This window comes from Caballeronia ptereochthonis, assembly GCF_001545075.1.
GTDB classification, from domain to species: Bacteria; Pseudomonadota; Gammaproteobacteria; order Burkholderiales; family Burkholderiaceae; genus Caballeronia; species Caballeronia ptereochthonis.
This window is the reverse complement of record NZ_FCOB02000004.1, coordinates 230,687-288,357: the sequence shown is the minus strand read 5'-3', so window position 1 is coordinate 288,357 and position 57,671 is coordinate 230,687. Positions and strand designations below refer to the sequence as shown.

Below are 57,671 nucleotides of genomic sequence, written 5' to 3'. Positions count from 1 at the left end.
ATATACACAGTACTGTCAATATATACAGCAAACCGGAGAATGACAAGCTTTGCCGCCTGGGCGAAGCCGCTTGCGGCAACCTGCTCAGCCAGGGCCAGCGCACAGTCCGAAATTCCTCACGGTGCGGAGAGAATCCTGCGCTGCTGAATCGGGACCATCCTTCCGGCCGATCGCCCCGCGCTTGCGTTGTGACGCACCCCTCACCAATCCTGGGCAGTCCTCCCGACGGCACGAATAGTCCGGCGGCGGTTCACATCTCCAACTCCGCCTCGCCGCTCATCCGCTCTTCCCGATACCAGTCCGTCTTCCGCGTAAACCCGCTTGCACCATATTTTTGATGTGTCTATATTGCAATACACCATCAACTATCGGAATGCGATAAGAAATGAGCGAAGACGTCCTGTTCTCGAACCACGGCCGCGTCGCGGTCATTACCCTGAATCGTCCGGAGCGCCTGAACGCGTGGACCACGCCGATGCGCGAGAAGATCATCGCGGCGCTCGACCGCTTCAACGCCGACGACGAAGTAGCCGCGATCATCATGACGGGCGCCGGCAACCGCGCGTTCTCGGCGGGGCAGGACCTGTCGGAGGCGCACGATTTCGACGGCGAGCGCGCGGTCGCGTGGGTCAAGGAATGGCAGCGCTACTACGCGGCGCTGCGCAACCTGAAGAAGCCGCTCGTGATGGCGCTCAACGGCACGGCGGCGGGTTCGGCGTTTCAGGTCGCGCTGCTCGGCGATATCCGCGTCGGGCATCCGGGCGTGCGCATGGGGCAGCCGGAAATCAACGCGGGCATCGCCAGCACGACCGGCCCGTGGATCATGAACTCGATGCTCGGCATGTCGCGCACCATCGAGCTCACGCTCACCGGCCGTCTGATGGACGCGGAAGAGTGTCATCACATCGGGCTCATTCATCACCTCGTCGACGAAGACAAGGTGTTCGAGAAGGCGTTGGAAATCGCCACCGAGCTCGCCGCCAAGCCGCCCGTCGCGATGCGCCTGGACAAGCAGCGTTTCCGCGAAATGACAGAGCAGGGGTTCGTCGACTGCATCGAAGCGGGCATGCGCATTCAGCGCGAAGCGTACGACTCCGGCGAACCCGCGCGGATGATGGAAGAGTTCTTCAGCAAGCGCGCCAAATAAGCGAAACCACGTCGAACCCGAGTCGAGCCGTTTTCTTTCTCAACCCCTGTGCGGGAGACCTGAACAATGACGCAAGACTTCAACCCGGCGCGGCGCCGCATTCTTCAAGGCGCGGGCGCGCTCGCCGTGGCCGGCGCGATGCCGCTCGCGGCGCGTGCGCAAACGAAGCAGATCGTGGTGTCGGACCCGGGCGGTCCTTATACGACGGCATATCGCGAAGCGTTCTACGATCCGTTCGAGAAGGCCACCGGCATCAAGGTGGTGAGCGTCGCGCGCGAATCGCAGCCGGTCGCCCAGTTCGCGGCGATGGTGCAGACGAAGAACTACGTGTGGGACGTGACGACGCTCACGCTTTCCGCCGACATTCCGTATCTCGAAGCGAAAGGTCTGCTCGAACCGATCGGTCTCAAGGCGAGCGATTACCCGGACGTCATGTCCGAGGCGATCACGCCGAACTGGCTCGGCGTCGATGTGTATTCGACGGTGCTCGCCTATCGCGCGGACAAGTTCAAGGACAACGGCCCGAAATCGTGGGCGGACTTCTGGGACGTGAAGCGCTTTCCGGGCCGCCGGTGTCTGCGCCGCAGCCCGCTCGACACGCTCGAACAGGCGCTGCTCGCCGACGGCGTGCCGCTCGACAAGCTCTATCCGCTCGACGTGGACCGCGCGTTCAGGAGCCTCGACAAGATCAAGCCGCACATCAACATCTGGTGGACCTCGGGCGCGCAGGCGATGCAGGCGATCCAGAGCGGCGACGTCGACCTGATCTCGACGTGGAATGGCCGTGCCCAGGCCGCGAAGGATGCCGGCGCGCCGGTGAACATCGTGTGGAATCAGGGCTTGTATTCGATCGAAGGCTGGGGCATTCCGAAGGGCACGCCGCGCGCGGACGCCGCGAAGCAGTTCGTGCGTTTCTGCGCCGATGCGAAGCGCCAGGCGCTGCTCACGCGCACGCTCGCCTACGGCCCGACCAACAAGCGCGCGTTCGACACCATCAGCAAGGAGCGCGCGACGCTTCTGCCCACCGCGCCGGACAACATCCGCGACATGAAGCTGCCCAACCCGCAATGGTGGGAAGAGAACCGCCAGAAGGTCACCGAGCGGTTCAACTCGTGGATCATTTCGTGAGGATGGCAAGATGAGCTCGAAACTCGAGGCGATCGGCATTGCGAAGCGCTACGGCGAATCGGTCGCATTGGAACCGACGGATCTCGCCGTGCAGGCCGGCGAATTCCTGACACTGCTCGGTCCCTCGGGTTCGGGCAAGACCACGTTGCTGCAGATGATCTCGGGCCTGGTCACGCCGAGCGCGGGGCGCATCGAGATCGACGGGCGCGACGTCACGCATGTCGAGCCGGGCAAGCGCGGCATCGGCATGGTGTTTCAGAGCTACGCGCTCTTTCCGCACATGAGCGTGTGGGACAACGTCGCGTACGGCTTGCGCATGCGCCGCAAGTCGCGCGAGGAAGTGCGCGCGGCCGTCGACGATGCGCTCTCGATGGTGCGCATGACCGAATACGCGCGGCGCTTCCCGAAGGAGCTGTCGGGCGGGCAGCAGCAGCGCATCGCGCTGGCGCGCTGCTTCGCGTATCGGCCATCGGTGATTCTGCTCGACGAGCCGCTCGGCGCGCTCGATAAAAAACTGCGCGAGCACATGCAGTCGGAGATTCGCCGCCTGCACAAGGAGCTCGGCGCGACCTTCGTCTACGTGACGCACGATCAGGACGAGGCGCTCACCCTCTCGGACCGCATCTGCCTGATGAATCAGGCGCGCATCGAGCAGGTGGGCACGCCCGCGGATCTGTACGATCGTCCCGCCACGCGCTTCGCGGCCGGTTTCATCGGCCATTCGAATCTGCTCGAAGGCGCGCTGGACGACACGCGCGGCGCGAGCGGCGAGCCGATCCTGCTCGCGGCGGGTGGCCGCATTCCCCTGCCGGTCAACGCGATGGGCGCATCGGTCACGCCTGCTGCACGCCACACGCTGCTGGTGCGTCCCGAAGCGCCGCGCATCGTCGAGCCGCAAAGCGGCTTCGTCGACGGCACGATTTCGGACGTCGTGTTCTTCGGCAGCGACACGCGCGTGCAGCTTGCGATGAACGACGGCAGCGCGCTCACCGTGCGATGCGAGCGCAGTTTGACGCCACGCATCGGCGACAAGGTGGGTCTCGTATGGGACCCGTATCGCACGACGCTGTTGCACGCCTGAGGAAACGTCATGACCATCGCCCTACATGCGCATCGCGAGAACGATGCCGCGCGTCGCGGCCGGTTCGTGCGGCTCACGCGCTGCATGCGCGTTCTGCCGATCGTGCCGACGCTGCTGTTCCTGCTGGTGTTCTTCATCGTGCCGGTCGGCGAGATTCTGCAAGGCGGGCTCGTCGGCGCCGATGGGCAATTCGGTCTCGCGCAGTTCGAACGCATCGCGCGCACGCCCGTCTATGCCAAGGTGCTGTGGATCACCTTCGCCATCTCGTTCATGACGGCGGCGCTCTCGATCCTGCTCGGCTATCCGGTCGCTTACATGCTGAGCCGCCTGTCGGAGCGCGTGCGCGAGCGCTGGCTCCTGTGGATCATGCTGCCGTTCTGGACCAGCTATCTCGTGAAGACCTATGCGTGGATGCTGCTGCTCTCAAAGACCGGCGTGCTCTCGACCATCGCGCTTTCGCTCGGACTCGTGCACGAGACGAGCGGCACGATTCCGTCGCTCACCGGCGTGCTCATCGGCATGGTCCACTCGATGCTGCCGCTCGCCGTGATGACCATGCTTCCCGTGATGCGCGGCATCGACGATCGCCTGGCGCAAGCCGCCGAAACGCTCGGCGCCGAGCGCAGCACGAGCTTCTTCACGGTGTTTCTGCCGCTGTCGTCGCCGGGCGTCGCGGCGGCGGGGCTGCTCGTGTTCATTTCGAGCCTGGGCTTCTTCATCGTGCCGGCGCTGCTCGGTTCGCCTCGCGAAACGATGATCGCGCAACTGGTCATCTCGTCCGTGCTCGAACTGTTCGACATGCGTTTCGCGGGTGCGCTCTCGACCGTGCTGCTCGTTTGCTCGATCGTGATCTTCTTCGTGTACGACCATATGGTGGGCCTGACGTCGCTCACGGGCGAAGCGCCGGTGCGCCAGCGCGGCACGCGCTCGAAAGGGCTGAAGCTCGCCCTCTTGATGACGGCGGGGCGGCTCTCGGCGCCTTTCGTCATGCGCCGCGACCCCGCCGCGAACCCGGGCGCGCGCGCCATGAGTCCGCTCGGCCTTTATACCTTCGTCATCATGGCGTTGCTCGTCGCGCCCGTGCTCTCGGTGATTCCCTACGCGTTTACGCAAAGCGACTTCATCGCGTTCCCGCCGAAGCTTTTCAGCACGAGATGGTTCGGTACCTTCATGAGCTCGCCCGTGTGGCAGAGCGCGATCATCCGCTCGTTCGAAGTGGGGCTGGGCACGGCGGTGCTCTCGCTGCTGCTCGGCTTCGGCGCGACGTTCGCGATGACGCGCATGCCGCGCCGCGCGAGCAAGCCGCTGTTCGCGCTCCTGGTCGCGCCGCTCATCGTGCCGCGCATCGTCGTGGCCGTAGGCTTGCTGTATCTCTTCGGGCGCTTCGGTCTCACAGGGACGAATCTGGGGCTCGTGATCGGCCATACGGTGCTCGCGATTCCGTATGTGGTGGTCACGCTCGGCGCGGGCTTCCAGCGCTTCGACTGGCGTCTCGACGACGCAGCTCGCGTGATGGGGGCGTCGTACTTGCGGCGCATCACGTCGGTCGTGCTGCCGCTCCTGATGGCGAGCGTGACCGCCGCGTTCCTGTTCGCGTTCCTCGTGTCGTTCGATGACCTGACCATCGCGATCTTCGTGAGCGGCGGCATCAACTCGACGCTGCCCAAGCAGATGTGGGACGACATTCAGCTCGCGGTCACGCCGACACTCGCCGCGGTTTCGACCACCCTCGTCATTCTGATCGCGCTCGTCGTCGCGGTTTCTTCCTGGCTCAAGCGCCGCACGCGCTAAATCTCAGGGTTTCAATCGGTTCAGACATGCATCGTTACTCAGACTATTTCGCTCATCGTCACGCAGAGGACGAACTGGATTGCGTGCCGCTGCTCGCGGCAGGCCTGCGCACCGCGCCCGCGCGCACCGTCGTGCATTTCGACGATCACGCGATCACATGCCAGGACGCCGCGCGGCACATCGCGCAGTTGCAGCGCTGGTTCGCCGATGAAGGACTCGTGCAGGGCGACTGCGTCGCCGTGATGCTCGGCAACAGCCCGGAGCATATTCACCTGATCTACGCGCTCGTGCTGAGCGGCCTCGTGTGGGTGCCGGTGAACACGAAGCTGCGCGCGGCGGGCCTCGAATATCTGCTGCAGCATGCGGAGCCGAAGCTTCTCGTGATCGATGACGAATTCGATGCCGCGACCGCATCGATCGATTGCGGCGCGTCGAGGCGCGTCCGTCTGCCGGCCTTCGATGCGAACGATGCGAACGCGCAATTCACGACGCCCGACATCGGCGTACAGGATCCGCTGTGCATCATCTACACGTCGGGCACGACGGGCGCGCCGAAGGGCGTCGTCTTCACGCACCGGATGATGCGCATCGCGAGCGAAGCCGCGCTGAAAGTCGCGGACGTGCGCGAAGGCGATCGCCTGTTTCTATGGGAGCCGCTATGCCACATCGGCGGCGCGCAGATGCTGCTGCTGCCGTTCCTCGAAGCCGTCACGCTGCACGCGGTGCCGCGATTTTCGGCATCGCAGTTCTGGCCGCAGGTCGAGCGCGCCGGCGCGACGCAACTGCATTATCTCGGCGGCGTACTCGACATTCTCATGCAAATGCCCGAAGACGCGCAGCCCGCGTCGCATACGCTGCGCGTCGCATGGGGCGCGGGCGTGAGCGCGTCGGCGTGGGAACCGATTCAGGAGCGCCTGAAGGTGCGTCTGCGCGAGTGCTACGGCATGACCGAATGCTCCAGCTTCGCGACCATGAACGCCACCGGCAAGCCGGGCTCGATCGGCCGCGCGCTGCCGTGGATCGACATCGAATTGCTCGATGAAAGCGGCCAGCCCGTGAAGGAAGGCGAGGCCGGCGAAATCGTATTGACGAGCAGGGTAGAGGGCACGTTCCTGCCGACGTACCTGAAGAATCCCGACGCGACGAATGCCGCGCTGCGCAACGGCAAGCTGCACACGGGCGACCGCGCGCGCCGCGACGCCGACGGCGATCTGTACTTCATCGGCCGGCAGACGGACAGCATGCGCGTGCGCGGCGAAAACGTGTCGGCGTGGGAAATCGAGCGCATTTTCGCGGCGCATCCGGCGATTCGCGCGAGCGCGGCGATCGGCGTGGCGTCGGCGATCGGCGAGCAGGATATTCTGCTCAACGTCCAGTTCAAGGACCAGCCGGTCGAATGGGAAGCGATGCACGCGTGGGCGTGCGAGCGTCTCGCGAGTTTTCAGCTGCCACGCTACTATCGCGCGGTAGCGGGTTTCGAATTGACGGCGAGCGAGCGCATCAAGAAGCATCTACTGCCGCGCAGTGTGGAGGACGCATGGGACCGGCTGGGGAAAGCACGGGGCTAGTGCGATAATTTGCGGTTCGAACCGAAGACAACCCGACCGATGAACGACGAGCCCAAAGCCCCGCGCAAGCGCAAGACCTCCGCAGCGACGCCGCTTGGCGAGACGGCGGATCCGACTGCGTCGTCGCTTTACGTGCAGTCCGTCGAAAAGGCGATGAAAGTGCTCACCGCCTTCGACGGCAGCAAGCGTCAGTTGTCGCTCTCGGAGATTTCATCGATCACGGGCTTCGATATGAGCGCGACGCAGCGCTTCACGTACACGCTGTCGGCGCTCGGCTATCTCTTCAAGGACCCGGACAGCCGCAAGTACGAGTTGTCGCCGCGTCTGCTGGACTTCACGTATCACTACCTCACGTCGAATGAACTTGTAAGCCGCGCGACGCCGTATCTCCAGCAACTCGGCTCGGAGACGGAGGAGGCGACCAACCTCACCGTGCTCGACGATACCGACATCGTGTTCGTGCTGCGCATCGTGAGCCGCAACGTGTTCAATGCGCATGTGATCACCGGCTCGCGTCTGCCCGCGTATTGCACGGCGCCCGGACTCGCCATTCTCGCGACGCTCGCCGACGGCGAAATCGACGACATTCTCTCGCGCACGAATCTCGTGCCCTACACGGCGTCGACCGTGTATCAGCCGCGCAAGATCAGGGAGCGTATCGCGCAGATCCGCAAGCAGGGCTACGCGCATACGGAAGACGAATACTTCGTCAGTGACATTTCCACGGCGGCCGCCATCACGAACGTGCACGGGCGCGGCATCGGCGCGGTGAACATCGCGGTCGCGCGCTCACGCTGGCAGCCGGATCGTGATGAAAAGCGCTTCGCGGATCTCGTCATTTCCACGGCATCGGCCATTTCGACGCGGCGGCGCGTGGAGTAAGGTCAGTCTCTGAACTGGCGCCGACGTACTCAGGCGGTTTTTCGGCGCGGACGCGCGCCAATCGCGCTCTTGGTCCTGTAGCTGACGCCATGCTGATCGAGGTAGTCGCGGATCAGTTGCCGCACCACCTGCGAGGGCGTCAGGTCCTGCGCCGCGCACAGTTTTTCGAACGCTTCCTTCTTCACAGGATCGATCAGAATCGTGAGTCGAGCGCTTTTCGTTTCCATGACGGGGCAAGGTCCAAGTATGTTAATTAAATTATAATACATCGCGTGGACCGAGTCATCTTCGCGGCACCGGAATCACACGGCGGCAGGCGGCTCCCGCTGGATCATTCAGGCCGCGAACCGCAGGGCGCTGTCCAACGGCGACAGACGCAGCTGCTCAGCACGTTCGTTCATATCGTTGCCAGCTGAATTTCTTGCCGTACTCGATGCGCGTGGCCGTCGCATGGAGATTCACCGCATGTGTGGGTCCGAGCGCCCGCGCGCGGTCGAGCATCGTCGCCAAGGACGGAAGCTCATCCGCTCCTTTCCACGCGAAAACAGTGACGTTGTGTTCGCTGCCTTCGGACGGCGCCAGGGTCACCGCGTTCGCAAAGACTTCCCTGAGCGAGCGCAAGTAGCTATGGAAATCCGGTTCGTCGGTCACCAGATTGGCGACCAGGACGCCGTCATCGCTCAACCTGCGGCGACAGGCTTCATAGAACGTCCTGCTGCCCAGCTCGGCGGGCAGGCCATCGGCATTGAAACCGTCGACCAGCAGCACGTCGGGGCGGTGATCCGGAGTCTTGACGTACTGCGCCCCGTTGGCGCAAACCACGCTGAAGCGCTCACTGTCATGCGGCACGTGGAACCGGTCTCGCAGCGCGATCACTTCGGGGTCGATCTCGACGACGGCAATCACGCTGTCGGGCAAGTGGCGATGACAGTATTTCGCCAGCGAGCCGCCACCCAGACCGATCATCGAAATGCGGCGCGGGAATGGCCGGAACAGCAGGAAGCCCATCATGGTGCGCGTATAGCCCAGCGCAAGGGCGTACGGATCGTGCCGCAACATGGTGCTCTGCACGCCGCGCGCATCGAAGTACAGTGACACGACCTGGTCATTCTCGATGACCACCGGCTTGCTCGCCTTCCGCTTTCTGTTCATGTGCGAGACCGAAAGATTCCGATGCAGGGACAATCGACCCTGAGCCAATGCTTCTGCCAACCTGCTCGCCATGCATAGGCCGTGACCCGCGCGAACCTGCGGGGCGCGTTCAGTGCATCGAGCCTGCGATGACCTGGGCCAGGAACGCCCGCAACAGCGGGTCCCAGCGTTCATTCCCCAAGGCGATTTCGGTCGTGTCGAGCCGCTTCATTTCCCGATCGAAGTACACGGCGCGAAGCGATCTTGGGTGCGGCGGACCGACGAAGAACTGGCCATCGTCGTCCAGAAACAGAAATGGCTTCTGCCTGTAGCGGGCCCCGAGCAGGGAGGTTGGATCCAGGACATGGCGGGCCGATTCCTTCTGATAGACAAAAATGACGTTGACTCCACGTTCTTCCAGGCGGTCGCAGATATCCGAAAAACGGTAAAGCATCTGGAATCCGCGTTCGCCCGCCTTGCCGACGCCGATGACGATCAATCCGCGACGACCCATCACGTCCCGCAGATGCAGGTGCGTGTAGTCGTGGGACAGCAGCGGAACACTCACATCAATCACGTCGACCTCCCTGCCATACGCAGGCATACACCTCGTTTCGCGCAAGCCCGGCCTGCAACGTGACCAACAAGAGTCCTGCCCGAGCCTGCCATATTATTAGCATTTCAGGATAAGTCAATGATCATTGTATTATCATGTTTCGGCGATGCCCATTGCGAACGGAGCCGGCATGTTCGTTGTGCAATCTCGCTGAATCATCTTCTATGGAATCGGATCGATAAAGCTGCTAGGATGATAACGCCATTATCATAAACAGCTAATCAGGAGCTAACTTGATCCTCCTGGAGAGCGTACCCTCCGAGGGGCGAGTGATGCCATGGGATGTTGCGGATGGGTCCGAGGCAGCAACGAATTGTCGGCAGATCACCATCAGTTCAAACGTGCCCCGGCGACGCGATGGGGCAGGACTTCCGGAGAGCCCGTGATACGCGACTTCTTTCGCCCTGGTCCCGCGCACATCCTGATCGCGCTGAAGCCTTCACGAAATCGATGGGGCGCGGCCTGTACCGGTACGTCAAGAAAATGAAACGTCATCACGGGGCAGGGCCCGTCCGGGGATACCCTTCGTCCAACACGCTGGACGTCGAACGGGACATCTGACGGTAATGGAGACAACGCCGATGGAACATCTGCTGGTCGTCCATTACGTGCTGCTGGTGGTCGCGGGCTGGCTCGTAGTCGGGGTTCTTGGGCTCGTCAACCTGCGCCGCACGCGCGTCGTGGCGCATGGCCTGTTTCCGGTCGGCGCGGTGTTCGGCCTGCTTCTGTGCGGACTGGGCCTGATCGGCGTTTTCGCGGGTCCCCAGCAAGCCGTCCTGCCGCTCGGGTTGCCGGATCTGCCGTTCCATCTGCGGCTCGACGGCCTGTCAGCCTATTTTCTCTGTGTACTCGGGGTGGTGAGCGCGGGTGTCAGCACGTTCTCCGCCGGCTATTTCCGCAAGGGCGAGGGCACGCCGCCCGGATTATTGTGCTTCGAATATCACGTGTGTCTTGCGAGCATGGCAGTGCTGTTGCTGGCAGACGATGCGTATTGCTTCATGGTGTCGTGGGAGACGATGACGCTCTCGGCCACCTTCCTGGTGATGACCAATCACCGCATTGCCGAGATCCGCCGCGCGGCCTGGCTCTACTTCCTGATCTCCCACGTCGGCGCGCTGGCGCTCCTGCTGTGCTTCGGCCTGCTGCAGGCCAATACGGGCGACTATACCTTCGCCAACATGCGCCAGCAACATCTGGACGTGTTCTGGGCGTCTATCGCGTTTCTGCTTGCGCTGTTCGGCTTCGGGACGAAAGCGGGCATCTTCCCGCTGCATGTCTGGCTGCCCGAGGCGCATCCTGCCGCACCGTCGCCGGTATCAGCTCTCATGAGCGGCTTCGTGCTGAAGGCCGGCTTGTATGGCGTGTTGCGCACGGTGTTCGACCTGCTGCACGTGCAGATTGCATGGTGGGGCGTGCTCATGCTGACGCTCGGACTCTTCACCGCCCTGTTCGGGGTCGTGTTCAGCGCAATCCAGACGGACATGAAGCGGCTGCTCGCGTACTCGTCGATCGACAATATCGGCCTGATGTTCGTCAGCATGGGGCTGGCGGTCCTGTTTCGCGCGTACGGCATGAACACGCTGGCGGCCTTGTCATTGACGGCGCTGCTGTATCAGATCGCGAGCCACGCGACGTTCAAAAGCCTGCTGTTCATCGGGACGGGTTCCGTGCTCCATGCGACAGGCGAGCGCAATCTCGGGCATCTGGGCGGTCTGATCCGCTTCATGCCGTGGACCGCGTGGGCCGCCCTGGTGGGCGTGCTGTCCAGCGCGGGACTGCCGCCGTTGAGCGGCTTCGTCTCCGAGTGGCTGTTGCTGCAAAGCTTTTTGTTTACGCCGGGCTTGCCCGACCCGTTTCTGAACATGGTGGTCCCGGTCGTCGCGGCGCTGATCGCTCTCGTGGCCGCGCTCGCGGGCTACACGATGGTCAAGTTCTTCGGCATCGTCTTTCTCGGCCAGCCCCGCGAGGCGAAGCTGCGCGATGCACGGGACGCAAGTCCGTGGGAGCGGGCCGGGTTCGCCTGGCTGGCGGCGATATGCGTGCTGCTCGGGCTGTTGCCGGTGCAGTTCGTGGCCGTTCTGGATCGCGTCACGCAGATGCTGGTGGGCGCCGGTATCGGGCGAGCCGTGGCGAAAAATGGCTGGCTGCTGCTCGCTCCAACGAGCGTGGACCGGGCCAACTACATGCCGGCGGTTTTCCTGCTGTTCTTCGTTGCCTGTTGCGGGCTCGCGTGGCTGCTGGTACGCCGTCTCTATCATGGGCGCCTGCGGCGGGCGGCCCCCTGGGCCTGCGGCTTTCCGTTCGTGAACGCGCGCATGCAGGACACAGCAGAAGGGTTCGGGCAGCCCATCCGCGAAATCTTCGCGCCTATGTTCAGGATCGAGCGGCGGCTGCCTTCTCCATTCGACACACACCCCGAGTACAGCGTCACCGTGACGGATCGCGCGTGGTCCCTGATCTACGAGCCGCTCGAGCGGATGGCCAAGCGCCTCGCGGCACTGGCCGGCTTGCTCCAGACAGGCCGCATCGCGGTCTATCTGATGCACAGCTTTCTCGTGCTGATCGTGCTGCTGATGCTGGTGAGACGATGATCACACTCTCCGGATTGCTCTCCCAGGGGCTCGAGATCCTGCTCGCACTGGCGGCGGCGCCCTTGTTGACGGGCTGGGTCAATATGTGCCGCGCGAGATTGCAGAACCGCCGGGCGCCGAGCATCTGGCAGCCCTACCGGATGCTTCACAAGCTGTTCAACAAGGAGTCGATCGTCGCCGATCACGCCAGTCCGATATTCCGCGGCGCGCCGTATGTCGTCTGGGCATGCATGACGCTCGCCTGCGCGATCGTACCCACGCTCTCGACCGATCTTCCCCTGTCGCCGGCCGCGGACGCGATCGCGCTGGTGGGCCTTTTCGCGCTGGCTCGCGTGGCAATCTCGCTGGCCGCGATGGACGTCGGCACCGCGTTCGGCACGCTCGGCGCGCGCCGGGAGATGCTGGTTGGCTTCCTCGCGGAGCCTGCACTGCTGATGGTGCTGTTTTCGGCGTCGCTGATCACGAAGTCGACCTTGCTGACGAGCATCGTCGCCACGCTGAGCCATCGCGAGCTGGCGATCTATCCGAGCCTCGCGTTCGCAGGGATCGCGTTCACGATGGTGTCGCTCGCCGAAAACGCGCGCCTGCCGGTCGACAACCCGACCACGCATCTCGAACTGACCATGATTCACGAGGCGCTGATCCTCGAGTATTCCGGCCGGCATCTCGCGCTGATGGAATGGGCCGCGAGCCTCAAACTGTTCGCGTACTCCTGCATCGGCCTCGCCTTGTTCGTTCCGTGGGGCATCGCGGAGGCCGGCAACCCGATGTCGCTGCTGCTCGCGATACCCGCACTGTTCGTCAAGTTACTGGTGGGTGGCGCGGCGCTCGCGGTCGTCGAGACGACCAACGCGAAGATGCGCGTTTTCCGCGTGCCGGAGTTTCTCGCGACCGCGTTCCTGTTGGCCGTCATCGGGATGCTCGTTCACTTTTTGCTGGGAGCTTGAATGCACGGCTTCGCGACGCAGCTCGTCAACTTCCTGGCCGCCATCCTGTTGCTGCTGTCGTTCGCGATGCTCAGCCAGCGCCGGATCCTGTCGCTGATCCACCTGTATACGCTGCAGGGCCTGACGCTCGTGTCGGCCAACGTCATCCTGGGCTACGTCACCGCCGACGTGCACCTCTATATCTCCGCCGCCCTGACGCTGGTGCTGAAGGTCGGCCTGATCCCCTGGATACTTTACCGGCTCGTGCAGCGGCTCGACGTCAGAACGGACGTGGAGTCGCTCCTCAATATTCCGGCCACGCTGCTGATCGGCATCGTGCTCGTGATCGTCGCGTTCAACGTTGCGTCGCCGATCAGCCAGCTCGCCTCGTCGGTCGCGCGCGGCACGCTCGGCATCGCACTCGCCTGCGTGCTGCTGTCCTTCATGATGATGATCACGCGTGCGAAGGCGATCCCTCAGGTAATCGGCTTTCTGTCGATGGAAAACGGCCTGTTCTTTGCCGCTGCCGCGGCGACGAACGGCATGCCGATGATCGTCGAACTCGGCATCGGACTCGATGTGCTGGTGGGCATCCTGATTCTTGGCGTGTTCATGTTCCAGATTCGCGAGCAGTTCGACAGTCTGGACATTCATCACCTTGAAAAACTCAAAGATGACTGAAGCCTGGGTACTGCTGCTGGTTTTCGGAATCCCGCTCCTCGCGGGCATGTGTCTGGCGCTGGTGGGACAGCACCATGTCGCGGCCGAGCTCAACGTCGGATTCAGTTTCCTGACCTTTGCCGCCGCCGTGCTGCTCGCCGTGAAGACCGTGGCGCACGGGCCCGCGTTCGCGCTGGGCCAGCTGTTCTTCGTCGATCCGCTCAACGTGTTCCTGGTCGCGCTGACGGCCTTCGTCGGCTGGACCACGTCGATCTTTTCGAGGCCGTACATGCGCATCGAGCGTGACCGCGGCAAGATGACCGGCCCGCGCATGCGCCTCTACCACAGCATGTACCAGCTGTTCATCTTCGCGATGCTGCTCGCGCTGCTCACCAACAACATGGGCATCCTCTGGGTCGCCATGGAAGCCGCCACGCTCGCCACGGTGCTGCTGGTCAGCGTCTATCGCACGGCGGCGAGCCTGGAAGCCGCGTGGAAGTACTTCATCCTGTGCGGCGTCGGCATCGCGCAGGCGCTGTTCGGCACGATCCTTCTCTATCTCGCCGCGAGCCGGGAGCTCGGCGGCGGCGATGCGCTGCTCTGGACCAGCCTGAACGCGGTCAAGGGCAGCCTCGACCCGACCATCATTTCGCTCGCGTTCGTGTTTCTGCTGATCGGCTATGGCACCAAGGTCGGCCTCGTGCCCATGCACAACTGGCTGCCCGATGCACATGCCGAGGGTCCTACGCCGATCTCGGCCGTGCTGTCCGGTCTGCTGCTCAACGTCGCGCTCTATGCGGTGCTGCGCTGCAAGGTGCTGGCCGATGGCGCACTCCGGAACGGCCTGCCGGGACACCTGCTGGTCGGCTTCGGACTGGTCTCGGTGCTGATCGCCGCCTTTTCGCTGTTCCGGCAGAGAGACGTCAAGCGGCTCTTTTCGTACTCGTCGATCGAACACATGGGTCTGATGACGTTCGCCTTCGGGCTCGGCGGCCCCATCGCCACCTTCGCAGGCCTGCTTCACATGACGGTCCATTCGCTGGTGAAGTCGGCGATCTTCTTCACCGTCGGGCATGCGGCCCAGAAGGCCGGCACTCAGGCGATCGACGACATCCGCGGATTGCTGCGCGTGAGCCCGACCGTTGCCTGGGGCATGATGCTCGGCGCGCTCGCCATCCTGGGCATGCCGCCATTCGGCGTCTTTGCGAGCGAGTTCCTGATCCTGACGATCGCGATGAGCAAGCTCCCGTGGGCCACGCCCTTCCTGTTGCTCGCGCTTGCTGCCGCGTTCGCCGCCATCTTCGTGCGCGTGCAGGGCATGGTGTTCGGGGAGACGACGGCCAAGGTTCTCGAACATCCGCCGGCGTTGTTGCCCGTATTCGTCCATCTCGGCGCCGGTCTGATGCTGGGACTCTACATTCCGCCCTATCTTGCGACGTGGTATCGGCAGGCGGCGGCCATGATTGCGGGGTGACACATGCGCATCGAGGCATTCGGATTTCCCAACCTGGTTCGCCTGTCCGTTTTTGCGGGCAGGTCCTCGGCTTATCTCGCACGGGTCGATCACGACACGTGGACCCGCACCGCCGCCGCAGTGCGCGAGGCGGGTGGCCGTCTGATCTCCCTGTGGGGCACCGAAGAGCCGGCGGGCACGTTTGTGATTTCCGCCGCGTATGCACTGGAAGACGGCATCGTGTGGCTTCAGTCGCCTGCGGGCGACGTGCATGAGAACGGATACCCGGACCTGTCGGCCATCTTTCCGGGCGCGACGCGTATGCAACGCGCGGTCTACGATCTGCTGGGACTGGGTGCGATCGGCGCCGAAGATACGAGGCCGTGGCTGAACCATGGTAACTGGCCCGCCGACTACTATCCGCTGCAGAAGCTGTCTTCAGGGGCCGAACGGTTCGAATCGCGGGAAGCGGACTATCCGTTCGTGCCGGTCGCCGGGGACGGCGTCCACGAGATCGCCGTGGGCCCGATCCACGCAGGCGTGATCGAGCCGGGACACTTCCGCTTCTCGGTCGTCGGCGAGAAAGTGCTGCGGCTCGAGGAGCGGCTCGGTTACGCGCACCGGGGCATCGAAAGGCTGTTTCAGCAAACGCCCCTGTTGCTCGGGCATCGTCTGGCGGGACGAATCGCGGGTGATTCCACCGTCGCGTTTTCGTGGGCGTATTGCATGGCGGTCGAACGGGCAATCGACGTCCGGATTCCGCCGCGCGCGCAGTGGCTGCGTGCGCTGCTGCTCGAACGTGAGCGCATTGCCAACCACCTCGGCGATCTGGGCGCGCTCGGCAACGATGCCGGGTTCGCGTATGGCCTGGCCGCGTTTTCCCGCCTGAAGGAAGACTGGCTGCGCATGAACGAGCGGATCTTCGGCCACCGCTATCTGATGGATCGGATCGCTCCCGGAGGCATGGCAACGGACATCGATCCGCGCGGCATCAGCGCGATGCTGACGCAGTGCGAACAGATCGACACTCAGGTTCGCGTGATGCAAACCATCTACGACGACCAGTCTGGGCTTCAGGACCGCTTTGCCGGCGCGGGCATCCTTTCGGCGAGGGTGGCGGAGCACTTTGGTGTGTGCGGGCTGGTCGGGCGCTCCAGCGGACGGAAGATCGATGTGCGCGTCGATCATCCGTACGCGCCATACCACGAGGTTCGGGTGCAGCCGGTCAGCGATGACCGGGGCGATGTGGCAGCCCGGGTCGCGGTGCGGTTCAACGAGGTCTACGAATCGGTCCGGTTGATCCGGACGCTCCTGTCCGACCTGCCAGGCGGTGACATCGTCAAGCTGATTGAACACGAAGGCGCGCCATCCTGCGGGGTGGGGTGGATCGAGGGCTGGCGGGGCGATGTGTTCGTCGCAGTCGAGACCGGGGCGGACGGGACCATTTTGCGCTGCCACTGCCATGACCCGTCGTGGCAGAACTGGCCTGCTTTGGAGCATGCGATCATCGGCAATATCGTTCCCGATTTTCCGCTGATCAACAAGTCGTTCAATCTGAACTACGCGGGACACGACCTGTAATGTGGCAACTCATCAAACGGATCGCGACAACCGGCGCGCCGGACAGGCGCGTGCCAGAAAGCGATGACGCATGGCGTACCGAAAGCCAGCAGATCCAGCAGGACATACTCGACGTATTAGGCCGGGCGCTGTGCATTCGCGAGATCGACGCGGGCTCCTGCAACGGGTGCGAGCTGGAGATACACGCGCTCAACAACCCGTACTACAACATCGAAGGTCTCGGGATCAAGTTCGTCGCGAGTCCCCGCCATGCCGACATGCTGCTGGTCACCGGCCCGCTGACGCTGAACATGAACGAAGCGGTGCGGCGGGCATACGAAGCGACGCCCCATCCGAAGCTGGTGGTCGCAGTGGGCGAGTGCGCCTGCACCGGTGGCATGTTCAAGGAAAGCTATGCCGTGTGCGGACCGATCTCGAAACTGCTTCCTGTCGACGTCACGATACCGGGTTGTCCGCCGCCCCCCATCGATATCCTGAGAGGCATTCTCGCCGCGCTCCGTGTGAAACGCGCGGTGCTCGCGCCGTGATCGCCGGCGGTGAGCCACGAACCGCCGCCGCGGGAATCACGTCCGTCCCGCGCAGGCTCAGGTACTTCTCAATTGGCCGCCGCCCGCATTGAGAATCACGTCGAGCAGCGCCATCGCGTCCATGCCTCCGGGCAGGCTGCGGACGATGGGGTCGAGTCGCCCATCGATCTTCAGCATCGCGAAGCCGTGGACGAGCGACCACGCCGTCATCAGGCGCGCGGCTGCGTCGACCGGCAACGTCGCATCGGGACCTGGTTGCGCCCCGACCGCTTCGCGCAGCACCGACGCCGCCGCATTCATCGCTTCGCGCAGATTGGGCCGTTCGAGGTCGAGTCGTTCGCTGCGGAACATGAGCAGAAACAAACCGGGAAACCGCGTCGCGAACTCGACGTAGGCACGCCCCAGCGCAGCCAGCCGGGCCTCCGGCGTGTCTGCTGCGGCAGCCGCGTCGAGCAGGCAGCGCTGAAAGCGTCGAAAGCCGACGGCTGCCAGCTCGCTGAGCAGTCCGGCCACATTGTCGAAGTGATTTTTCGGCGCGGCGTGAGAGGCGCCAGCCTCGCGCGCGGCAGCTCGCAGCGTCAGTCCATCGATACCCTCGCGAGCGAGGATCCGCTCGGCGCCTTCCAGCAGGGCTTCACGCAACGCGCCATGATGGTAGGGGCGCCTGGCCGTATCTGCCAATGCCGGCTTGCCTGTTTTTCTGGTTCCCATCCGTACCGTCTCTATATTGACAGCGTCAATTTTAGCTTGACGAAGACTGGACGGGTATCTAATCTTGATGTTGTCACTGTCAATATTTTCTACCGATGCTAATCTTCGCGCTGGGTCTCATCGTGTTCTTTGGCGTCCACTCCATATCGATCGTCGCGCCGCGCTGGCGGGATGCGCAGGTCGGCCGATTGGGCGACGGCCGGTGGAAAGGACTTTTTTCGCTCGTGTCGATCGCGGGCTTCGTCGCGATGCTCTACGGCTATGGCATCGTTCGGCACGCACCGGTGCTGGTCTACGTGCCGCCGATCGCGTTGCGGCACCTCGCCTTGCTGCTCATGGTGCCCGTCTTTCCTCTATTGATCGCCGCGTACTTCCCGGGCCGCGTCAGGCACCTGTCCCGGCATCCCATGCTGCTGGCCGTCATCCTGTGGGCGCTATCGCACCTGATCACCAACGGAACGCTGAACGACGTATTGCTGTTCGGCGCTTTCCTCGTCTGGGCGGTGGCGGACCTGATCTCGGTCGGTCGTCGTGCACATGTGCGGCCGGTGCCGGGTGCGCCGGCTTCGGCGATGAACGATGTGATCGTCGTAGTCGGCGGATTGGGCTTGTACGCATTCATGTTGCTGTGGGGTCACGCCCATCTGATCGGTGTATCGCCGATTCCCTGATTGACCCGATCCGGACTCGCGTTCGCTGTCGACGACGATTCGTCTGGCTGGAGAGTACTATCTGTCCAGTGCCTTCCAACGAAACGCCCAGACAGTTCGCGAGGTTCACGACATGGACGAGCGCACCGGGGACGTTGATCACGCCCGGATCTCACCGCGCAACGCGGTCGGGGAGACCGCCAAGGTTCTCTGGCATCTGCGCGGCATTCTGGCGATTCTGCTGGTGGTCTTCCTGATCTTGTCGGTGGGCATGTATTACGGTGGAGGGGCCGTCAATACCGCCACGCGAACGCGGTCATCGATGGGCGAGACGTTCTACTTCTGCGCGGTGACTGCGCTGACAATCGGTTATGGCGACGTCGTGCCCACCACGACGCTCGGTCGCATCATAGCGGTGCTGCTCGGATTGCTGGGCGCGTTGATGACGGGCGTCATCACGGCCTCGGCTGTTTACGGGATCCAGGCGGCGGCCCACCGAGCAGGACTGCTGCCGCGCTAGAAACCAGGACGTCATTTCGATCGAGGGCGGATGGAAAGGACCGTGACCCTCCCCGGACGTACGACTTTGGAGCGAACCCATGCCACTCGTCAGAGTCGAATGCTCGAAGCGCGCAGCCGGCGTTGCGGCGCTCGCCAGTATCCTTGTCTCGGGTTGCGCCTATGCGCCGTCGATCAGCGTGCTCGGCGCGTACTTCCCGGACTGGCTGTTCTGCATCGTCGCAGGCGTGGCGCTCACAGTCATCCTCTATCTGGTATTGAGTCGATTGAAGGCCAGCAATCTGTTATGGCCTTCGGCCCTGGTGGTTCCTGCAACCGTTACATTGCTTTCACTCGCTGTCTGGTTGGTGCTGTTCCAACATTGAATCTCCATCAGGTGGTGCAATGGCGACGACTGTCAGCAAGACAAAAAAGAATCCATGGCCGGCCATCATACTGATCCTGGCGGCGCTGCTGCTGCTGTTCTTCGTCATCCGCCAGCTGGATCGCGCACCGCGCACCGACGACGCCTACGTCTATGCGGACACGATCGACGTCGTTCCTGAGGTCAACGGACGTATTGTCGAGCTGGCCGTGCACGACAATCAGGCGGTGAGGCAGGGCGACCTGCTGTTTCAGATCGATCCGCGTCCGTATCAGGATGCGCTCACGCGAGGCAAGGCGTCGCTCGTCGCGCTCGACCGCCAGATCGAGCTCACGCAGCGCACGGTCAACGCGCAGCAGTACAACGCGCAGTCGGTGCGCGCCGCCGTCGAGCGTGCGCGAGCCGCGGCGAATCAGGCTTCCGATACCCTGCGCCGCATGGAGCCGCTGCTGTCGCAGGGATACGTGTCGGCGGAGGACGTCGACCGCGCGCGCACCTCGCAACGCGCCACGCAGGCCGAGCTCAGCGCTGCGCAACTGCAGGCGCAGCAGGCGGCGGCGGCCGTGAGCGGCGTCGACGCGCTGGTCGCGCAACGCGCCGTCGTCATGGCGGAAATCGCAATCGCCGAGCTGCAGCTGGAATACGCGACCGTGCGGGCGCCGTTCGACGGGCGCATCGTGTCGCTGAAGACCTCGACGGGACAATATGCGTCGGCGCTCAAGCCCGTTTTCACGTTGATCGATACGCGTCGCTGGTACGTGGTTGCGAACTTCCGCGAGACGGAGCTCGAGGGCGTGAGGGCAGGGACGCCCGCCACCGTCTACCTGATGAGCGATACGGCGCGCCGCTACCGCGGAAGCGTCGATTCCGTCAGCTATGGCGTCGCGCCCGACGAGGGCGGACTCGCGTTGCCGGGCGGCTTGCCGCGGATTCAACGCACGCTGAACTGGGTTCACGTATCGCAGCGGTTCCCGGTGAAGATCCGCGTCGACAATCCGGACCCGGAGCGCTTTCGCGTCGGCACGTCGGCGGTGGCCGTGCTGGAGCCCGCGCGCGGCGCCGGCGGCGATCGCCGTTGAGGGGCGCCCATGGCCGCCGCCGACTACCTGCCTGCCGCGTTGCGCGACTCCGGCCGCTTCCTGAGGCGCGAGCTCGCGCCTTTCCCCGGCCGCGTCAATGTGATGTTGCGCTGCATGCTGACGAGCGCGATCGCGATCGTCGCGTCCATGGCGCTTCAAGTGCCGGAGCTCGCGCTCTCCTTGCTGGTCGTGTTCTACGCCACGCAGTCGAACGTCGTGATCACGCGGCTCGTCGGCGTGATGTTCATCGTCGGATCGACGCTCGCCATCGGACTGTCGATTCTGCTTTTGAAGTTTACCTTCGACTATCCGTTGCTGCGCATCGTCGCTGCGAGTGTGCTGTTCTTCATCAGCGTGTATCTGCTTCGCGTGCTCAGGATCGGCGTGGTGTTCTTCGTCGTCGCCATCGTCGTGATCTACGTGCAGAGCTTCGTCGACCGGACCGATCAGGCCGAGCTGCTGATCCGCGCCGTTCTCTGGGTGTGGGTCGCCGTCAATTATCCGATTGCGCTGACGCTCGTGGTCAATACGCTGCTGTTGCCCGCCGAGCCGAGGTTGCAGCTCGACGCGGAAATGCACCGGCAACTCGCGGCGCTGGATGCGCGGCTCACACGACTGATCGACGGCGCCGCGGACGCCGCGCCGGTCACGCTCGCGGCCGTCCAGCAAGGCGCGCTCACGCTGCAGAAGCTGCTGCGCTTCACGACGATGCGCGATGCGCACTATCGCGAGCATCAGGCGTTGCAGCTTGCATGCATCGCGACGGTCTCGCGTCTTTATCGCGGTGCAAGCGACTTGCCCGACGCATGGCCGCGCGCATCGCAGGCGCAGCTCGCGATGTTGCGCGAGCTGCGCGCGAACGTCCGCGCGCTCGATGAATCGGTGATGTCGGGCGAGCGCTATCGCCATGTAGCCACGGTGGCGCCGGACGAACGCGCCGCCGCCGACGCGATCCCCGGAGCGGGCGAAGTGCAGCGGGCGTTGCATGCATACGCCGATCTCGTCGCGAGCGGCGCGGAGCCCGGCACGCCGCCCGCGAGCGAGCCGATGGTCGCGCCCGACGCGTGGACCAATCCCGCCTACATGCGCTTCTCGCTGAAGACGCTGCTCGCCGTGCTGATCTGCTACGTGTTCTATAACGCCGCCGACTGGCAGGGCGTCCACACGATCATGCTGACCTGCGTGATCGTCGCGCTGCCGAGTCTCGGCGCGTCGACGCAGCGCGCGTTGCTGCGGGTCGCCGGGGCGGTCATCGGCAGCGCGCTGGCGCTTTTCATGGTCGTGTTCGTCGTTCCGCACCTCGACGATGTCGTTGGTCTGCTGCTGATGACGCTGCCGGTGATCGCGTTCGGCTCGTGGATATCCGCGGGGTCGGAGCGGATCGGCTACGCGGGCATCCAGCTCGTGTTCACCTTCTCGCTGGCGTTGCTCGAACGCTTTGGTCCGACGATCAACCTCACCGAAATCCGCGACCGCCTGGTGGGCATTCTGCTCGGCGTCGGCGTGGCGACCTTCGTGCAGATGTCGTTCTGGCGCGAAGGCGAGAGCGACGTGCTGCGGCAGAAGCTCGCAACCCTTCTGCGCGCGATCGCCGCGCAGCTTCATGCGCCGCAGGCGGGCGCGGGAAGCCACGACGAGCTGCCCTATGCGCAGCGCCAGCTGCAGGCGTGGGCCGTGCTCGCCGATGCCGAGGCGACGCTTTCGCGCGTCGCGCTCGAGCCTGGCTGGCAGGAAGGCGAGCAGGTGCATTTGACGCTGCGCGCACAGACGGTTCTTGCGCAGGCGCGCGAGATCATGCTGGCGGGCGATGCGCTGCGCAACGCGCTGGCGGCGCAGGCGGGATCGTCGAGCCCGCAGGCGGTCGATGTCGTGGGCTCGACGCAGGAACTGGCCGCCGCCGAACTCGGACGATACGCGGACGGTCTCGCTGCCGATCAACCCGCGGCCCATGCGCCCGCCGCCCTTGCGCCTCACCGCGCCGGCATCGCGGCGCAGCCGGCCGGGCCCGGCGACGCGGCGCTCATTACCGCAGCGGACGAGCTGCTGCGGCAGGTCGCGGCGTTGCCCGACTGGCGCGTCGAGAGTCCGGTCGCCGCGTCTCCATCGGAGGCGATACGAACATGAATGCACGATCGAACCGGCGCGATCGTCGATGGCGTCCGCGCATCGTGTGCCTCGCGTGGATGGCGTGCGTGTTGCCGGGCTGCGCGCTGATCCATCACGACAGCACGCCGTATGCCGAGATCGCGCCCGAGCAGATCAATCTGGCGAACGACATTCATCTCGCGCGCGACGGCTGGCCCGCCGCGCGCTGGTGGACGCGCTATCAGGATGCGCAGCTCGATACGCTCATCGACCAGGCGCTCGTCGACGCGCCGACGATGGTGATCGCGCGCACGCGCGTCGCACAGGCGAAGTCGGATGTCGAGCTCGTCAGAACCGGATCGAGCCTGCAGGTGGTCGCGCTGGCGATGCTCGATCGCGAGCATGTCTCCGCCCACGGATTTCTCGGTCCGTTCGCCATGAACGAGCCGGCCCAGGGTCTGACGGGGCCGTGGTACACGGAGGGCATCGTCGGGCTGGGCGCGAGCCTGAACGTCGACATCTGGGGCAAGCAGCGCGCGCAGATCGCCGCGTCGCTCGGTGTGAGCAACGCGCGCATCGCGGAGACGTCGGCGGTCGAGCTCGAGATATCGACAGACGTTGCGCAGCTTTACTACGGGATTCAGACGACGTACAGGCTGATCGGGCTATTGAACGAATCGCACGAGATCGCGGCGTTCGCGGTGCAGGCGCATGAGGCGCGCGCGGCGCGCGGCCTCGAATCCCGCACGCTGCTCGAAGAAGCGCGCGCGCAACAGGTGGCGATAGAACGGCAGCTCGCTTCCGCGCAGGCGCAGGTCAGGCAACTGCGCGAATCGATGCGCGCGCTCGTCGGCGCGGGTCCCGAGGGCTTGCGCGCCATCGAGCCGGTCGCGCTGCCGGTCTCGCAGGCGGCCTTGCCGGCGACGCTCTCGTATGAGTTGCTCGCGCGCCGTCCGGACCTGCAGGCCATGCGCTGGTATGTCGAGGCGTCATTCGACCGGATCGACGCAGCGAAGGCGGCGTTCTACCCGAGTTTCGACATCAAGGCGTTCTTCGGCTTCGACGCACTGCATCTCGGCGACCTCTTCACGCACGCCAGCCAGCAGATCAACCTGATTCCCGGCCTGTATCTGCCGATCTTCGACGGCGGCAGGCTCAACGCGAACCTGAGCGGCGCGCGCGAAGGCAGCAACCTGCTCATCGAGCAATACAATCAGGCGGTCCTCAACGCGGTGCGCGATGTCGCGCAGACGGGCAGCCGTCTGCAGGCGCTCGATGAGGAGACCGAGTTGCAAAAGCGCCGGATCGAATCGATTGCGTTCACGAGGGACAGCGTCGAGGCTCACTATCGACGCGGACTGACGAGCCGGCTCGCGGCGCTCGAAGCGCGTCAGCCGGTAATCGCGGAACAGGTCGCGCTGCTCACGCTCAATGGTCAGTCGATCAGCCAGGAGATTGCGTTGACGAAGGCGCTTGGCGGCGGCTATCGCGCTGATCCGCCGGTCGGTCTGACGCCGCGTTGAAGGGGGCTCGCCGGCGCCCGCTGTCCGACACCTTTGCACCACGCCCGCGGCGGCGGACGTGGGCTCGTCGAATGCGTCCGTGAGTCGCGCTAGCGCAGGGTTCTGAATGCTGATCGAATCTCTTCCGCAAAAAGCTGCGGCTGCTCCCACGCGGCGAAGTGTCCGCCCTTGTCGACCTCGTTGAAATAGATCAGCTTGTGATAGCTGCGGTCGACCCAGCTTCGCGGCGCCTGATAGATTTCGCCGGGAAACACGGTGACCGCCGCGGGAATCGAGACGTCGACGGCATTGAAGTTGTTGGCGTTGTTGGTCCAGTACAGTTGCGCTGCCGACGTCGACGTATTCGTCAGCCAGTACAAGGTGATGTCGTCCAGCATCTCGTCCTTGGTCAGCGAACGTTCCGGGGCGCCGCCGCTGTACGTCCAATCGGCGAATTTGTCGTACATCCATGCAGCTTGGCCGACCGGCGAATCGGCGAGCGCGTAGCCCAACGTCTGCGGACGCGTGACCATCATGGCAGCGTAACCGCCCCCGCGCGTGTACAGATTCGCAAGCGACTTGTATGCGGCTTTTTCCTTGTCGGAAAGCCCGGACGGCGGCGGGTCCCCGGCCTTCAGGGACCGGGCGATTTCCGGCGGCACGGTCGCCGGCATGTTGACGTGAATACCGAGCAACCCGGGCGGCCTTTGCGCGGCCATCTTGTCGGCGATCACCGAGCCCCAGTCGCCGCCTTGCGCCACGTAGTGCTGATAGCCGAGGCGCTTCATCAGTTCGTCCCAGGCGTGCGCGATGTGATCGGGCGTCCAGTCGGCCGTTTTCGGCTTGCCCGAGAATCCATAGCCCGGCATCGAAGGGAGGACCAGATCGAACGAATCCTCGGCGCGTCCGCCGAAGGCCACCGGATCAGTCAGCGGTCCGATCACTTTCAGCTCCTCGAACACGGAGCCCGGCCAGCCGTGCGTCATGATGAGCGGCAAGGCATTCGGGTTTTTCGAGCGCACCCAGATGAAATGAATGTCGACCCCATCGATGTTGGTCACATATTGAGGCAGCGCATTGAGCTTCGCCTCCGCCTTGCGTCAGTCGTAGCCGGTGCCCCAGTAGTTGACGAGCGCCTGCAGCTTGGCGATCTGTGCGCCCTGCGACCGATCCGAGACCGTCTCCGGATCCGGCCAGCGCGTTGCGCTCACGCGTTTTTTGAGATCGGCGAGTTGCGCGTCGGAGAAATGAGCCGTGAATGGACGAATCGCTGCGTTCTCGTCCGGGGCGGCGGATGCCGTGGGAGCTTCGACGGCGAGAACTGTCGCCGTCGTGCTTGCGATGCCGGAAGCAGCAAGCGCAGCGGTAATGATGAGAGACTTCAAGCCTTTCATGATGGCGTTTTCCTGACCTGAGATGGGAGAAACGGTGACTAGAATTGGAGCTGGATGAGTCGATTGCGCGCCGACGCGAACCGGAGTGATCCGTTATCGATCCTGTCGGGCGGCCAATCGAGATCCGCGCATCCATAGTGCATTTATATGGCCCGCAGCGGATGTCTCAAAGGACATAGATCTTACGTTTTCGAGACATCAGCCGAGGAGTTGCCGCGCCGACAGTCGCCTTCGTCGTGTTCGACGGATTTCATGCCATGGCGCTCGCTGCGCAGCCGGTGTTTTCGTTTGCCAGTCTGAAGCTCGGCGAACCTTTCTACGAGACGCTCACGCTGTCGGAACATGGCGGTCCGGTTGCGTCGACAGGCGGCCCCACGGTGATGACCGAGTCCTTCGGCGAGCGAATTTTCGATACGGTCATCTTCGCGGGAGGCGACCCGAACCTGACCCATCTTTCGTCGGCGCTGCTTGCCTATGCGCGCCGCAGCGCGGCGACCGCGCGCCGGATCGCCTCCATCTGCACGGGCGACTTCGTGCTTGCCGAGGCGGGCTTGCTCGATGGACGCCGTGCCACCACGCACTGGACCTACGCCCGCACCTTGGGATCGCGCCATCCCGGCGTACGAGTCGAGGAAGACCGGATATATGTCGTCGACGGTTCGGTCTGGACATCGGCGGGCATGACTGCCGGAATCGATCTCGCGCTTGCGATGGTCGAGAATGATCTCGGCCCCGATGTCGCGCGCACTGTGGCGCAAACGCTTCTCGTCTATCATCGGCGGGCGGGCGGACAATCGCAGCATTCCGCGCTGCTCGAACTCGATGCGAAGTCCGATCGCATCCAGTCCGCGCTGACTTACGCGAGAAGGAATCTCGCGCAGCCGCTGTCGGTGGAGCAACTGGCCGAGGTCGCGCGGCTCAGTCCGCGTCAGTTCAGCCGCGCTTTTCGTGCGGAAACGGGACAGTCACCCGCCAAGGCCGTCGAGAGATTGCGTCTGGAGGCTGCGCGCCTGATGCTGGAAAGGAGCCGCCATACGGTCGAGCAGATCGCGCAGCAAACGGGTTTTTCGGACGCGCGGCGCATGCGCGAGGCATTCACGCGCGCCTTTGGACAACCACCCCAGGCGATTCGTCGCAACGCGCGGCCGGTTTCGGCGTGATGCGTGTTTTGCGTTGGCCGAAGCGCGAGCCGTGTCCACCCGTGACCGTGCAAGGCACGTCGAGGAACTCTCAGCGATGAACAGGAAACTGACCGGTTCGAAACGCCTGCTCCTTGCCGTTGCGTTTTGTGCTGCGGCGTGCCATGCAGTGAACGCGTCTTGTGCGGAGATATCGGGTGCGGGCTCGACGTTCGTGTACCCGCTGCTGAAATGGGCAGCCACGTACCGTGCGAAAACCGGTCAGCGAGTCGACTACGAGCCTACGGGTTCGGGCAATGGCATTCGACAGATCAAGGCCGCGAGCGTGACATTCGGCGCCTCGGATATGCCGCTCGCACCCGAGGAACTTCATGCGGCGGGACTGGCCCCGTTTCCGGTCGTGATTGGCGGCGTCGTGCCCGTCGTCAATCTTGCGGGCGTAGGTCCGGGACAGATTCGCCTGACCGGTCAACTGCTCGCCGACATCTATCTCGGAAAGATCGTCAGCTGGAATGACCCTGCTATCGTCTCGCTCAATCCGAGCATTCGTCTCCCAGGCCTCAAGATCGTCGTCGTGCATCGTAACGAGAGTTCCGGCACCACCTTCAACTGGGTGAACTTCCTGTCGCAAAGCAGCGCCTCCTGGAAAGACAGCGTGGGTGCCGCAACGACGGTCAAATGGCCGATCGGCGTCGGCGCTGCCGGCAACGACGGCGTTGCGACGTATATCAGGAACGTGGAGGGCTCGATCGGTTATGTCGAGCTGACCTATGCGCTGCAACGGAATCTGTCTTATACGGCTGTACAGAACCGAAGTGGGACCTTCGTGCAACCCTCGCGCGAAAGCTTCAGCGCGGCGGACTGGAGCGAGCGACCGGATTTCTATCAGATCGTGACCGACGCCCCGGGCGACAACGCGTGGCCGATCGCCGGCGTGGTGTTCGTTCTCGTTTCGAGAGAGGCAAAAGACCCGGCTGCGTCGAAAGCCGCGCTTGCGTTTTTCAGATGGGCGCTCAATGAAGGACAGGCCGACGCCGATGCCGAGCACTACATATCGTTACCGCCCGTTCTCGTCAAGCAAATCGAAGCTTACTGGAGCGAGAACATCAAGTGAGCGCCGCCGAAGCCGGGGCTGCAAACCGGGCGAATGTGCTACTGCGCGATCGACGCGGCTCCTTTGGGCATAGCGGCGGTCGCGGGCCCGTGACTGGCGGGCATTTCCAGCGCGAGCGCCTGAAGGTCGAATCCCGTTTCCACCTACTCCCTGTGTCCGCCTGGCCGGCGGCGGTTCCATTCAAAATGCGCTGTCTCCGCTCGTCTATCTGAAAGGCGCGGAACGCTTCGAAACCGGCAGCGCAATTGGCACGCGCTGATCTCACGCTTCATCCATCAGGAGCGACGTCATGGGCTTCTTTGATCTCGGGGTCAAAGAGGGACACGGACCATGATCACTGGCCGATAAACCCCGGTAGGGCAGCACGCGTTTCAATGTCAACGCGCCGATACGCGTCATGCACGATCGATCGAGACTCATGCGCCATGAATCATGCTCCCGTCTTCACCCATCATCACGCTGGCCGCAGCCTCGCCAACTCGGTTCGTGTACTTGGCGTGCCGATCTCGTCGTACTCGCGAGCATTGCTCCAGACCTTGGCGCAGCAAGCACATCTGCATTCCGTCCATGTAACGAGCGGTCAGCGTGCCGTATCCGATCAGGCGCGGATCTTCTTCCAGAAGCATGTCGTCGAAGGCAAGAAGGCGTCGTACAAGAACCCCGATGTTGCGAAAATCATCGCGCATGCCCGGGATCTGCGTGCGAGCGACCTGAGCGACCACGTTGTCATCGCATATCTGGTCCGTGCCATCGAAGGCGTTCATGGCGGCCCTCAGTCGATCTCCCGCCATCTTGGTCGAAGCCCGTTTGTCGAAGTATTCGACGTCGCTCACTACAGCGGTCCGACGACCGGGGCAGGAAGGCACAACTACATGGATGCTTCTCAAGCGAAGGCGTTTCTCGAAGCGTGCCGGAAATACATGGGCTTTCCGATTGTGCGGCTGGGCCATTCCGCAGAGCTGGGCTTCGTCCGTTCAGCGGAGTTCAAGGACGAGAAGTGCTTTCATTTCGAGGTCGCGCAGCCGGCCTTCGATCGCCTGACTGTTCCGAATGGAACCTTGAACGCGTAAGGTCTTCTGCCGACGCGACAACGCCATGCCCCGGCCCTCGTACGCGACGCTGCCCCGGCTGCTTGGCGCGGTCCTGCTGTCAGTGGCCGGCGCGGTCGCGTTCGCGCAAGGATCAGTGGACACGAATGACGACTGGCAGCCGGAAGATCGCGCGACGATCGCCGAGCTGCAGCGGCACGCCGATCTGCCGGTGCCCGAGGACGCCGACGCGCCGAGCCGTTGCAGCGCACTGCATAAGCGCGGCGTCGCCAATGCGCGGCTCGGACACTACGAACACGCCATCGCGGATCTGCGAGAGGCGTACCAGTTGTCGCCGCCGGGCGACCGTCCGGGCCGCGTCGCCGCTTTCGGGAAGACGCGTCGGCGCGCCGAGCCGAGCAGTCCCACGCCGGTCGACTCGATGCCGCCGTCCGACTTCGATGCATCCGGCCAATGGTGTCAGCGCTGGCGCGTCGAGGTCGATCTCGTCAGCGCTTACCAGAGTTACGGCGACTACTTCGCGGCCATCGAGATGACGGGTTCGATGGCATCGGAATGGCGCCCGCAAAACATCCGCCGATACGCCGATGTCCAGCTGCTCATGGCATCGTCCTACGTTCCGCTGGGCATGGTCGATGACGCGGTCCAGGCGTTCAATCGCGCCTCCGAGGTCTTGCCGGACATCAAGCGGCGAGGCGACTGGGCCAAGCTTCACGACCTCGTCGAAGGCGGTTTCGATGCGACCGCCGGATTGCTCCAGGAGATTCACGGCAGCTTCGCCGAGGCCGAGAAGTTGCGGCGCTCGAGTCTGCTGTCCACCGAGCGCTATCTTGTGCAGTTTGCCGGACCGCGCGATCAGAGAGTCGTGAAAAGGCTCGTCATTCAGCGCACGCTCGCGTTGTCTTCCATCCTCCAGACGCAAGGGAAATGGGGCGAGGCGGAATACTATGCCGACGAAGCCCTGAGCAAGTCGCTTGCGACTTACGCGTTCGCCACGCTGGAAACGAGTCGCGCGCTCGATAATCTTGCGTGGATCAAGCAGGACCGCGGCGAGCTCGACGATGCCGCGCGCTACGAGGAACTGGCGCTGAAGGCGATCGCAAAGTCGGATGTCGCGTCTTATTCGCCGGGGCTGGACGAACGGCGCGCGCGGCTCGGTACGATTCGCAACATGCAGGGACGCTGGAAGGACGCAGCAGAGGTTTTTCGACTGCGGGCGGAGGGAATACGAACCTACCCGGACCGCGACAAGCGGCGCGGCGTGAGGCACATCGAATGGGCGATGGCGCTGATCAGGACCGGTCACGCCGACGAGGCGTCCGCGATGCTCCGAGGCACTATCCAGTACCTGGTCAGCAGGTCCTTCACGCCGCCCTTATCGCTCGCCAATGCGCGGGCGTACCTCGGTGTCGCCCTGGCTCAGCACGGTGACGACGAACTCGCGCTCGCCTACTTCCGGGAGGCGCTTCCCGTGCTGCTTCAGCAAATGAGAGACAGGGCCGACGGCACGGCGCGTGGCTACTTGCAGATTTACCGTCTGCGGCTGATTCTCGATGCCTACCTCGAAGTGTTGGGGCGTTTGAACCGCGTCGATCAGGTGCAGCAGAACGGGGCGGAGGAAGCGTTCAGGATTGCGGATATCGCGCGCGATTCATCGGTGCAGCAGGCGGTCGCGTTCAGCGTGGCGCGCGCCCAGCTTCCCGATGCCGAACTCGCGGAGCTCGCGCGCCGCGAGCAGGACGACGCCAACCACATCCGCGTGCTGACCCGGCTGCTCGAGGATGCCATCTCGGGCCGGCAGCAATCGGATCAATCGATGAGCTCGCTGCGTGAACAGCTCGCGAAGCTGTCGGAGGAGCAGACCTCGCTTCGCGAGGAGATCGCGCGGCGTTATCCCGACTACGCGAGGCTCATCAATCCGCAGCCCGCGACGCCCGCCGACATCCGGCGCGTGCTGCGCCCGGGCGAAGCGCTGATCTCGATCTATAGCGGCGAGCGTCAGACCTATGTATGGACCATCACGCCCGCCGGCATGAACTGGCGCGTGCTGCCGGTTTCCAGCGCCGCGCTCGCGCACGAGGTCACGCATCTGCGCCACACGCTGGATCTCGCCGACGGCGGCCTCAAGACCTACGATGTCGCCGCCGCCCACGACCTGTATGAGCGCCTGCTCGCGCCCGATGCGGCGCTCTGGCGCGACGCCGCGACGCTCGTCGTGGTGCCGCATGGCGCGCTCGGCGAGCTGCCTTTCGCCGTGCTGCTGACCGAGCCGGTTCCGCCGGGCGCCGCGCTCGACGGCAACGCCTACGCCTCGATGCCCTGGCTCATCAAGCGCGTCGCCATCGTCCAGCAGTCGTCGGCGCGCAGCTTCGTCGCGCAGCGCACGATGCGGCCGGCGAACGAGCGGCGGGCGCCGTTCATCGGATTCGGCGATCCGCTCTTCACCGCCGATGCGCAACGCGGCGCGAAGCGCGACGGCGTGCGGCAACTGAACGTGTCGGCGATGGAAGACGTCATGCAGCCGCTCGTCACGCAGGCGCAGCAATCGGCGGGATCGGACGAACCGGCTGCGCCGCGCAGGCTTCCGACGCTGGCGCAATCGTTCGCGCTGCTGCCGGAGCTGCCTGATACCGCCGACGAGCTGACCGAGATCGCCGGCACCCTGGGCGCGAACCCGCAGTCCGACCTGTACCTCGGCGCACGCGCGAGCAAGGCCAACGTGAAGCGTGTCGATCTCGCGCGCTATCGGGTCGTCGCTTTCGCGACGCATGGTCTGAAGGCCGGCGAGCTGGCCGGGCTCGATCAGCCCGCGCTCGCGATGGCCAATCCGGGCCTCACGCACGAGCCCGGCGACGACGGCTTTCTCAAGCTGGAGGATGTCTTTGCGCTCAGGCTCGATGCCGACTGGGTCATCCTGTCGGCGTGCAATACCGCCAGCCCCGACGGCAGCAGCAATGAAGCGGTGTCCGGGCTCGGCCGCGGATTCTTCTACGCGGGCGCGCGCAGCGTGCTCGTATCGAACTGGGCGGTCGAATCGAACTCGGCGCGCTTGCTCACCACCGGCCTGTTTCGCGAGCAGGCGAATCATCCCGAGATGATGCGCCCCGAGGCGCTGCGCCGATCCATGCTGGGCCTGATGAAAGAGCATGCCGCGGAGTACGGGCATCCGGCGTTCTGGGGACCATTCACGCTGGTCGGCGACGGCGGCTGAATCTCGCGCGGCCGCGGCGACCGATCGCTCCGGCAAACCCGTTCGATTCGCGCTAACCTGCACACTTCCCGAAACCATTCAATCCAGACCTCATGACTCAGCCGCTTCGCATCGATTTCATCTCCGACATCGCCTGCCCGTGGTGCGCGATCGGCCTGAGTTCGCTTCAGGTCGCGCTCTCACGTCTGTCCGATGTCGTCGAGCCCGAGATCGTCGTGCATCCGTTCGAGCTCAATCCGCAGATGCGTCCCGAAGGCGAAGCCATCGTCGACTATCTCGGAAGAAAGTACGGGCGCACACCCGAGCAGATCGCGGAAACGCAGCGCATGATCCGCGAGCGCGGCGCGAGCGTGGGCTTTGCGTTCGGCCCGCGCACGCATGTCTACAACACATTCGATGCGCACCGGCTGCTGCATTGGGCCGGCATCGAGGGAAAGCAGGTGCCGCTCAAGCTCGCGCTGCTGCGCGCGTATCACGGAGAAGGCAAGAACCCGGGCGATCACGATATCCTCGTCGAGGCGGCGCGCGCAGTCGGGCTCGATCCGGCGCGCGCCCGCGAAGTCCTGCAAAGCGGCGCGTACGCCGACGAAGTGCGTGAACAGGAGCGCGACAATGAAGCGATGGGCATCGCCTCCGTTCCGGCGGTCATCCTCGACCAGCGCTACCTCGTGAGCGGCGGCCAGCCGCCCGAGACCTTCGAGCAGGCGATCCGGCAAGTGCTCGCGCAAGCGCACTAGCCGTTCGCATCGTTCCTGGCGGCGCATCTTCACTTTGATCGAGCCGATGAAATTCGCCGTCACCGTGGTTTCGCCGCCGGGCTACGCGCATTCCGCCGCATTCCACGAAGTAGCCGAAACGCTTCACTACGCGCTGCTGTCGCTCGGTCACGACAGCGTGATGACGCGCGAGGGGCGGCTCGACGGGCGGCGGCATATCGTGCTCGGCTCGAACCTCCTGCCGCATTACGGGCTGATGCTCGCGCCCGACGCGATTCTCTACAACCTCGAGCAGGTCCATGCGGGATCGTCATCGTGGATCACGCCGGAGCTGCTTGCGCTCTTGCGCAGTCACATCGTATGGGACTACAGCGTCGCGAACGCGCGCGCCTTCGCCGCGCTCGGCGTGCGTGTCGAGCGCGTGGTGCCCATCGGCTATGTGCCGGAACTCACGCGCATTCGCTTTGCCGAGCCGCGCGATATCGACGTGCTGTTCATCGGCTCGCTCTGCCCGAGGCGCGCGCATGTCATCGACAGGATGCGCGCGGCGGGCATCGACGTGATCGCCGCGTTCGGACTGTACGGACGCCCGCGCGACCGGCTCATCGCACGCGCTAGACTGGTACTCAACGTGCACAGCCGCGCGGACGGCGTACTGGAAATCGTGCGGCTTTCGTATCTGCTCGCAAACGGATGCGCCGTACTGAGCGAGCGCTGCGCCGACGCGCACGATGAAGCGCCGCTCGCGCACGCGATCGCCTTTGCCGATTACGACTCGCTGCCGGAGCGCGCCGCGCAGCTCATCTCATCGCCCACGGAGCTCGAGCGGCTCGCGCGGGACGGCTATGCGGAGATGCGCTCGCGCCGCGCGGCGGACTATTTGCGCGCCGCCCTCGCATGAGCGTTCGGACGAGCATCGCGCCGCATCAGGGCGAGTACTGACTGGACTCCACCGCGAGCAGATTCAGCACGAGCAGAATGGCGGCCTGGTTGTCCGCGCTGATCGCAATGCCCAGTGCGCCGCTGATCCATCGTCCGATCTTGGTTGCCGCGAAGTCCTCGCTCTGCGCGCACTTCTTGAGCGTGACGCCGAGCTTCACCGCGCGATAGTGGTACGAAGGGATGTGATGCCGCGACGCGATTCCGAACAAGCCGCCCTTGCCGCCCGAGCACCAGCCGAGGGTGCCGGCCAGCACGAGCTGCTCATACTTGTCGAGTCCACCGATGAACTCGCGCGCCAGATGCCGCACGCGCGCCTCATCGAGTCCGTGTTGCATCAGAACGGATTGGACCGGATCGTCCACCGCATGTGCGTGCTCGTCCACCTGCTGACCGATGCCGTCCACTTCCATCGACACATCGCGCTGATAGCTCGCGCTGCGCAAACAATCGATCAGAAAGCGTCTGAAATATGTGCATACGGCATAACCGCTCGATGGCGCGCTTTGTTCGCTCGCATGCGACTCGGTGTGTCCGGGTTCCAGGCGCAGCACCTTCGAGTAGATGAACTGGGCGACCAGCTCCTCCTTGTCCTCGCGCAAGGATTGCAGCTCGGGCGGATGATAGGTGCGCAACGCGCCCTTCACGAGGTTGTAGATAGAAACCATTTCGTCGTGCGACAGATGCGTGCGCCGCCGCCACAAGTCGGTGAGCACCGGGGTCGCGCCGCTCTCCTGGGCGGCGTTCATCGTCAAGGTCTCCATATCGTCAATCCCCCCATATCGGTGGCAACGTGATGAGTATGGTTTTCTCGCTCGAAGCGACCAATATGGAATTAGTAATAGCCGTCGTCTAAACTCTCGGGTAAACCTGTTCAGCAGGGGACCAACCGAATCGTGCGCTTGGCCAGGCCACGCGAGGTTCAGATCGTCCGCCCATTTTTCGATGTCACCCGAGATGTCAACGCGATAAGGGGATGACAGAATGCATGGCGATCAACAGCAGAGCGACATCGACAACGATCTCGCGAGCGCTCTGTATGCAGCGGACCCAGCCTCCTTCCTGACGCACGGTTGTGCGATTGCGCTTCTGAGTCTCGTCTATCTCGCGCGCCCCGACGCCGGGCGGCTCCCCCTCGTTTGTGTGCTTTTCTATGGGATTGCGAACTGTCTCGCGATCGGACTGTGGGCATGGCGGCGCTATCGGCCGTTCCTGTGCGATGCGCGCCGCTGGATCGGCCTGCATGCGCTCAGGAATGTGGTGCTTCACACCGCGCCGGGCTTCTCCATTTGGTTCGCGTTCCAGAATGAATCCTTCGATCTCGCCGCCGCGCACACCGTGCTGCTCATCGCGCTCGCCGCGCTCGCGTATGTGTCCAATGGCCTGAACCTGCTCAACCTGTGGAGCGCCGTGCCGACCCTGCTCGCGCCCGCCACCGCGCTGCATCTGATGCAGCCGGTTTATGGCCGATTCGAACTGGGCGTCGTGCTTGCCATTTTTATTTTCGCGGTGCATCTGTTCGCTTTGCAGTATCGCGAGCTCTTTCGCCGCATCGTCGAGGCGCGCGTCGATCAGCAGCGGCTCGCGGAAACGGTTTCCCGCCAGAAGGGCGCGATCGAGGAGGCGAGCCTCGCCAAGACGCGTTTCTTCGCGGCGGCGAGCCACGATCTGCGCCAGCCGCTTCATGCGATCGGCCTGCTCGCGCACGCGCTGACCGATCGCAGCGCCAGTGAAGCCGAGCGAGACGAAACCGCGCAGCACATCATTTGCAATGTCGAAGCGTTGAATCACTTGTTCAATCAGGTGCTCGATCTTGCGCGCATCGAAAGCGGCGTGACCCAGGTGATTCCCCAGCACTTTCTCCTGGCCGAGCTGCTCGCGCGCATCGACCGGCAGTTCCGTCCGGCCGCCGCCGCGAAGGGGCTTGCGTTGCGCATCGCGCCGACGGTGTGCGTCGCTTTTACCGATCCGGTGCTGCTCGAGCGCGTGATCGCCAATCTCGTGTCCAACGCGGTGCGTTACACCGAGCGCGGATCCATCTGGATCGGCGTGCGCAATGGCGCCAATCGCGAGCGCTGTTTCATCGAGGTGCGCGATTCCGGCATCGGCATCGCGCCATATGAGCACGAGCTCGTGTTCGAGGAGTTCTATCAGGTGCCCCAGCCGCATCTCGTCGCGCGCCAGGGTCACGGTCTCGGCTTGTCGACGGTGCGGCGGCTCACTCGCCTGCTCGGCGAGGAGTTGACGCTGCGCTCCGACCTCGACCGCGGCACGACCATTCGCGTGCCGGTCAGAACCGGCGATGCGAGCCTCGTCACCGTGAGCCTGGCCGCGCCACTCCCGGTGAGCGCGTTCATCGAGGGCCGCCGCGTGCTATGCGTCGACGACGATCCCGCGAATCTCGACGCGCTCGGCACCTTGCTCACGCGCTGGGGCTGCATCGTGCGCGGCTGCCGAGACGAACTCGCCGCCGTGCGCGCGATCTCCGATGGCTTCGTGCCGGACGTGCTGCTCTGCGATTATCAGATCGGCCGTCATCAGACGGGCGTCGAAGCGTTGCAGGTGGTGCGGGAGGCGCTGCGCCGGCGCGGGCACAACGAGCCCGCCTGCGTGATGATCACGGGCGACATGGCATCGCCCGAACTCGCGGCGCTCGCAGGTGCCGGCCTGCCGGTGCTGCACAAGCCGGTCACGCCCACGCGCCTGCGCCGCACGCTCGAGGTGATGCTTCAGCCGCGCAGCCAGGAGAACGAGGCCGCGTGAAGCGCGGGGTTTGATTTTCCGGCCTTGCGTTTCAGCCGATGTTGCCGCGCATGCGCAGCGCGCGTAGATATTGCCCGGCCACTTCCGACGCGCCGTAGTGCACGATCGTCTGGTCGACGAGCGCCCAGACCGAGGCGCCGCCGAGCCGCACGCGCCGGCAGAAGGAGAGGTCTTCGGACAGATAGCAACCCTGTTCTTCGATGGTGTCAAAAAAACCGTAGAACTGGCCTGCGGGCAGCATGTCGCGATATTGCTCGGGCGCGGCATAGCATTGCGCGAACGGCTTCGCGGCTTCGAACGCATCGCGCCGCGCAAGAAAGATGCCCGTGCCCACGTGCTCCGCTTCGACGAAGCCATCCGTCACGCGTGCGCGGCCATCGTCCGTTGTCTTGAGCCGCACCGTATAGTCGGCATGCTTTTCGAGCCACTCACGCAGCGAAAGTCCCTGATCGGACTCGCCGATCTGCTTGTCCAGGTTCACTCGCCGGTACGGATACGCGACACCCGCCACGCACTTGCCGGCGGCGAGCAGCTTCATCACGGCTTGCGGCGGAAACTGCATGTCGGTGTCGAGAAAGAGCAGATGGGAGAACTCGGCATGCGCGACGAAGTAGCTCGCGAAGAAGTTGCGCGCGCGAATGATGTGTGACGAGCCGACGTGCATCGTCTGGAAGCCGCAGCCGGAATCGGTCAGCGCACGCGCGGTTTCCATCAGCGAAAAGGCGAAGTTGACGTGGACCTCGTCGTGATGCGTCGGCAGGCAGACGAGCACGTTCGGCGCGCTCACAGCGAGCGCCCCGTCTGCAGCCAGCCGTTGATGAGCGCGATCGCCGACGAACGGTTGCGCACGCCCAGCGCGCGAAAGATCACCGAAAGGTGCACCTTGACCGTGCCTTCGGCCACTTGCAGTTCCCGCGCGATCATCTTGTTCGTACAGCCGCGATGCACGAGCCGCATGATTTCGCGCTGACGCGGCGACAGGTTCTCCATCAGATGCACGTGATGCGGCTCGAGCGGCGCGGCCGGCGTGCTCCGGATGGGCCAGGAGGGCTCGGCGGACGACGGCCGTGCCGCGCCGGAAGCGTTCGACGCGCCCGTGCCGATCAGGCTCAGCGCTTCGATCGGCACATACGCGCCGCCCGAAAGGACGAGCTCGATGGCCTTGAGCATCACGTTGGCGGGTTCGCGCTTCGGCACGAAGCCGAGCGCGCCGGCGGCGAGCACGGCGCGCATTTCGTCGACCGACTCTTCCGCCGACAGCACGACGAGCGGCAGCGCCGGATTGGCCTTCAGGAGCGCCGCCAGCGACGATGCGCTCGCCATGCCCGACATGTGCAGATCGACGATCGCGAGATCGTGATTCGCCTCGGGGCGCGCGGCGGCGGCGAGCGTGTCCCAGTTGTCGGCCTCGTCGAACTGGGCTTCCGGATCGATGCCGCGCAACAGCGACTTGACGGCCTGGCGGATCAGTTCATGGTCGTCGGCGACGAGGAACCTCATGCTCTCTCCGCGAAATGAGTTGAACGCCTGTTTGCATCGCGCGCGCCATCATGGCGCCGCGCTGCGCATGGTTCATTGTGTATCGTCGACGCACAGATCCGGGTCGCTCACGACGCAATCGGCGCTCGGCATCGCCGGGCCGCCGCGCACGCGCACCGCCGATTCCTTCGCGGAGATGCGCAGCCCCTTCGGCAGCAGCACCCACATCTGCGTCGGCTGCTTCATTCTGCTGGCTTTCTGCTGCGCCTTCTCTCCGGTGCCGAAGAAATAGTCGGCGCGCACGGCGCCGCGAATCGCGCCGCCCGAATCCTGCGCCATCAGAAGCCGCGTGACCGGCGAGCCGCTTGCCCCGCCCTCGCTCGCGTCGATGAAAACCGGCGCGCCGAGCGGCGTCGTGCGGGGATCGACGGCAGCGGAGCGTTCCGGCGAAAGCGGCACGCCGAGCGCGCCGATCGGTCCGGCGGGGGAGTCGGGGATGGTCCGGAAGAAAACGTAGCTCGGGTCCGAGGACGCGAAGGCGTAGGTGAGCGGGGCCGCGCCGGCAAGCGACGGCGCGGGCGCGGCGGGAGGATTGGCTGCATGAGCGGATGGCAGCGCGCCGTGGCCGGAAGTGGCCGCCGTCGCCGCCGGCGAGGTGCTCACGCGCGCCGGCCGCACCGTGGGCGTCGCGCCTTTCGCGAGATTGAAGCCGCGCAACAGCGGCGACTCGGGGGGCGATTCGGGCGAGGCATCGGCGTGAGCGGCGGCTGCGGCAGCGCCCGGAGGATCGGCGTCGGCCGCGCCGCGCAACAGTTGCGACTGAGGCGCGTCGTCGGAGGCGAATGCATCGGCGTGGTCCGGCGTGTTCTGCGTGTTCACGTTGCCTTCTTCCAGGTCGATTTCCACGCCCCGCACGAGAACCTTGCGGCCCTTGGTCGATGCACTGGCGACGGGCGGATTGAACGCGAAGCCGTTCTGCTCGGCATAGGCGAGCCGGATGACGCTCACGCCGTCCGGCAGGACGACCTTGCCGGCGCCCTGCAGTTGCATAGCATAGAGCATCGCGGGGTCCGCGACATAGGCGAGCACCGGCGCGTCGATGCGTCCGCGCTCGATCTGCACGCGCGAGTAGTACGGCACGATGCGGTTGCCTTCCAGACGCAGCCGCAGCTTCTTGTCGCGGATATCGGGCACGCTGCTGCCGAGCTCGAGTGCGTAGACGCCTTTCGCATTGCCGGTGGAGACCGCCGCGAGCGGAATCACCGTGCGGCCCTCGATGCGCGCCATGACCGGCTCGCCGCGCGCATTGGGCGGCAGGCGGCGCGAATCGAGGAACACCATGTCGCGCGGCACGCCGTAGACCGGATAGACATATGGCGCGCCATACTTGCGGCTGCCGCGCAGGACCGGCTCGTAATAGCCGGTCAGCACGCCGCGCGAAGTCTTGTCGACGTTGCGGATCTGGTAGACCGTGAAGTTGTCCTCGAAGAAGCGGCGCACCGCGACGCTGTCGTTCGCGTTGATACCGCGCGCGGCCGCGCACGGCGCCGCCCACCCGGGCTTGCCGCCCAGCACCGCGCAGCCGCGCCGGAACGCCTCCCAGGATTGCGCGACGTCATCGCTTGCCCAGCCGGGCACGCTGGAAAAGGACACGGGCGTGTAGAGCGCGTTCTTCGTGGCGAAGGGCGTCGCGGCTCCGGAGAGCGATGCCGACGGACTCGTGGGCAGCGGATTGACGATGCCCGGCTCCGGCCCCGATGCCGCCGCGCTGACGATGCGGGGCCCCTCGACCGGCTCGGCGGGCGCCGGCGTGGGTGCGTGCGCCTGCGCGACTTTCGGCGCGGGCGGCGCCGGCGAATTCGCGCAGCCGGCGAGGGCGCCCGCGAGCATCGCGGCGAGCAGGGATAGCGTGGCCCGCGCGCCCGGGATTGCGCGCGAAACCGCCCCTGGACCGGCACCCGCGCACGCAGACGAGGCTGCGAGGGAAACCCCGGGCGTGCTGCCCGACTCCGCGGCTGGGCCGCGCGCTCGTGGTGCCATGATGTCCTCGTCCTGCCTGAACGACTTTCGGCTTGCCGTGCTGCGCGCCATCGGGCGTGAAGCGCGACTCGCTATTTAGACGAACGGACGACGTCGATTTTGAAGGCCGCCGCGCCGTACGCGACCGGGCACGAAGGCGCGGCGCTGCCGCATGCCGGCACGCCCGCGAACGGCGATGCCGTAAGGGTCCGCTGCGCCGCCGCGGCGTTTTGCGCCTCGGACGAGAGGCTCGCGAACACGGAGTCGTGCGTCATGTTGAGCGCGGAGAAGTCTCGCGGCGCGGCCGACACGATCGCGACGAAGTGGTTCGCGCCGACGGGCTCGCCCGCTTCCATCGGCCAGCTCGGGCGCGGCAGCACGAGGCGCTTTTTCGCGTTGATGCGATTGTCGCGATCGAGCTCGTTCGGGAAGAGCTGCAGATACTGATTCGCCGGATCGACGACGAACACATAGACATAGCCGTCGCGACTGCTCGTGAGCGAGAAGCGCAGCCGGTCATGGCCGACGACGGCGCGCGTGAGCGGCACGTCCGCCTTCACGGCGATCGACGGATCCGCCAGCGCGACGATGCGCGCGAATTCTTCGGCGGGCGAGAAGGGCGGCAGCGCCGCGGGCGGCGGCGCGGGCGGATTCAGCGAGCCGGACGCGCCGGCGACTTCGGCAGGCGCGGGCCGGGCCGCAATCCCGGCCGATGCGGGCGAGGCCGCATTGACCGAGGCAGAAGCCGGCGCGGACATCGCAGCCGAAGCCGGCGCGGTCCCGCCGCTCGCCGCGCGATCGGCACCGGCGGCGGAAGGCGCGGGTGCGGGCGGCCTCAGCACGAAGAAGCCCAGCGCGGCGGCCGCCGCGAGCCCGCACATCGCGCCGAGCATCCAGCCGATGCGCCGCCGCGCGCTGTCCCTGCCGCCGCCGTTCATGCCGCCCTTGCCGCCGTCCTTGGCGTCGCCCGTCGCGCGCTCGGCCGATGCATCATCGAGCGAGATCCCGAGCTCGGCGGCGAACTGCCGGTCCGTCTGCGGCCGGTTCGCGGGCTGGACGGCGAGGGCGTGATCGATCGCCTTGAGGAAGCGGCTCGAATAGCGCCCGGCCGCGAGCGTCGCGAGCGGCTGGTAGCTGTCGCTCACCATGCGGCCGACGGACGGCGGCGGCGTCTTGCCGGTGATCGCGAAATAGACGAGCGCGGCGAGGGCGTAATGATCGGTCCACGGCCCTTGCCTGAGCGACGGCACTTCGGCGTACTGCTCGATCGGCGCGTAGCCCGGCTTGAGGATCACCGTGAGCGCCTGCGTCATGTCGCCGATCACGCGTCGCGCCGCGCCGAAATCGAGCAGCACGGGCCGATGGCTGTCCCCCAGCAGAATGATGTTGTCCGGGGCGATATCGCGGTGAAAGCAGTTGGCCGCATGCAGCACGGCGAGCGCATCGACGAGCGGCGTGAGCAGCGCGCGCAGCCAGGCTTCGTCGGGCGGCTTTTTCATGGCCTTGAGCGCGTCCTTGAGCGTCACGCCCTTGTAGTACGGCATCACCATGTAGGCCGTGCCGTTCGCTTCCCAGAAGCGGTACACCTTCACGAGCGACTGATGATCGAAGCGCGCGAGCAGCCGGGCCTCGTCGTTGATGAAGCTCTTCAGCCCGGCGCGGAACATGCTCTCGTAGCGCTCGGATTTGACGTGCACCTGCGTCGCGCCGACGCGTGAGGCGAGCGCCGACGGCATGTACTCCTTGAGCGCGACATGGCGGTCGAGCGAGGTATCGAACGCCAGATAGACGATGCCGAAGCCGCCTTCGCCGATCAGCCCGACGATCTCGAATTCGCCGAGCCGCGTGCCCGGCGGCAGGACGTTGTGCGTGACCGGCGCATCGAACGTGCCGGGCGCGCCGGTGGAGGGCGCGCGCGCGCCGCTCATGATCACCGTCTTGTCGTTTTCGGCGTTGCTTTCGGTCTTGCTGCCGTTTCGGTCGTCGCCCGGGAGCTGGCCGGTCGCGTTCATGATCCGCAATCCCGCAGCATGGTGGTGAAAAGCGCCGTGTCGGGCAGGCCGTACACGGGCCAGACGGTGAACGGGCGGGGCGCGCGATCGGGCGCATCGGGGACCTCGTCGGGTGCGGGCTGCGCCGATGTCCACATGCTCATGCCGTAGACCTCGGTCAGCCAGACCGGCGCGAAGGTTCGGGCAAGCGCTTCGGGCAGCGCCTCGGCCGACTGCACGATCCACGGTTCGTGCAGGACGGCGGCGCGCGTGGCGGCGCGCGGCGGCGTCAGCACGGGCACGGGCAGTGTGGCCAGCTGCTCGTCGAGGCGCTCGATGCTGTGATCGAAATCGAGCGCGGCGAGCGCCACGCCTTCGATCGCCGAGAGCCATTGCCAGAGCGCGCCGATCTCCGCGCCCGTCGCCGGCGCGCACGGCAGCGGTGTCGCGATCGTCAACGGAAAATGCCGGCCGACGCGATCCACCGATGCCATCACCACGCCCGTCCAGCACGATGCGAGCGTCGGCGCGATCGCGCCGGGCATCGCGAAGAAGCGCCACACCGGACAGGTCAGATAGAGCTCGAGCCAGTCCGCGCCGAGCGCGAGCTGCGTTTCCGCGACGCGCTGCGCGAGCCACGCGTCCCACGGCGCGACGAAGGCGTCCGAGAGCCGGCGCGCGGCGAAATCGCCGAGCGAGGGCAGCTTGCCGTACCAGCCGGCGATGGCCGCGCCGTCGTCGGTGAGCGTTTCGCCGAGATCGTCGCTCATAGGCGTTCCGGGCAGGAGAAAGCGCGCAGGTCCGCGAGCCGGAATGGATTCTCGACGCTGTTCGCCGTCACTTCGAAGCGCGCCTTGCGGCCTTCGACATCGAAGGTCACGACAAAGCGCTCGGGCTGATCGGTCGGCTGGACATCGAGCCGGTCGAACATGCGAAAGAGCGCCCACGGGCCCTCGAAGGCCAGATTGCCCGCGCCGCTGGTCGGCGGCGGCGTCAGTTGCAGGCTCACGCGGCCCGAGCCGCGCGCGCCCGGCCACTGGATGGCCGTCGCGATCTGCGGGCCGTGCGCGTAGGTGAGCACCTGCCCGTCGACGTCGAGCGTGAAGGAGAGAATCGTCGGGTCCATGTCGAGCGGCTTGAATTGCAGGGCGAGCGCGGGCGTCTTGCCGCCCGAGCGGAAGAACACGCTGCGGATCGTCGCGGCGCGCTCGAACTGCGCGAGCCCGGCGGGGCTGATCTGCATCGCGGAGGAATCGGATTTCTTGAAGGCCCACGGCTTCGCGGAGACATCGACGTCCTGCGCGAGGTTCTTCTGGAAGAAGTCGTCGAATTTGCCGCCCGGTGCGAAGAGCGCGCCGAAGTCCTCGGGCAGCACGTCGCGCGCGGAGCCCGGATTGAACGGATAGCGCCCGCCCACCGCGCGCACGCAGAACGCCGAGATCGACTCCTTCAGGTCTGCCGACAGATTCACGCGGCGCGCCTGCTGGGTCTGCGCCGCGCCCTGGCTGCCGAGATCGAGCAAGGCGGTGCGGATCGGCTCGGGCATGCGCGCCGCCTGCGTGCGCAGCTTGGCGGGCGCGTCCGAGGGCGGCGGCGCGGTTTTCTGCTGCAGGGCTTCGTCGGTCGTGCTGAGGTACGTGTAGACGTCGTTGATCAGCGCGAGCGTCTGCGTCATCGGCGCCGGCTGTCCGGCGCCGGGACTCGTCACGAGCGCGCGCAGGCCCGTGAAGCGGTCATCGACGATGCTCTCCAGCTGCGTGCCCGGCGCGACCGGCGCGATGCGCGTCGGATCCGGCCCGCCGATGATCTTGAGCAACTGCTCGCGCGCGGCGGTGATCTTGTCGTTTGCCTTGTCGACGACGGTCGTTTCGCTTTCCGGCTTCGCGCCGAGCGTCGTTTCGCGCGATGCGGCTTTCACGAGCATCGCGAGCGGCGAATCGGGCGCGGACAGGATGCGCGCGATCTGCACCGACTGGGATAGATTGTCCGAGCGCACGATGCGGATGTCGTTCAGAAACTCGGTCCAGGTGCGCGCATAGTCCTGCAGGTAGAGCAGCCGCACGTCTTCCGTGAGGCGCTGCATCGCCGCGGGATCGCCGCGCGGCAGGCCGCTCTGGTCGCGGATGCCGAGCACCCACGGCTCCTCGGCGGCGAGCTGCGCCGCGACCAGATCGACGGCCTTCAGAAACGCCTTGTGATAGCCGTCGAACGAATACAGGCCGGGCACGCCGCTCGTGAGCGGCTTGCCGCTCGCCCGCACGAACACGAGAGCCGCGTTCGGCCCGGCCGCGCGCGCCACCGTGAATTCCGGATAGTCCGCGCCGACGCCTTGCTGCTTCACGCGCCCGTACACGCGCTGCGCGAGCGTGCTGGCGGCGAGCATCGCGCGCAGGTGCGCGACGAGGCGCTCGTCGAACGGCAGGTTCGGATGCACGACGCCGCGCGCGAACAGCGTGTCGAGGTGGCCGGCGAGCGCGGCACGATCGGCGTTGCCGACCTCGCGGGGCAGCGTGCGGTCCCAGTCGGTGACGATCCATGTCTTGAGCGCATCGGCATCCTGATGATCGGGCTGGTTCAGCATCAGATAGGCCTTGAGCGCCTCGTACGCGTAGCCGGGATTCGACGGGTTCGCGCCGCGCGCCTGTTCCTCGATGCGCGCCGCGAGCTTCGGCAGGAACAGGTCGGTGAGCAGCCGGTCATAGGCGTCGCTCGCGGCGGCGTCGAGCTTCGCGCCTTGCCACAGGCCCAGCTCCATCCCGAGCGGCGGATGCGCGGCATCGACCTGCGGCGTCGAGGCGAGATTGCGCACCGCCGAGAGCAGCGGCAGGAGCGCGACGAGGCTCGTGTTCGCCGCCGACGTGCCCGCCACCGCCTGCTTTGCCGCGTGCGCGGCCTGATCGACGCTCGCCACGTACGCCCGGTTGCGTAGATAGCTCGTGCCCCAGAGCGCGAGCGCGCATGCGCACACCGCCGTGATCGCCGCATACGCCGAGAGCCGCCACAGGTGCCGCCGCCGCGCCCATTGCAGGTTCGATCCGGCGAGGCCCTGTTCCGCGAACACGACCTGCGTGAGCAGCCGCTCGATGAAATAACTGCGCCCGCTCGACGGGCTCGGCGGCTGCACCCCGCGCCCGATGCCGAACGCGCGCGCGAGGGACCCCATCACGCGGTCGATCGGCGTGCCTTCCTGCGTGCCGCTCGTGAAGTAGACGCCGCGCACGAGCGGGATTTCGTCGTGCTTCGACTGCACGAAGGTCGCGCGCAAGGCCTCGGCGAGCACCGGCTTCAGCGCCGCGAACTGCTGCGGAAAACCCATGATCGCCGCGCGCTGCGCAAGTCCGGTTTCGGCGTTCAGGCGCTCGGGCAGGCGCGCGACGAGGCGCGCTTCGAGCGCATCGAGCTCGGCATCGACGCGCGCGGCGAACTCGGCTTCGCCAAGCGGATGCTTCGGATCGTACGGAAAGGTGAAGCCGAAGACCTGCGCGCGCTCGTCCTTCGACATGTCCGCGAAAAATTCCGTGAAGCCCGCCAGCAGATCCGTCTTGGTGATGAGCACGTAGACCGGAAAGCGGGTGCGGAACGCCTGCATCAGCTCGCGCAGGCGCGCGCGCAACGTCGCGGCCATCTCCTCGGCGCTCGCCGGCGTCGCGGCGAGCAGGTCGGGCACGGCGAGCGTCATCAGCACGCCGTTGATCGGCTGGCGCGGACGCGTCTTGCGCAGCAGCGCGAGGAAGCCTTGCCAGGCGGTCTGATCGGTGTCCCGGTCGCTTTCCTGGGTCGTGTAGCGGCCGGCGGTGTCGATCAGCACGGCGTCGTCGGTGAACCACCAGTCGCAGTTGCGCGTGCCGCCGACGCCGCGGACCTTGTCGGTGCCGAAGCGCTCGGCCAGCGGAAAGCGCAGGCCCGAGTGCACCAGCGCAGTGGTCTTGCCCGCGCCCGGCCCGCCGATGAACATGTACCACGGCAACTGATACAGATACTGTTTGCCCGAGAGCGTGACCCAGTCGCGCCAGCCCGGCTTTCTGCCCGATACGGTGATGCGCGCCTCGCGCAGCGCGGCGAGCGCCTCGTCGAAGCGCTTCGCGAGCGTCGCGACTTCCGCTTCGCCCTGCGTCGGGGCGGCGGCCGAGCGCGGCATCTCGGGCGGCGCGGCGAGTCCCGAGGAGAGCGCGGCCTGCGTGTGCCGCGCGCGCCACGCCACCCACAGATGTCTCAGCACGAGCAGTAACGCGACGCAGCCGATCGCGATGAAGCGCGCCTCGCGCGATTCGAGCGGATACGTGCGCGCGAACGACACGAGCGGCCCGGCGATCCAGATCGCGCCGGCAATGAGCAGCAGCCCGACGACGAGCAGCACGAGCGGGTGGAAGATGATCGAGAAGAGCTTCTTCATGTTCAGGACCCGGGCTTCGCGAACAGCGTGACCTCGACGCGGCGGTTGCGCGCCCGGCCGGCGGGCGAATCGTTGGGCGCGACGGGATCGGCGTCGCCCTTGCCTTCGGCCTTCAGGCGCGCGGCCGGCACGGTGGCCGCGAGAAGGTCGCGCACGTTCGCGGCGCGTTCCTGCGAGAGTTCCCAGTTCGACGGATAACGCGCCGAGCGGATCGGACGGTCGTCCGTATGGCCGGTGACGAGCACGTTGCCCGGCACCGCGTTGAGCGCCGCGGCGATGCGCTCGACGAGCGGCCGCACCTGCGCCGACACTTCCGCGCTCCCGGGGCGGAAGACGTTGTCGCCGTGCAGCGTGACGACCGAGCGATCGACGCGGTCATCGACGGCGACCAGACCATCGCGGATCTCCTGCGCGAGAAACTCGGCGAGACGCGGCTTGGCCGCCTGGGTGACGACGAGCGGCCGCTGCGCGCCCGCGCGGATCGACGCGAGTGTGTCGAACGCGGGATCGGACAGGCGGCCTAGGCGGAAGCTCATCGTCAGATACGCCGCCGCGAGCAGGAGCAGCGCGAACGCGCCGACCACCCACACCGGCAGCACGTCGGTCGCGCGTCGCCGCGCGGTCGGCACGCCTTCCCAGTGCGGCGACAGCGCGCGCTCCGGCTCTCCGCGCTCCTTGCGGATCAGCTGATAGAGCCGCGTGCGGATCGCATCGAGCGTCTGCCTGCCTTGCGCCGCCACGCGATAGCGTCCCTCGAAGCCGAGCGCGAGCACCATGCTCGCCAGCTCCAGCAGATGCAGATGCTGCGCGGGTTTCTGCGCGAGCCGGGCGAGCAGCTGAAAGACCTTCTCGCCGCCCCACGCCTCGTTGTGGAATGTCACGAGCAGGCTCTGCCGCGCCCACACGCCCGCGCCCCATGGCGTGCCCGAGGCGGCTTCATCGAGCATCGTGCAGACGATGTAGCGCGCCGCCGTCACCTGTTCGGCCGCGACGCCGTTGGCGCGAGCCTGCGCTTCGAAGCGGCGCACGCCGGCCGCGAGCGAATCGCGCAGGGCGGCGGGATCGGCGCAGGCGCTCATCGTCCGGATGCGCGGGGCGAGTTGCAGAAGCGGCGCACACGCGGCGACCAGCGGATTGACCGCGCCGCCCTGCGTGAAAGCCGCGTCGAACGCGCGTGCGTCGGCGCTGGCCGATGCGCCCGGCGCGAACGGACCTTCCGTGCCGCCGCTCGGCCCCGCGCGGCGGCGCGCGCCGGGATTGGGCTTGATCATCGTCTGGTCGGATTCGAATCCGGCGAAGGGATCGTCGTCGTTCGTCATGTTGCTCGATGACCTCAATGATCGCGTTGATCTCGGTTGCTTCAGTGGCGGATCGCCCAGAACTCAAGCTCCAGCGCGGGAAACTCGCCGGCGATGTACATCGCCAGGTTGCCGGTCTGCTCCAGCTCCTTCCACAGCTCGCCGCCGCGATCCAGCTCGAAATACGAATAGCCCGCGTGAAACGGAATCTGGCGCGGCGCGACGGGCATCGCGCGCAGTCCGATGCCCGGCAGCGCGAGGTTCACGAGATCGCGCAGCTTCTCGGCGGGCGCGACCTTCACCTGCGTCGGGAAGCGCGTGCGCAGCGCCTCGCCCGGCATCTGCGCGCTGGCGGCGAGCACGAAGCCCGCCGTGCGCACCAGATCGAGATCGTTGATGACGGCGACGCGCACGCCCGGCTTGCGGCTCTGCAATTCGATGGCGATGGCGTTCGGCTCCGGCACTTGCGCGAGCAACTGGCGCACGTCGCGCATGAGCGGCTCGAAGGAGCTGGCCAGATCGTCGTGCCGGTACGGCGGATAGGCGAGCACGCGGCGGCGCTCGTCGAACGCGGCGAGATCGCCCGCGAGCGCGAGCGTCGTCTGATACAGACGCTCGGGATGCAGCAGCGGCACCTGCAGCAGATGCGCGAACTGCGGCTCGAAGCGGTTCAGGGTCTGCAGCAGCAGGAAGTCCGCGATCTCCGAGACGCCGCCGCGGCCCGGATTGGCGATATGCCGCGCGAGCCGGTCCGCGTGCTGATGCAAGAGCCCCGCGATTTCCTGCGCGTAGCCGAGCAGGCGCGCATCGGCGAGGGCGTGGAGCATCGGCGGGACGTAGCCGGCGGCGAGCATCACGCGGTTGTCCGCGCGCCGCTCCAGCACGCGCGCAAGCCCGATGGTCGCGAAGGCGTCGGTGGCGTCGCGTGCGAGCATGAGCCGCAGGTTCGGCGCGCCGACGCGAATCTGCGCGACGCGGTCGGTGCTGGTCGTGACATCGGCGACCGAGGTGTCGGTCGTGCGGTAGCGCAGCGCGTCGGCATGACCGTTCACGGGCGAGCCCGTGCCGTCGGGGTCGAACTCCTTGGCACCGGCGCGCGCGACCGGCAGCGCGAGCAGCACGGTCTCGTCGCGCGTGCCGGCGGGGATGTCGAGCGGCGGCGGCGCGGGCGCGTCGTCGGGAAAGGAGAATGCGGTGCCGTCGGGCAGCACGCCGAACGCGGACGCGAGCGCGACCTTGCCGAGCCCGAGCGCGACGTCATCGAGCATCACCGACGCCCAGCCCCACGACCACGCCTCGGTCGCGCGCGCATGCGAGCGCACCAGATGCTCGATGAAGCGGTCGTGCTGCTGAAAATGCTGAGGTTCGAGGAACAGCCCCTCGGACCAGATCATGCGTTGGTGCCAGGTCATGGTGGCTCGTATCCGCTTCGCTGGTTTCGATGCCGCGCCGCGCGCCGCTCGCGAATCGCCCGGCGGCCGGCGCGAGCGCTTCGCTTAAAGAACGATCGAGCGATACGAATTTGGAAGTCGGCGCGCGGGCGCGTTCATTTGGCGGGCTTGGGCGGCGGCGCGGGTGCGCGCTGCGCGGCGATCGACACATCCGCCCGGTCGACGCGCACGGTCAGCACGGTCGTCTGGTTCGGCGGCACCGGCACGGTCGCGCGCCAGCGCGAGCGCTCGATGTCGCGATAGGCCGCCACGACCGCGACGAACTTCGTGCCCGGCTGCACCGTCTGCTCGACACTCTGACTGTCGCCGGGCTTGAGCAGGAATTCGTTCTTCGCATTGAGATCCGCGCCGAGCGTCGCCTGGTCACGGCCGTAGAGCGTGAAGAAATCGGCGCTGTCGAAAGCGGCGGTCGCCTTCAGCTCGTACACCCGCACGAGCACGGGCGACGGCCGGCCGGTGTGATCCGGATTGACCTTGTCGAGTGCGTTCACGTTGATGCGCACGACCGTCGGCGGGGGCGGCGGAGGAGGCGGCGGCGACTTGCATGCCGCGACGGCGAACACGCCCAGAACGACGAGCGGACGCACGCGCGAGGGGACGCGCCGGACCGCCCGCGCGACAATCCGCGCCGCGCCGCCCGCACCCGCGAAGCCGGTGAGGCGCGATACGCACGCGCCGCGCGCAATCGGATCGACGTTTCGCATGAGTGTTCTGTGTGCCTTCCAACACAGCACCAGACGAACGATGCCGCCGCGTTTTCAAATCCGCCGAACTGGTTCGTCTAGTCGTGGCACCGCGGCGGCGGCATGCCGCTCGCGCCGGTGCGAGGCGACGGTCATCGAGGAGCGCATTCGTGATACCGATCGAGCGGATCGCGTCGGCCCGTGTCGAGGTCGATGCACACGCGCCCGCGAGCGGCGCGCCGGAGCGGGTTTGCGTCGCGCTCGCGCTGCTTTCGGCGCTCGCGCTGGCAGCATCCGCCGCACATGCGCAGCACGCGCCGGCCACGCTGAATTCGGCGTGCGCGCCGGATGCCGCGAGCATGCAGATCGCCTACAACGATCTGCGCGAGCCGGCCATGCAGCTCGCGCAGAACACGCAGAGCGCGCCGGCCGCGAGTGGCGCGCGCAAGGTGCCGACGCCCGCATCCACGCAGAAAGCGCAGAAGAGCGCCACGGCCGGCCAGGCGAAACAGAGTGCGCCGAGCCGGCCCGCATCCGATGCCCAGCAAGATGCGCCGCTCACGCCCGCCGCGCGCGACGCCGAAGCCCGCGTGCGCGATGCCGAAACCATCGCGACGCTGTCGCAGGAAGGGCAGTTGCTGCTCGCGCGCGATCAGGTCAAGCTCGACGGCTATGCGTACTGCAGCATGTCGGTCGCGGCGGCCGAGCGTGGCGACTTCCGCGAGAGCATCGAGGCGGCGTCGCGCGCGCTCGTCGTCGCGCGGCAGACGGATAACCCGAACCTCGCCGCGCTGTCGCGCCGCGATCTGGCGATCGCCTACAGCTACGCGGGGGATCTCGACGATGCCGAGCGCTACGCGAAGGAGGCGATCGCCGCTGGCGCGAAGAATCCCGAGCAGGTGCTCGCGCCCGCGCACAAGGTGCTGGGCGACATCGCAGCGCGCCGCGGCGACGCGAACGCGGCGCTCACGGAATATCGCGCGGCGCTGGAAACGGCGTCGCCACGCTATCGGCCGTTGGTGCTCCTGTCGATCACCAACGCGCAGATCGCGAGCGGCGACCCGGCCGGCGCGCGCGCGACCTTCGAGCAGACGGCCGATGTCAATGGCACCTTGCTCGCGCCGCTGCGCAAGCGCATCGAAGGTAATTTGCTGCTCGCCGAGAACAAGCCCGAGGAGGCGCTCGCCGCGTTCTCCGCGAGCGCGACCAAGGGCGGCTCGGACGCGAACTATGACAACCTGTGGGCGCACGAAGGCATGGGCCGCGCCTACCTCGCGCTCGGCAAGCGAAAGGAGGCGCGCGCCGCGTGGCTCGCCGCGCTCGACGATTCCGAATCGATCCGCGCGCGCTTTCGCAGCGACGAGTTCAAGACAGGCCTCTTTTCCGACACGCAGACGGTTTTCGAGGAAACCATCGCGCTGGTGGTCGAGGATGGCGACTATCCGCTCGCGTGGACGCTTTCGGAAAGAAGCCGCGGCCGCGCGCTGCTCGATGTCGTGCGCAACCGGCTCGCGAACAACGTCGACGAGACGCAGCTGAACGGCCGCACGCTCTCGCTCGACGACGTGCGCGGCACGCTCAAGCCCGGCGAGGCGATCGTCGAATATCACGGCCTGCCCGACCGCCTGATTGCGTGGGTCGTGCGCGCGGACGGCATCCAGGGCCTCTCGCTGCCGATCGCGCGCAAGGACATGACGCTCGCCGTGAGCGATTTCCGCAACGCGATCATCCGCGGCCGGCCGCAGGCGATCACCTACGGCACGAAGCTCGATGCGCTGCTCATCCAGCCGCTCGGACTGCGTCCCGGCGAGCGGCTCATCATCGTGCCGAACGGCGCGCTGCACTACATGCCGTTCCAGGCGCTGAAGAACCCGCAGGGCTTCCTGATCCAGCGCCACGCGATCGCGCTCGCGCCTTCGGCGAGCATCGCCGTGCAGCTCGTGCGGCGTCAGCAGCATGTCGCGAGCAACCTCGTCGCGTTCGGCAACCCGCGCATCGCGCCGGAGTTCGATTTGCCGGGCGCCGAGGCCGAAGTGCGCGCGATCGGGCCGCTCTTCTCGCAGCGCGAGACTTTCCTGCAGAGCGACGTGACGCGCAAGACCTTCAGCGACAACGCGCCGGCGGGCCGCATCGTCCATGTGGCGACGCACGCGCAGGCCGACACCATCGATCCGCTGCATTCTCGCGTGCTGCTCGCGCCCTCGACGCAGCCCGCCGACGGCCCGGACCCGATGCTCGCGGCCGACATCTACAACCTCAAGTTCGATTCGGTGGCGCTCGTCACGCTTTCCGCATGCGAGACGGCGCTCGGGCGCATCGAGCGCGGCGACGAGATCATGGGCTTCACGCGCGCGTTCTTCTACGCGGGCGCGTCGGCGCTGCTCGTGTCGATGTGGCCGGTCGCGGATGAATCGACCGCGCTCACGATGCGCACGTTCTACGGCTCGCTCACGAAGGGCGAGGAAGCCATCGACGCCATGCGCGATGCGCAGCTCGCGGTGCTCGCCAACGGCAGGTTCGCCCATCCGTTCTACTGGGCGCCCTTCGACCTGATGGGCAACTGGCGGCTTTCGGTTGCCCGATGACCCGCCGCCGGATCGCGCGAATTTCGTCCCGACGCCGCGTATCGCGCCGGTCCCGATGAGGATGTTGCAGTGAACGAAGCCATGAAAACCGAACTCCTCGCATTGCGACCGCGCGGGCGCTCGCAGCGCGCGCGACGTCTCGCGCGCGCGGCCGGCGTGAGCCTCGCCTGCGCGAGCGCGCTGACGGCGTGGGCGCAGCAGGTGCCCCTGCCGGGCACGGCGCAGGTGCCGAGCGCCGGCACGCTGCTCAACGAACAGCCGCGCCCCCCGGTGACCGCGCCGCCGCCCGGGGGCGCGAACGCGCTGCCTGCGCCGATCGCCGCGCCTCCTGCCGTGCCCGAGGGCAAGAAGTTCGTGCTGAAGAGCATCAGGCTCGCGGGCAACGAGACGCTGCCCTCCGACATGCTGGTCGCGCTCGTCTCCGACAGGATCGGCCAGGAAGTGTCGATCAACGATCTGAACGCGATGGCCGCGCGCATCGCTCAGGCGTACCGGGATCGCGGCTATCCGCTCGCGCAGGTCGTGATTCCGCCGCAGGACGTGACCAACGGCGATGTCACCTTCACCGTGCTCGAAGGCAAGATCGGCCGGGTGCGGCTGACCATCGCGCCGGGCGCGCCGATCAAGGAATCGCTCGTGCGCGCGCGGCTCGCCGCGATCGAGCCCGGCAAGCCGCTCAGGCAAGGCGAGCTCGAGCGCACGATGCTGCTGCTGTCCGACCTGCCCGGCATCCGCGTGAGCTCGGCGCTGGAGTCGGGCAGCGCGCCCGGCACCGTCGACCTGGACGTGAACATCGAGTCCGCGCGCCGCTGGGATTTCGCGCTCGCCGCCGACAACTACGGCGCGGCGCCTGCCGGACGCTGGCGGCTGGGCGCGGTGGGACGACTCGCGTCGCCGTTCGGCATCGGCGACAACCTCGACATGAACCTGCTGGTCGCCGAGCGCGCCGACACCGTGTACGGGCGCATCGGCTACGACGCGCCGGTCGACGCCAGCGGCACGCGTGTGGGGATCGCGTACTCGCATCTGTACTACTACCTCGGGCAGAATTTTTCGTCGCTGCAGGCGCACGGCGACGCCGATGTCGTCACCGCGTCGGTCTCGCATCCGCTCATCCGCTCGCGCAGCCAGAACCTCCTGCTGCGCGGCGCGCTGGAGTATCGCTCGCTGACGGACAAGATCGACACCGTGAGCTTCGACAACCCGCAAAAACTGTACGTCGCAAGCGTCGGGCTGTCGTACGAGAGCCGCGACAGCTTTCTCGGCGGCGGCTTCAACAGCGCCGACATCCAGCTGGCGTTCGCGCATCTGAACATCGACTCGGCGCTGGCGCAGGCCATCGATCAGGGTCCGACCGGGCGCAACACCCAGGGCAACAGCATACGCATGACGATGCAGGCCAACCGCCTCAACGCGATCACGCCGAAGACGAGTTTTTTTCTCGGCGTATCGGGGCAGTGGGCCAACCAGAATCTCGACAGCTCCTCGCGCATCACACTCGGCGGGCCGCGCGCGGTGCGCGCCTATTCGCCGTCCGAGGCGGTCGTCGACGAAGGGCTGATCGCGACGGCGTCGTTTCGTTACGCGGTGATTCCGACGCTGACGCTTTCCGCGTTCTTCGATATCGGCGTCGGGCGCTACAACGCCCGCTCGATTCCCGGACAGGGCGCCAACACCGTGACGCGCAGCGGGCCGGGGCTCGGGCTTTTCTGGAGCGCGCCGTACGGCATTACCGTCGATGCCAGCGTGGCCTGGCGCACGACCCGCGCCGACACGACCGGCGACGACAAGGTGCCGCGCGTGTACGTGCAGGTCTCCAAATCGTTCTAGCCGGGTTGACGCCGCAAGCAGGAAGCCAGAGAGGAGTTCGAAATGAGCGATATCCAGAGCATTCCGACCCGCAGGCATCGGCGGGCATGGGAGCGCGCGATCCGGCGGCTTGCGAAACGCGCGGCGCGCCACGCCGGCCTCGAACTGAGACCGTCGGCGCTGCTGCCGCTCATTGCGCTGGTGGTCGCGCCGGGGGCGCTCGCGCTGCCCGCGGGCGGCCAGGTCGTCAACGGCAACGTGAGCATCAGCACGCCCGCCGCGAACACGATGGCGATCACGCAAGGCTCGCAGAAGGGCATCGTCAACTGGAACTCGTTTTCGATCGGCGCCAGCGAGACGGTCAACATCGCGCAGCCCTCGGCGCAGGCGGTGCTGCTCAACCGCGTGGTGGGCAGCGAGGCGAGCACGATCGCCGGGCGGCTCAACGCCAACGGGCAGGTGTTTCTCGTCAATCCGGCGGGCGTGCTGTTCGCGCGCGGCGCGTCGGTGAACGTGGGGTCGCTCGTCGCCTCGACGCTCGGCATCTCCGATGCGGATTTTCTGGCGGGCAAGTATCACTTCCTGGGCGCGTCGCCGAACGGCGGCGGCCGCGTCGTCAACCAGGGCTCGATCACGGCGGGCGAGCGCGGCACGGTCGCGCTGCTCGGCGCGCAGGTCGACAACAGCGGCACGGTGAGCGCGAAGCTCGGCACGGTCGCGATGGGCGCGGGCAGCGACATCACGCTCGACTTCGCGGGCGACGGCCTCACGATGCTCAAGGTCGACGGTGCGGCGGCGCAGGCGCTCGCGAGCAACTCCGGCGTGCTGCAGGCGGACGGCGGCCAGGTGCTGATGTCGGTGCAGACCGCCGATGCGCTCGCGGCCACCGTGCTCAATCAGACGGGCACGGTGCGGGCGCAGAGCGTGGCGGAGCGCAACGGGCGCATCGTGCTCGACGGCGGCGCGGCGGGCGTGACGGAAGTCGCGGGCGGCGTCGATGCGACGGGCGGCGCGGGATTGAAGGGCGGCAACATCGACGTGACGGGCTATCACGTCGCGGTAAACGACGGCGCGCGCATCGACGCGAGCGGCGCGGCGGGCGGGGGGCGCGTGCGCGTGGGCGGCGGGGCGGCGGGGAAGGCGACCGACATCCATAACGCCGATGCCGTGTGGATGGGCCCGGCCGCGCAGGTGCGCGCGGATGCGCTCGTGAATGGCGATGGCGGCAACGTCGTCGTCTACGGCACGAACGCGGCGCGCGTGTATGGCACGCTGACGGCGAAGGGCGGCGCGCAGGGCGGCAACGGCGGGTTGATCGAGACGTCGGCGCGGTTTCTGGATGTGGCGGGGGCGACGATTGACGCGTCGGCGCTGCATGGGGTGGGGGGGACGTGGGTGCTGGATCCGTATGACGTCACCATCGTGAGTTCGACGATCGACAGCGGCGGCGGGCCTGTCTTCACTCCGACGCAGGCCGATACGGTGATCACGACGGGGACCATCGAGGGCCGTCTGAATTCGGGCACGTCCGTCACGATCAACACCGGCTCGGGCGGCGCGCAGCTTGGAGACATCACGCTCGAAGGGCAGATCGACAAGAGCGCGGGCGGCGCGGCCACGCTCACGCTGGACGCCGCGCATTCCATCTACGTTGACAGAACGGCGCGCGCCAGTGCCGGAGCGTCGATCACTTCGGAGTCGGTCAACGGCAACGGCGCTGGACCGCTCAACATCGTGCTGCGCGCGAACGGCGCCAACAGTAACGACGGCACCGCCGTCATTCTGCTGCGCGGTTCGGACAACGGGAGCCTGGCCTTGTCCAGCAACGGCGGCGATATTTCGATCGGCCAGCCGGCGGCGAACGGAGGCACGCCGCGCGTCGCGATCGATCATGTGGATATCGATACGCGAACGCATGAGGTGGTGGGTTTTGCGGGCTCGGACGGTTTTCTGGCAATCGGCACGAATTCGCCGAGCGGCGCGATCACGATCAACGGAAGCGCGCCCGTGGACACGGTCGCCGGCGTCGCCGGATTGGGCATCGGCGTGAGCGTCCAGAATCTCTCGACGTTCGAAACGACCACCGGCGCAGTCACGATCACCGGCGACGGCGTGCGAACTGGCGCGTCGGTCGACGCTTCCACCATCACGACCACGGCGGGCGCGATCTCGATCGGCGGCACGTCGACCGGGGGCCTGGGGGCGCAACTGATCGGTACGCTCGCCACGGGCTCCGGTGCGATCGCGCTATCGGGCGTCGGCACGACGGGCGGCATATCGCTCGGCCTGGAGTCCATCACGACCACGGGGGGCAACGTTTCGTTATCCGGAGTATCGGCGGCCGGCGCGGGAGTAGCCATGACGACGTCGTCGATCTCATCCGGGGCCGGTGCGGTGAGTCTCTCGGGCGTCGGCGCGACGAACGGCGTGTCGCTCAATACCGCCAGCATCAGCTCGACGACGGGCAATGTCGATCTGGCGGGCGTGGGCGCGACTGGCGTATCGCTCCAGGCGGCGAGCGTCACGTCGACGGGCACGGGTAACCTTTCGCTCACCGGAAGCTCGCTCGCCGGCACCGGCATCACCATGAACGCGGCGACGGTCGGGTCAAACGGCGGCGTGATTTCTGTATCGGGCGTTGGAGGCGGCCCGGCCGGCATTTCCCTGACCGCGTCCGGCATCACGTCGACGACCGGCGCGGTCTCGCTCGCCGGCGTGTCGGGAGCCGGCGAGGGCATCAGCCTGGGCGCATCGAGCCTCCAGTCTGGCAGCGGTGCGATATCCGTTTCGAGCGTTGGCGAGACGGGCGGTCTGTCACTCGACGCCGCCCGTATCACATCGACGACGGGCGACATTTCCGTGCAGGCCGTCGCAGCGACCGGCACGGGCGCGACCATGAATGCATCGACACTTCAGTCGGGCGGCGCGATCAAAGTCACGGGCAGCGGCAGCGTCGCCGGCATGGCGCTCGACGCCGCCGGCATAACGACGACGGGGACGGGCACCATTCTGCTCAACGGCACATCGCCGGCTGGCGTCGGCGTCGCGATGACCGACGGGACGAACGTCGCATCGGCGGGAGGCGCGATCACGATCCAGGGGCAGGGGGGCGCCGGTGGCGTGACGGCGGAATTCGGCAGCATCACGTCGGCCACAGGGAATGTCTCGATCGAGGGCACCGCGCTCGCTTCGGGCACGGTCGCGCGTGCCGACGGTGTCTCGATCAGCGAGGAGCCCATCACCACGGGAGGCGGTATTTCGATACGCGGCATGGCCGCGCTGCAAGGGCCGCTCGGCGCCGGCGTGACGATCCTGTCCGCAGGCGAGGGAACGCTGACGCTCGCCTCGGGCTTGCCTGGCATCCAGATCTCGGGTAGCGGGAATGGCTACGCGGGCGTTTCGATCAGCAATGATTTTCCGGCGGGAACCGCGCGCACGGTCTTTTTCAATCCGAACGCCGGAGCAACGGCGGCGCCCGTGGTGATCCTCGGCGTGACGAACGGCACGCCCGTGCCCGGGGTTTCGGGCACGGATACGCTCAATCCGGGCGTCAGCATCGCCAATACGACGATCAATGGGTCGAACATCACGCTCGCGGGCTCGGTGACCGGCCCGTCGGCGGTAAGCGGGCTCGATATCGAGAATT

General features: G+C 66.3%; 42 protein-coding genes and 1 pseudogene (1 of these 43 cut by a window edge). 28 read left to right on the top strand and 15 right to left on the bottom strand.

Features of this window, described 5'->3' with window-relative positions; genetic code table 11:
* The first annotated feature begins 385 nt into the window (after window positions 1-385).
* The 6 genes from AWB83_RS06215 to AWB83_RS06190 all read left to right on the top strand — a co-directional run bounded on the left by AWB83_RS06215 (window position 386) and on the right by AWB83_RS06190 (window position 7,597).
* The gene (locus AWB83_RS06215) at window positions 386-1,147 is read left to right on the top strand and encodes an enoyl-CoA hydratase/isomerase family protein (protein ID WP_087043399.1); all 762 of its coding nucleotides are present in this window, start codon (window positions 386-388) and stop codon (window positions 1,145-1,147) included.
* A 66-nt stretch (window positions 1,148-1,213) separates the two neighbouring features.
* The gene (locus AWB83_RS06210) at window positions 1,214-2,275 is read left to right on the top strand and encodes an ABC transporter substrate-binding protein (protein WP_087043398.1); all 1,062 of its coding nucleotides are present in this window, start codon (window positions 1,214-1,216) and stop codon (window positions 2,273-2,275) included.
* Between the two features lie 10 nt (window positions 2,276-2,285).
* Window positions 2,286-3,356 carry an ABC transporter ATP-binding protein gene (locus AWB83_RS06205; protein WP_087043397.1) on the top strand — a complete coding sequence of 357 codons (1,071 nt, stop codon included), beginning with the start codon at window positions 2,286-2,288 and terminating at the stop codon, window positions 3,354-3,356.
* 9 nt (window positions 3,357-3,365) lie between these two features.
* Window positions 3,366-5,147, top strand: a complete 1,782-nt coding sequence (locus AWB83_RS06200) for an ABC transporter permease subunit (RefSeq protein ID WP_087043396.1) — start codon at window positions 3,366-3,368, stop codon at window positions 5,145-5,147.
* Between the two features lie 26 nt (window positions 5,148-5,173).
* Window positions 5,174-6,715 carry an AMP-binding protein gene (locus AWB83_RS06195; protein ID WP_087043395.1) on the top strand — a complete coding sequence of 514 codons (1,542 nt, stop codon included), beginning with the start codon at window positions 5,174-5,176 and terminating at the stop codon, window positions 6,713-6,715.
* A gap of 39 nt (window positions 6,716-6,754) precedes the next feature.
* Window positions 6,755-7,597, top strand: coding sequence for an IclR family transcriptional regulator (locus tag AWB83_RS06190; protein WP_087043394.1), 843 nt, complete (start codon window positions 6,755-6,757; stop codon window positions 7,595-7,597).
* Window positions 7,598-7,626: 29 nt separating this feature from the next.
* On the opposite strand, the gene AWB83_RS06185 is transcribed toward AWB83_RS06190, so the two are convergent.
* From AWB83_RS06185 to AWB83_RS06175, 3 genes are all read right to left on the bottom strand, one after another.
* Window positions 7,627-7,824 carry a ribbon-helix-helix protein gene (locus AWB83_RS06185; protein WP_011493367.1) on the bottom strand — a complete coding sequence of 66 codons (198 nt, stop codon included), beginning with the start codon at window positions 7,822-7,824 and terminating at the stop codon, window positions 7,627-7,629.
* A gap of 157 nt (window positions 7,825-7,981) precedes the next feature.
* Window positions 7,982-8,749 carry a fused MFS/spermidine synthase gene (locus AWB83_RS06180; protein ID WP_143750023.1) on the bottom strand — a complete coding sequence of 256 codons (768 nt, stop codon included), beginning with the start codon at window positions 8,747-8,749 and terminating at the stop codon, window positions 7,982-7,984.
* A 109-nt stretch (window positions 8,750-8,858) separates the two neighbouring features.
* Window positions 8,859-9,305 carry a hypothetical protein gene (locus AWB83_RS06175; RefSeq protein WP_208636714.1) on the bottom strand — a complete coding sequence of 149 codons (447 nt, stop codon included), beginning with the start codon at window positions 9,303-9,305 and terminating at the stop codon, window positions 8,859-8,861.
* Window positions 9,306-9,925: 620 nt separating this feature from the next.
* Here AWB83_RS06175 and hyfB point away from each other — a divergent pair.
* From hyfB to AWB83_RS06145, 6 genes are read left to right on the top strand one after another with little or no spacing between them, the layout of a single operon-like run.
* Window positions 9,926-11,935 carry a hydrogenase 4 subunit B gene (hyfB, locus tag AWB83_RS06170; RefSeq protein WP_087043392.1) on the top strand — a complete coding sequence of 670 codons (2,010 nt, stop codon included), beginning with the start codon at window positions 9,926-9,928 and terminating at the stop codon, window positions 11,933-11,935.
* The gene (locus AWB83_RS06165; protein WP_087043391.1) at window positions 11,932-12,882 is read left to right on the top strand and encodes a respiratory chain complex I subunit 1 family protein; all 951 of its coding nucleotides are present in this window, start codon (window positions 11,932-11,934) and stop codon (window positions 12,880-12,882) included. The genes hyfB and AWB83_RS06165 overlap by 4 nt, the downstream gene beginning before the upstream one ends.
* On the top strand, window positions 12,883-13,542 hold the full coding sequence (locus tag AWB83_RS06160) for a formate hydrogenlyase (RefSeq protein ID WP_087043390.1): 660 nt from the start codon (window positions 12,883-12,885) through the stop codon (window positions 13,540-13,542).
* On the top strand, window positions 13,535-14,995 hold the full coding sequence (locus AWB83_RS06155; protein ID WP_087043389.1) for a hydrogenase 4 subunit F: 1,461 nt from the start codon (window positions 13,535-13,537) through the stop codon (window positions 14,993-14,995). Before AWB83_RS06160 ends, AWB83_RS06155 begins: the two co-directional genes overlap by 8 nt.
* 3 nt (window positions 14,996-14,998) lie before the next feature.
* Entirely contained in the window at window positions 14,999-16,555 is a 1,557-nt protein-coding gene (locus AWB83_RS06150; RefSeq protein WP_087043388.1) for a hydrogenase large subunit, read from the top strand.
* Window positions 16,555-17,082, top strand: coding sequence for an NADH-quinone oxidoreductase subunit B family protein (locus AWB83_RS06145; RefSeq protein WP_087043387.1), 528 nt, complete (start codon window positions 16,555-16,557; stop codon window positions 17,080-17,082). The genes AWB83_RS06150 and AWB83_RS06145 overlap by 1 nt, the downstream gene beginning before the upstream one ends.
* Window positions 17,083-17,139: 57 nt before the next feature.
* Here the strand turns inward: AWB83_RS06145 and AWB83_RS06140 are convergent, their stop codons facing one another.
* Window positions 17,140-17,793: a TetR/AcrR family transcriptional regulator gene (locus AWB83_RS06140; RefSeq protein ID WP_087043386.1), complete on the bottom strand. Its 654-nt coding sequence runs from the start codon at window positions 17,791-17,793 to the stop codon at window positions 17,140-17,142.
* 95 nt (window positions 17,794-17,888) lie between these two features.
* Between AWB83_RS06140 and AWB83_RS06135 the strand changes: the two genes are divergently transcribed.
* From AWB83_RS06135 to AWB83_RS06110, 6 genes are all read left to right on the top strand, one after another.
* Window positions 17,889-18,464 carry an NnrU family protein gene (locus AWB83_RS06135; RefSeq protein WP_087043385.1) on the top strand — a complete coding sequence of 192 codons (576 nt, stop codon included), beginning with the start codon at window positions 17,889-17,891 and terminating at the stop codon, window positions 18,462-18,464.
* A gap of 112 nt (window positions 18,465-18,576) precedes the next feature.
* A complete protein-coding gene (locus AWB83_RS06130) occupies window positions 18,577-18,963 on the top strand; it encodes a potassium channel family protein (protein WP_087043384.1) in 387 nt (128 codons plus the stop codon).
* A gap of 79 nt (window positions 18,964-19,042) precedes the next feature.
* Window positions 19,043-19,327: a YtcA family lipoprotein gene (locus AWB83_RS06125; protein ID WP_087043383.1), complete on the top strand. Its 285-nt coding sequence runs from the start codon at window positions 19,043-19,045 to the stop codon at window positions 19,325-19,327.
* 19 nt (window positions 19,328-19,346) lie between these two features.
* Entirely contained in the window at window positions 19,347-20,405 is a 1,059-nt protein-coding gene (gene mdtN / locus AWB83_RS06120) for a multidrug transporter subunit MdtN (RefSeq protein WP_087043382.1), read from the top strand.
* 9 nt (window positions 20,406-20,414) lie between these two features.
* A complete protein-coding gene (locus tag AWB83_RS06115) occupies window positions 20,415-22,529 on the top strand; it encodes an FUSC family protein (RefSeq protein ID WP_087043381.1) in 2,115 nt (704 codons plus the stop codon).
* Entirely contained in the window at window positions 22,526-24,013 is a 1,488-nt protein-coding gene (locus AWB83_RS06110; protein WP_087043380.1) for an MdtP family multidrug efflux transporter outer membrane subunit, read from the top strand. The genes AWB83_RS06115 and AWB83_RS06110 overlap by 4 nt, the downstream gene beginning before the upstream one ends.
* Window positions 24,014-24,102: 89 nt before the next feature.
* Here AWB83_RS06110 and AWB83_RS06105 read toward each other — a convergent pair.
* Window positions 24,103-25,386, bottom strand: a pseudogene (locus AWB83_RS06105) (epoxide hydrolase family protein).
* A gap of 257 nt (window positions 25,387-25,643) precedes the next feature.
* Here AWB83_RS06105 and AWB83_RS06100 point away from each other — a divergent pair.
* The 6 genes from AWB83_RS06100 to AWB83_RS06075 all read left to right on the top strand — a co-directional run bounded on the left by AWB83_RS06100 (window position 25,644) and on the right by AWB83_RS06075 (window position 33,516).
* Window positions 25,644-26,546, top strand: coding sequence for a GlxA family transcriptional regulator (locus AWB83_RS06100; protein ID WP_087043379.1), 903 nt, complete (start codon window positions 25,644-25,646; stop codon window positions 26,544-26,546).
* 76 nt (window positions 26,547-26,622) lie between these two features.
* Window positions 26,623-27,639, top strand: a complete 1,017-nt coding sequence (gene pstS / locus AWB83_RS06095) for a phosphate ABC transporter substrate-binding protein PstS (protein WP_087043378.1) — start codon at window positions 26,623-26,625, stop codon at window positions 27,637-27,639.
* Between the two features lie 425 nt (window positions 27,640-28,064).
* Window positions 28,065-28,709, top strand: coding sequence for a hypothetical protein (locus AWB83_RS06090; RefSeq protein ID WP_087043376.1), 645 nt, complete (start codon window positions 28,065-28,067; stop codon window positions 28,707-28,709).
* Between the two features lie 25 nt (window positions 28,710-28,734).
* Window positions 28,735-31,899, top strand: a complete 3,165-nt coding sequence (locus AWB83_RS06085) for a CHAT domain-containing protein (protein WP_087043374.1) — start codon at window positions 28,735-28,737, stop codon at window positions 31,897-31,899.
* Between the two features lie 92 nt (window positions 31,900-31,991).
* Window positions 31,992-32,636 (top strand): DsbA family oxidoreductase, encoded by a 645-nt coding sequence (locus tag AWB83_RS06080; RefSeq protein ID WP_087043372.1) that lies wholly within the window; start codon window positions 31,992-31,994, stop codon window positions 32,634-32,636.
* Window positions 32,637-32,682: 46 nt separating this feature from the next.
* Window positions 32,683-33,516 (top strand): glycosyltransferase family protein, encoded by an 834-nt coding sequence (locus tag AWB83_RS06075; RefSeq protein WP_087043444.1) that lies wholly within the window; start codon window positions 32,683-32,685, stop codon window positions 33,514-33,516.
* Window positions 33,517-33,541: 25 nt separating this feature from the next.
* Here AWB83_RS06075 and AWB83_RS06070 read toward each other — a convergent pair whose 3' ends face one another.
* Window positions 33,542-34,303: a hypothetical protein gene (locus AWB83_RS06070; protein WP_087043443.1), complete on the bottom strand. Its 762-nt coding sequence runs from the start codon at window positions 34,301-34,303 to the stop codon at window positions 33,542-33,544.
* A gap of 235 nt (window positions 34,304-34,538) precedes the next feature.
* On the opposite strand from AWB83_RS06070, the gene AWB83_RS06065 reads away from it, so the two are divergent.
* Window positions 34,539-36,317: an ATP-binding response regulator gene (locus AWB83_RS06065; RefSeq protein ID WP_087043370.1), complete on the top strand. Its 1,779-nt coding sequence runs from the start codon at window positions 34,539-34,541 to the stop codon at window positions 36,315-36,317.
* A gap of 31 nt (window positions 36,318-36,348) precedes the next feature.
* Here AWB83_RS06065 and AWB83_RS36935 read toward each other — a convergent pair whose 3' ends face one another.
* The 9 genes from AWB83_RS36935 to tssJ all read right to left on the bottom strand — a co-directional run bounded on the left by AWB83_RS36935 (window position 36,349) and on the right by tssJ (window position 49,652).
* Window positions 36,349-37,104, bottom strand: coding sequence for a glycosyltransferase family 2 protein (locus tag AWB83_RS36935; protein WP_244197598.1), 756 nt, complete (start codon window positions 37,102-37,104; stop codon window positions 36,349-36,351).
* Complete coding sequence (locus AWB83_RS06055; RefSeq protein ID WP_087043368.1) at window positions 37,101-37,817, bottom strand: response regulator transcription factor; 717 nt, start codon at window positions 37,815-37,817, stop codon at window positions 37,101-37,103. Before AWB83_RS06055 ends, AWB83_RS36935 begins: the two co-directional genes overlap by 4 nt.
* Window positions 37,818-37,889: 72 nt before the next feature.
* Window positions 37,890-39,836, bottom strand: a complete 1,947-nt coding sequence (mltA, locus tag AWB83_RS06050) for a murein transglycosylase A (RefSeq protein ID WP_167389078.1) — start codon at window positions 39,834-39,836, stop codon at window positions 37,890-37,892.
* Window positions 39,837-39,907: 71 nt separating this feature from the next.
* Entirely contained in the window at window positions 39,908-41,827 is a 1,920-nt protein-coding gene (locus AWB83_RS06045) for a serine/threonine-protein kinase (RefSeq protein WP_087043366.1), read from the bottom strand.
* A complete protein-coding gene (tagF, locus tag AWB83_RS06040; RefSeq protein ID WP_087043364.1) occupies window positions 41,824-42,576 on the bottom strand; it encodes a type VI secretion system-associated protein TagF in 753 nt (250 codons plus the stop codon). Before tagF ends, AWB83_RS06045 begins: the two co-directional genes overlap by 4 nt.
* The gene (gene tssM / locus AWB83_RS06035; RefSeq protein ID WP_087043362.1) at window positions 42,573-46,199 is read right to left on the bottom strand and encodes a type VI secretion system membrane subunit TssM; all 3,627 of its coding nucleotides are present in this window, start codon (window positions 46,197-46,199) and stop codon (window positions 42,573-42,575) included. The genes tagF and tssM overlap by 4 nt, the downstream gene beginning before the upstream one ends.
* Before the next feature lie 2 nt (window positions 46,200-46,201).
* A complete protein-coding gene (locus AWB83_RS06030; protein ID WP_087043361.1) occupies window positions 46,202-47,518 on the bottom strand; it encodes a DotU family type VI secretion system protein in 1,317 nt (438 codons plus the stop codon).
* Between the two features lie 41 nt (window positions 47,519-47,559).
* Window positions 47,560-48,909 (bottom strand): type VI secretion system baseplate subunit TssK, encoded by a 1,350-nt coding sequence (tssK, locus tag AWB83_RS06025; RefSeq protein WP_087043359.1) that lies wholly within the window; start codon window positions 48,907-48,909, stop codon window positions 47,560-47,562.
* 134 nt (window positions 48,910-49,043) lie between these two features.
* Window positions 49,044-49,652 carry a type VI secretion system lipoprotein TssJ gene (gene tssJ / locus AWB83_RS06020; RefSeq protein ID WP_087043357.1) on the bottom strand — a complete coding sequence of 203 codons (609 nt, stop codon included), beginning with the start codon at window positions 49,650-49,652 and terminating at the stop codon, window positions 49,044-49,046.
* A gap of 149 nt (window positions 49,653-49,801) precedes the next feature.
* On the opposite strand from tssJ, the gene AWB83_RS06015 reads away from it, so the two are divergent.
* The 3 genes from AWB83_RS06015 to AWB83_RS06005 form a co-directional block, all read left to right on the top strand.
* Window positions 49,802-52,216, top strand: a complete 2,415-nt coding sequence (locus AWB83_RS06015) for a CHAT domain-containing protein (protein ID WP_244197597.1) — start codon at window positions 49,802-49,804, stop codon at window positions 52,214-52,216.
* 81 nt (window positions 52,217-52,297) lie between these two features.
* Window positions 52,298-54,046 (top strand): ShlB/FhaC/HecB family hemolysin secretion/activation protein, encoded by a 1,749-nt coding sequence (locus AWB83_RS06010; protein WP_087043440.1) that lies wholly within the window; start codon window positions 52,298-52,300, stop codon window positions 54,044-54,046.
* A gap of 42 nt (window positions 54,047-54,088) precedes the next feature.
* Window positions 54,089-57,671, top strand: the 5' portion of a protein-coding gene (locus tag AWB83_RS06005; RefSeq protein WP_087043355.1) for a two-partner secretion domain-containing protein. It continues 3,110 nt past the right edge of the window; only the first 3,583 of its 6,693 coding nucleotides appear in the window; the start codon lies at window positions 54,089-54,091; its stop codon lies beyond the right edge, outside the window.

What these genes read in the sequence shown, in the direction of transcription:
- AWB83_RS06215 (WP_087043399.1), top strand. Translation starts at nt 386, where the DNA reads ATGAGCGAAGACGTCCTGTTCTCGAACCACGGCCGCGTCGCGGTCATT.
- AWB83_RS06210 (WP_087043398.1), top strand. Translation starts at nt 1,214, where the DNA reads ATGACGCAAGACTTCAACCCGGCGCGGCGCCGCATTCTTCAAGGCGCG.
- AWB83_RS06205 (WP_087043397.1), top strand. Translation starts at nt 2,286, where the DNA reads ATGAGCTCGAAACTCGAGGCGATCGGCATTGCGAAGCGCTACGGCGAA.
- AWB83_RS06200 (WP_087043396.1), top strand. Translation starts at nt 3,366, where the DNA reads ATGACCATCGCCCTACATGCGCATCGCGAGAACGATGCCGCGCGTCGC.
- AWB83_RS06195 (WP_087043395.1), top strand. Translation starts at nt 5,174, where the DNA reads ATGCATCGTTACTCAGACTATTTCGCTCATCGTCACGCAGAGGACGAA.
- AWB83_RS06190 (WP_087043394.1), top strand. Translation starts at nt 6,755, where the DNA reads ATGAACGACGAGCCCAAAGCCCCGCGCAAGCGCAAGACCTCCGCAGCG.
- AWB83_RS06185 (WP_011493367.1), bottom strand. Translation starts at nt 7,824, where the DNA reads ATGGAAACGAAAAGCGCTCGACTCACGATTCTGATCGATCCTGTGAAG.
- AWB83_RS06180 (WP_143750023.1), bottom strand. Translation starts at nt 8,749, where the DNA reads ATGAACAGAAAGCGGAAGGCGAGCAAGCCGGTGGTCATCGAGAATGAC.
- hyfB (WP_087043392.1), top strand. Translation starts at nt 9,926, where the DNA reads ATGGAACATCTGCTGGTCGTCCATTACGTGCTGCTGGTGGTCGCGGGC.
- AWB83_RS06165 (WP_087043391.1), top strand. Translation starts at nt 11,932, where the DNA reads ATGATCACACTCTCCGGATTGCTCTCCCAGGGGCTCGAGATCCTGCTC.
- AWB83_RS06160 (WP_087043390.1), top strand. Translation starts at nt 12,883, where the DNA reads ATGCACGGCTTCGCGACGCAGCTCGTCAACTTCCTGGCCGCCATCCTG.
- AWB83_RS06155 (WP_087043389.1), top strand. Translation starts at nt 13,535, where the DNA reads ATGACTGAAGCCTGGGTACTGCTGCTGGTTTTCGGAATCCCGCTCCTC.
- AWB83_RS06150 (WP_087043388.1), top strand. Translation starts at nt 14,999, where the DNA reads ATGCGCATCGAGGCATTCGGATTTCCCAACCTGGTTCGCCTGTCCGTT.
- AWB83_RS06145 (WP_087043387.1), top strand. Translation starts at nt 16,555, where the DNA reads ATGTGGCAACTCATCAAACGGATCGCGACAACCGGCGCGCCGGACAGG.
- AWB83_RS06140 (WP_087043386.1), bottom strand. Translation starts at nt 17,793, where the DNA reads ATGGGAACCAGAAAAACAGGCAAGCCGGCATTGGCAGATACGGCCAGG.
- AWB83_RS06135 (WP_087043385.1), top strand. Translation starts at nt 17,889, where the DNA reads ATGCTAATCTTCGCGCTGGGTCTCATCGTGTTCTTTGGCGTCCACTCC.
- AWB83_RS06130 (WP_087043384.1), top strand. Translation starts at nt 18,577, where the DNA reads ATGGACGAGCGCACCGGGGACGTTGATCACGCCCGGATCTCACCGCGC.
- AWB83_RS06125 (WP_087043383.1), top strand. Translation starts at nt 19,043, where the DNA reads ATGCCACTCGTCAGAGTCGAATGCTCGAAGCGCGCAGCCGGCGTTGCG.
- mdtN (WP_087043382.1), top strand. Translation starts at nt 19,347, where the DNA reads ATGGCGACGACTGTCAGCAAGACAAAAAAGAATCCATGGCCGGCCATC.
- AWB83_RS06115 (WP_087043381.1), top strand. Translation starts at nt 20,415, where the DNA reads ATGGCCGCCGCCGACTACCTGCCTGCCGCGTTGCGCGACTCCGGCCGC.
- AWB83_RS06110 (WP_087043380.1), top strand. Translation starts at nt 22,526, where the DNA reads ATGAATGCACGATCGAACCGGCGCGATCGTCGATGGCGTCCGCGCATC.
- AWB83_RS06100 (WP_087043379.1), top strand. Translation starts at nt 25,644, where the DNA reads ATGGCGCTCGCTGCGCAGCCGGTGTTTTCGTTTGCCAGTCTGAAGCTC.
- pstS (WP_087043378.1), top strand. Translation starts at nt 26,623, where the DNA reads ATGAACAGGAAACTGACCGGTTCGAAACGCCTGCTCCTTGCCGTTGCG.
- AWB83_RS06090 (WP_087043376.1), top strand. Translation starts at nt 28,065, where the DNA reads ATGAATCATGCTCCCGTCTTCACCCATCATCACGCTGGCCGCAGCCTC.
- AWB83_RS06085 (WP_087043374.1), top strand. Translation starts at nt 28,735, where the DNA reads ATGCCCCGGCCCTCGTACGCGACGCTGCCCCGGCTGCTTGGCGCGGTC.
- AWB83_RS06080 (WP_087043372.1), top strand. Translation starts at nt 31,992, where the DNA reads ATGACTCAGCCGCTTCGCATCGATTTCATCTCCGACATCGCCTGCCCG.
- AWB83_RS06075 (WP_087043444.1), top strand. Translation starts at nt 32,683, where the DNA reads ATGAAATTCGCCGTCACCGTGGTTTCGCCGCCGGGCTACGCGCATTCC.
- AWB83_RS06070 (WP_087043443.1), bottom strand. Translation starts at nt 34,303, where the DNA reads ATGAACGCCGCCCAGGAGAGCGGCGCGACCCCGGTGCTCACCGACTTG.
- AWB83_RS06065 (WP_087043370.1), top strand. Translation starts at nt 34,539, where the DNA reads ATGCATGGCGATCAACAGCAGAGCGACATCGACAACGATCTCGCGAGC.
- AWB83_RS06055 (WP_087043368.1), bottom strand. Translation starts at nt 37,817, where the DNA reads ATGAGGTTCCTCGTCGCCGACGACCATGAACTGATCCGCCAGGCCGTC.
- mltA (WP_167389078.1), bottom strand. Translation starts at nt 39,836, where the DNA reads ATGGCACCACGAGCGCGCGGCCCAGCCGCGGAGTCGGGCAGCACGCCC.
- AWB83_RS06045 (WP_087043366.1), bottom strand. Translation starts at nt 41,827, where the DNA reads ATGAACGCGACCGGCCAGCTCCCGGGCGACGACCGAAACGGCAGCAAG.
- tagF (WP_087043364.1), bottom strand. Translation starts at nt 42,576, where the DNA reads ATGAGCGACGATCTCGGCGAAACGCTCACCGACGACGGCGCGGCCATC.
- tssM (WP_087043362.1), bottom strand. Translation starts at nt 46,199, where the DNA reads ATGAAGAAGCTCTTCTCGATCATCTTCCACCCGCTCGTGCTGCTCGTC.
- AWB83_RS06030 (WP_087043361.1), bottom strand. Translation starts at nt 47,518, where the DNA reads ATGACGAACGACGACGATCCCTTCGCCGGATTCGAATCCGACCAGACG.
- tssK (WP_087043359.1), bottom strand. Translation starts at nt 48,909, where the DNA reads ATGACCTGGCACCAACGCATGATCTGGTCCGAGGGGCTGTTCCTCGAA.
- tssJ (WP_087043357.1), bottom strand. Translation starts at nt 49,652, where the DNA reads ATGCGAAACGTCGATCCGATTGCGCGCGGCGCGTGCGTATCGCGCCTC.
- AWB83_RS06010 (WP_087043440.1), top strand. Translation starts at nt 52,298, where the DNA reads ATGAAAACCGAACTCCTCGCATTGCGACCGCGCGGGCGCTCGCAGCGC.